Source organism: Aeromonas sp. ANP5 (assembly GCF_963870295.1).
GTDB lineage: Bacteria > Pseudomonadota > Gammaproteobacteria > Enterobacterales > Aeromonadaceae > Aeromonas > Aeromonas veronii.
This window is the reverse complement of the sequence record NZ_CAWMRY010000015.1, coordinates 1-53,245: the sequence shown is the minus strand read 5'-3', so window position 1 is coordinate 53,245 and position 53,245 is coordinate 1. Positions and strand designations below refer to the sequence as shown.

Annotated in this window: 63 protein-coding genes; 48 read left to right on the top strand and 15 right to left on the bottom strand. The window is 59.3% G+C overall.

Going from position 1 to position 53,245, the window contains the following annotated elements; all coding sequences use genetic code 11:
• Positions 1–60: 60 nt before the first annotated feature.
• Positions 61–276 (bottom strand): 50S ribosomal protein L31, encoded by a 216-nt coding sequence (rpmE, locus tag AACT07_RS10575; protein ID WP_005340673.1) that lies wholly within the window; start codon positions 274–276, stop codon positions 61–63.
• 147 nt (positions 277–423) lie between these two features.
• Between rpmE and priA the strand changes: the two genes are divergently transcribed.
• The gene (priA, locus tag AACT07_RS10570; RefSeq protein WP_069527632.1) at positions 424–2,631 is read left to right on the top strand and encodes a primosomal protein N'; all 2,208 of its coding nucleotides are present in this window, start codon (positions 424–426) and stop codon (positions 2,629–2,631) included.
• Between the two features lie 64 nt (positions 2,632–2,695).
• Here priA and AACT07_RS10565 read toward each other — a convergent pair whose 3' ends face one another.
• Positions 2,696–3,787, bottom strand: a complete 1,092-nt coding sequence (locus tag AACT07_RS10565) for a hypothetical protein (protein WP_069527630.1) — start codon at positions 3,785–3,787, stop codon at positions 2,696–2,698.
• Between the two features lie 286 nt (positions 3,788–4,073).
• Here AACT07_RS10565 and AACT07_RS10560 point away from each other — a divergent pair, with 286 nt between their 5' ends.
• The 5 genes from AACT07_RS10560 (at position 4,074) to dtd (ending at position 9,972) form a co-directional block, all read left to right on the top strand.
• Positions 4,074–5,507 (top strand): DUF2867 domain-containing protein, encoded by a 1,434-nt coding sequence (locus AACT07_RS10560; protein ID WP_069527629.1) that lies wholly within the window; start codon positions 4,074–4,076, stop codon positions 5,505–5,507.
• Positions 5,508–5,675: 168 nt separating this feature from the next.
• Positions 5,676–6,902, top strand: coding sequence for an aromatic amino acid transporter (locus tag AACT07_RS10555; RefSeq protein WP_069527627.1), 1,227 nt, complete (start codon positions 5,676–5,678; stop codon positions 6,900–6,902).
• Positions 6,903–7,156: 254 nt separating this feature from the next.
• On the top strand, positions 7,157–8,398 hold the full coding sequence (locus tag AACT07_RS10550; protein ID WP_069527625.1) for a malic enzyme-like NAD(P)-binding protein: 1,242 nt from the start codon (positions 7,157–7,159) through the stop codon (positions 8,396–8,398).
• A 177-nt stretch (positions 8,399–8,575) separates the two neighbouring features.
• Complete coding sequence (locus AACT07_RS10545; RefSeq protein WP_005340664.1) at positions 8,576–9,448, top strand: virulence factor BrkB family protein; 873 nt, start codon at positions 8,576–8,578, stop codon at positions 9,446–9,448.
• A gap of 86 nt (positions 9,449–9,534) precedes the next feature.
• The gene (dtd, locus tag AACT07_RS10540; protein WP_005342646.1) at positions 9,535–9,972 is read left to right on the top strand and encodes a D-aminoacyl-tRNA deacylase; all 438 of its coding nucleotides are present in this window, start codon (positions 9,535–9,537) and stop codon (positions 9,970–9,972) included.
• Here the strand turns inward: dtd and AACT07_RS10535 are convergent.
• A complete protein-coding gene (locus AACT07_RS10535; RefSeq protein WP_005342648.1) occupies positions 9,961–10,641 on the bottom strand; it encodes a spermidine synthase in 681 nt (226 codons plus the stop codon). The two genes, dtd and AACT07_RS10535, sit on opposite strands and share 12 nt — an antisense overlap.
• A 51-nt stretch (positions 10,642–10,692) precedes the next feature.
• Here AACT07_RS10535 and AACT07_RS10530 point away from each other — a divergent pair, with 51 nt between their 5' ends.
• The gene (locus AACT07_RS10530) at positions 10,693–11,601 is read left to right on the top strand and encodes a bifunctional GNAT family N-acetyltransferase/hotdog fold thioesterase (RefSeq protein ID WP_069527624.1); all 909 of its coding nucleotides are present in this window, start codon (positions 10,693–10,695) and stop codon (positions 11,599–11,601) included.
• 54 nt (positions 11,602–11,655) lie between these two features.
• On the opposite strand, the gene AACT07_RS10525 is transcribed toward AACT07_RS10530, so the two are convergent.
• The 4 genes from AACT07_RS10525 to gntU all read right to left on the bottom strand — a co-directional run bounded on the left by AACT07_RS10525 (position 11,656) and on the right by gntU (position 18,905).
• Positions 11,656–13,773, bottom strand: coding sequence for an AsmA family protein (locus AACT07_RS10525; protein ID WP_069527622.1), 2,118 nt, complete (start codon positions 13,771–13,773; stop codon positions 11,656–11,658).
• 31 nt (positions 13,774–13,804) lie between these two features.
• Positions 13,805–15,874, bottom strand: a complete 2,070-nt coding sequence (gene recG / locus AACT07_RS10520; protein WP_069527620.1) for an ATP-dependent DNA helicase RecG — start codon at positions 15,872–15,874, stop codon at positions 13,805–13,807.
• A gap of 190 nt (positions 15,875–16,064) precedes the next feature.
• A complete protein-coding gene (gene pssA, locus AACT07_RS10515) occupies positions 16,065–17,414 on the bottom strand; it encodes a CDP-diacylglycerol--serine O-phosphatidyltransferase (protein WP_069527619.1) in 1,350 nt (449 codons plus the stop codon).
• Between the two features lie 150 nt (positions 17,415–17,564).
• Positions 17,565–18,905, bottom strand: a complete 1,341-nt coding sequence (gntU, locus tag AACT07_RS10510) for a gluconate transporter (RefSeq protein WP_069527617.1) — start codon at positions 18,903–18,905, stop codon at positions 17,565–17,567.
• Between the two features lie 245 nt (positions 18,906–19,150).
• Here gntU and AACT07_RS10505 point away from each other — a divergent pair, with 245 nt between their 5' ends.
• Genes AACT07_RS10505 through AACT07_RS10495 form a run of 3 tightly spaced genes read left to right on the top strand, consistent with a single transcriptional unit; the run spans position 19,151 to position 22,104 of the window.
• Complete coding sequence (locus tag AACT07_RS10505; protein WP_005340649.1) at positions 19,151–19,660, top strand: gluconokinase; 510 nt, start codon at positions 19,151–19,153, stop codon at positions 19,658–19,660.
• Positions 19,657–21,453, top strand: coding sequence for a phosphogluconate dehydratase (gene edd / locus AACT07_RS10500; RefSeq protein ID WP_021230776.1), 1,797 nt, complete (start codon positions 19,657–19,659; stop codon positions 21,451–21,453). Before AACT07_RS10505 ends, edd begins: the two co-directional genes overlap by 4 nt.
• 9 nt (positions 21,454–21,462) lie before the next feature.
• A complete protein-coding gene (locus AACT07_RS10495; RefSeq protein ID WP_033115605.1) occupies positions 21,463–22,104 on the top strand; it encodes a bifunctional 4-hydroxy-2-oxoglutarate aldolase/2-dehydro-3-deoxy-phosphogluconate aldolase in 642 nt (213 codons plus the stop codon).
• Between the two features lie 84 nt (positions 22,105–22,188).
• Here the strand turns inward: AACT07_RS10495 and AACT07_RS10490 are convergent, their stop codons facing one another.
• Positions 22,189–23,196 (bottom strand): substrate-binding domain-containing protein, encoded by a 1,008-nt coding sequence (locus AACT07_RS10490; protein WP_069527615.1) that lies wholly within the window; start codon positions 23,194–23,196, stop codon positions 22,189–22,191.
• 89 nt (positions 23,197–23,285) lie between these two features.
• Between AACT07_RS10490 and AACT07_RS10485 the strand changes: the two genes are divergently transcribed.
• The gene (locus AACT07_RS10485) at positions 23,286–23,936 is read left to right on the top strand and encodes a Qnr family pentapeptide repeat protein (protein WP_042054227.1); all 651 of its coding nucleotides are present in this window, start codon (positions 23,286–23,288) and stop codon (positions 23,934–23,936) included.
• Between the two features lie 132 nt (positions 23,937–24,068).
• On the opposite strand, the gene envC is transcribed toward AACT07_RS10485, so the two are convergent.
• Positions 24,069–25,421: a murein hydrolase activator EnvC gene (gene envC / locus AACT07_RS10480; RefSeq protein ID WP_069527614.1), complete on the bottom strand. Its 1,353-nt coding sequence runs from the start codon at positions 25,419–25,421 to the stop codon at positions 24,069–24,071.
• A gap of 9 nt (positions 25,422–25,430) precedes the next feature.
• The gene (gene gpmM, locus AACT07_RS10475) at positions 25,431–26,960 is read right to left on the bottom strand and encodes a 2,3-bisphosphoglycerate-independent phosphoglycerate mutase (protein WP_069527613.1); all 1,530 of its coding nucleotides are present in this window, start codon (positions 26,958–26,960) and stop codon (positions 25,431–25,433) included.
• A gap of 246 nt (positions 26,961–27,206) precedes the next feature.
• Here gpmM and AACT07_RS10470 point away from each other — a divergent pair, with 246 nt between their 5' ends.
• From AACT07_RS10470 to gpsA, 3 genes are read left to right on the top strand one after another with little or no spacing between them, the layout of a single operon-like run.
• The gene (locus AACT07_RS10470; RefSeq protein WP_005340640.1) at positions 27,207–27,638 is read left to right on the top strand and encodes a rhodanese-like domain-containing protein; all 432 of its coding nucleotides are present in this window, start codon (positions 27,207–27,209) and stop codon (positions 27,636–27,638) included.
• Positions 27,639–27,688: 50 nt separating this feature from the next.
• The gene (secB, locus tag AACT07_RS10465; RefSeq protein ID WP_005340639.1) at positions 27,689–28,159 is read left to right on the top strand and encodes a protein-export chaperone SecB; all 471 of its coding nucleotides are present in this window, start codon (positions 27,689–27,691) and stop codon (positions 28,157–28,159) included.
• Positions 28,160–28,161: 2 nt separating this feature from the next.
• A complete protein-coding gene (gene gpsA, locus AACT07_RS10460) occupies positions 28,162–29,166 on the top strand; it encodes an NAD(P)H-dependent glycerol-3-phosphate dehydrogenase (RefSeq protein ID WP_019445045.1) in 1,005 nt (334 codons plus the stop codon).
• A gap of 69 nt (positions 29,167–29,235) precedes the next feature.
• On the opposite strand, the gene nfuA is transcribed toward gpsA, so the two are convergent.
• Positions 29,236–29,814: a Fe-S biogenesis protein NfuA gene (nfuA, locus tag AACT07_RS10455; protein ID WP_005340636.1), complete on the bottom strand. Its 579-nt coding sequence runs from the start codon at positions 29,812–29,814 to the stop codon at positions 29,236–29,238.
• An 80-nt stretch (positions 29,815–29,894) separates the two neighbouring features.
• Positions 29,895–30,623, bottom strand: coding sequence for a ComF family protein (locus AACT07_RS10450; protein WP_069527611.1), 729 nt, complete (start codon positions 30,621–30,623; stop codon positions 29,895–29,897).
• Between the two features lie 38 nt (positions 30,624–30,661).
• Here AACT07_RS10450 and bioH point away from each other — a divergent pair, with 38 nt between their 5' ends.
• The 4 genes from bioH (at position 30,662) to AACT07_RS10430 (ending at position 32,864) form a co-directional block, all read left to right on the top strand.
• Positions 30,662–31,426, top strand: a complete 765-nt coding sequence (gene bioH / locus AACT07_RS10445) for a pimeloyl-ACP methyl ester esterase BioH (RefSeq protein ID WP_069527609.1) — start codon at positions 30,662–30,664, stop codon at positions 31,424–31,426.
• Positions 31,427–31,497: 71 nt separating this feature from the next.
• Positions 31,498–31,731 carry a flagellar basal body rod C-terminal domain-containing protein gene (locus AACT07_RS10440; protein WP_069527608.1) on the top strand — a complete coding sequence of 78 codons (234 nt, stop codon included), beginning with the start codon at positions 31,498–31,500 and terminating at the stop codon, positions 31,729–31,731.
• A 1-nt stretch (position 31,732) separates the two neighbouring features.
• Positions 31,733–32,500 carry a putative metalloprotease CJM1_0395 family protein gene (locus AACT07_RS10435; protein ID WP_069527606.1) on the top strand — a complete coding sequence of 256 codons (768 nt, stop codon included), beginning with the start codon at positions 31,733–31,735 and terminating at the stop codon, positions 32,498–32,500.
• A gap of 85 nt (positions 32,501–32,585) precedes the next feature.
• Positions 32,586–32,864 (top strand): hypothetical protein, encoded by a 279-nt coding sequence (locus tag AACT07_RS10430; protein ID WP_005355353.1) that lies wholly within the window; start codon positions 32,586–32,588, stop codon positions 32,862–32,864.
• 70 nt (positions 32,865–32,934) lie between these two features.
• On the opposite strand, the gene AACT07_RS10425 is transcribed toward AACT07_RS10430, so the two are convergent.
• On the bottom strand, positions 32,935–35,244 hold the full coding sequence (locus AACT07_RS10425; protein WP_069527672.1) for a Tex family protein: 2,310 nt from the start codon (positions 35,242–35,244) through the stop codon (positions 32,935–32,937).
• A 191-nt stretch (positions 35,245–35,435) separates the two neighbouring features.
• Positions 35,436–35,909: a transcription elongation factor GreB gene (gene greB, locus AACT07_RS10420; protein WP_040069641.1), complete on the bottom strand. Its 474-nt coding sequence runs from the start codon at positions 35,907–35,909 to the stop codon at positions 35,436–35,438.
• 249 nt (positions 35,910–36,158) lie between these two features.
• On the opposite strand from greB, the gene ompR reads away from it, so the two are divergent.
• On the top strand, positions 36,159–36,881 hold the full coding sequence (gene ompR, locus AACT07_RS10415; RefSeq protein ID WP_005340625.1) for an osmolarity response regulator transcription factor OmpR: 723 nt from the start codon (positions 36,159–36,161) through the stop codon (positions 36,879–36,881).
• A complete protein-coding gene (gene envZ, locus AACT07_RS10410; RefSeq protein ID WP_021230784.1) occupies positions 36,878–38,188 on the top strand; it encodes a two-component system sensor histidine kinase EnvZ in 1,311 nt (436 codons plus the stop codon). The genes ompR and envZ overlap by 4 nt, the downstream gene beginning before the upstream one ends.
• Positions 38,189–38,225: 37 nt before the next feature.
• Here envZ and AACT07_RS10405 read toward each other — a convergent pair whose 3' ends face one another.
• Positions 38,226–39,140, bottom strand: coding sequence for a DMT family transporter (locus tag AACT07_RS10405; protein ID WP_069527604.1), 915 nt, complete (start codon positions 39,138–39,140; stop codon positions 38,226–38,228).
• Between the two features lie 356 nt (positions 39,141–39,496).
• Here AACT07_RS10405 and rpsJ point away from each other — a divergent pair, with 356 nt between their 5' ends.
• The 28 genes from rpsJ (at position 39,497) to rplQ (ending at position 53,120) form a co-directional block, all read left to right on the top strand.
• Positions 39,497–39,808, top strand: coding sequence for a 30S ribosomal protein S10 (gene rpsJ / locus AACT07_RS10400; RefSeq protein WP_005307944.1), 312 nt, complete (start codon positions 39,497–39,499; stop codon positions 39,806–39,808).
• Between the two features lie 22 nt (positions 39,809–39,830).
• A complete protein-coding gene (gene rplC, locus AACT07_RS10395) occupies positions 39,831–40,463 on the top strand; it encodes a 50S ribosomal protein L3 (protein ID WP_005340620.1) in 633 nt (210 codons plus the stop codon).
• Positions 40,464–40,480: 17 nt separating this feature from the next.
• Entirely contained in the window at positions 40,481–41,086 is a 606-nt protein-coding gene (rplD, locus tag AACT07_RS10390) for a 50S ribosomal protein L4 (protein WP_005340616.1), read from the top strand.
• Entirely contained in the window at positions 41,083–41,385 is a 303-nt protein-coding gene (gene rplW, locus AACT07_RS10385) for a 50S ribosomal protein L23 (protein ID WP_005307955.1), read from the top strand. The genes rplD and rplW overlap by 4 nt, the downstream gene beginning before the upstream one ends.
• Before the next feature lie 15 nt (positions 41,386–41,400).
• Positions 41,401–42,222 carry a 50S ribosomal protein L2 gene (rplB, locus tag AACT07_RS10380; protein ID WP_005340614.1) on the top strand — a complete coding sequence of 274 codons (822 nt, stop codon included), beginning with the start codon at positions 41,401–41,403 and terminating at the stop codon, positions 42,220–42,222.
• Positions 42,223–42,244: 22 nt separating this feature from the next.
• Positions 42,245–42,523, top strand: a complete 279-nt coding sequence (rpsS, locus tag AACT07_RS10375; protein WP_005307960.1) for a 30S ribosomal protein S19 — start codon at positions 42,245–42,247, stop codon at positions 42,521–42,523.
• Positions 42,524–42,533: 10 nt separating this feature from the next.
• Positions 42,534–42,878: a 50S ribosomal protein L22 gene (gene rplV / locus AACT07_RS10370; RefSeq protein ID WP_005319741.1), complete on the top strand. Its 345-nt coding sequence runs from the start codon at positions 42,534–42,536 to the stop codon at positions 42,876–42,878.
• 3 nt (positions 42,879–42,881) lie between these two features.
• Positions 42,882–43,595: a 30S ribosomal protein S3 gene (gene rpsC / locus AACT07_RS10365; protein WP_005307962.1), complete on the top strand. Its 714-nt coding sequence runs from the start codon at positions 42,882–42,884 to the stop codon at positions 43,593–43,595.
• Positions 43,596–43,608: 13 nt separating this feature from the next.
• Positions 43,609–44,022, top strand: a complete 414-nt coding sequence (rplP, locus tag AACT07_RS10360; RefSeq protein ID WP_005340612.1) for a 50S ribosomal protein L16 — start codon at positions 43,609–43,611, stop codon at positions 44,020–44,022.
• Entirely contained in the window at positions 44,022–44,213 is a 192-nt protein-coding gene (gene rpmC, locus AACT07_RS10355; RefSeq protein WP_005307965.1) for a 50S ribosomal protein L29, read from the top strand. Before rplP ends, rpmC begins: the two co-directional genes overlap by 1 nt.
• Positions 44,213–44,461, top strand: a complete 249-nt coding sequence (gene rpsQ, locus AACT07_RS10350) for a 30S ribosomal protein S17 (RefSeq protein ID WP_005307966.1) — start codon at positions 44,213–44,215, stop codon at positions 44,459–44,461. The genes rpmC and rpsQ overlap by 1 nt, the downstream gene beginning before the upstream one ends.
• A gap of 147 nt (positions 44,462–44,608) precedes the next feature.
• On the top strand, positions 44,609–44,977 hold the full coding sequence (gene rplN, locus AACT07_RS10345) for a 50S ribosomal protein L14 (protein WP_005307975.1): 369 nt from the start codon (positions 44,609–44,611) through the stop codon (positions 44,975–44,977).
• 11 nt (positions 44,978–44,988) lie between these two features.
• Entirely contained in the window at positions 44,989–45,306 is a 318-nt protein-coding gene (rplX, locus tag AACT07_RS10340) for a 50S ribosomal protein L24 (RefSeq protein WP_005307977.1), read from the top strand.
• 13 nt (positions 45,307–45,319) lie between these two features.
• The gene (gene rplE, locus AACT07_RS10335; RefSeq protein WP_005331162.1) at positions 45,320–45,859 is read left to right on the top strand and encodes a 50S ribosomal protein L5; all 540 of its coding nucleotides are present in this window, start codon (positions 45,320–45,322) and stop codon (positions 45,857–45,859) included.
• A 10-nt stretch (positions 45,860–45,869) separates the two neighbouring features.
• Positions 45,870–46,175, top strand: a complete 306-nt coding sequence (gene rpsN, locus AACT07_RS10330; RefSeq protein ID WP_005340609.1) for a 30S ribosomal protein S14 — start codon at positions 45,870–45,872, stop codon at positions 46,173–46,175.
• Positions 46,176–46,196: 21 nt separating this feature from the next.
• Complete coding sequence (gene rpsH / locus AACT07_RS10325; protein WP_005307980.1) at positions 46,197–46,589, top strand: 30S ribosomal protein S8; 393 nt, start codon at positions 46,197–46,199, stop codon at positions 46,587–46,589.
• Between the two features lie 13 nt (positions 46,590–46,602).
• Positions 46,603–47,136, top strand: a complete 534-nt coding sequence (rplF, locus tag AACT07_RS10320; protein WP_005340607.1) for a 50S ribosomal protein L6 — start codon at positions 46,603–46,605, stop codon at positions 47,134–47,136.
• A gap of 9 nt (positions 47,137–47,145) precedes the next feature.
• Positions 47,146–47,499, top strand: a complete 354-nt coding sequence (gene rplR, locus AACT07_RS10315) for a 50S ribosomal protein L18 (RefSeq protein WP_005340606.1) — start codon at positions 47,146–47,148, stop codon at positions 47,497–47,499.
• Positions 47,500–47,513: 14 nt separating this feature from the next.
• The gene (rpsE, locus tag AACT07_RS10310) at positions 47,514–48,014 is read left to right on the top strand and encodes a 30S ribosomal protein S5 (protein ID WP_005340605.1); all 501 of its coding nucleotides are present in this window, start codon (positions 47,514–47,516) and stop codon (positions 48,012–48,014) included.
• Between the two features lie 6 nt (positions 48,015–48,020).
• The gene (gene rpmD / locus AACT07_RS10305) at positions 48,021–48,200 is read left to right on the top strand and encodes a 50S ribosomal protein L30 (RefSeq protein ID WP_005307985.1); all 180 of its coding nucleotides are present in this window, start codon (positions 48,021–48,023) and stop codon (positions 48,198–48,200) included.
• Between the two features lie 2 nt (positions 48,201–48,202).
• Positions 48,203–48,640, top strand: a complete 438-nt coding sequence (rplO, locus tag AACT07_RS10300; RefSeq protein ID WP_005340604.1) for a 50S ribosomal protein L15 — start codon at positions 48,203–48,205, stop codon at positions 48,638–48,640.
• 8 nt (positions 48,641–48,648) lie between these two features.
• A complete protein-coding gene (gene secY, locus AACT07_RS10295) occupies positions 48,649–49,977 on the top strand; it encodes a preprotein translocase subunit SecY (protein ID WP_005340602.1) in 1,329 nt (442 codons plus the stop codon).
• A gap of 27 nt (positions 49,978–50,004) precedes the next feature.
• Positions 50,005–50,118, top strand: coding sequence for a 50S ribosomal protein L36 (rpmJ, locus tag AACT07_RS10290; RefSeq protein WP_005319705.1), 114 nt, complete (start codon positions 50,005–50,007; stop codon positions 50,116–50,118).
• A 139-nt stretch (positions 50,119–50,257) separates the two neighbouring features.
• Positions 50,258–50,614, top strand: a complete 357-nt coding sequence (gene rpsM, locus AACT07_RS10285) for a 30S ribosomal protein S13 (RefSeq protein WP_005307991.1) — start codon at positions 50,258–50,260, stop codon at positions 50,612–50,614.
• Positions 50,615–50,628: 14 nt separating this feature from the next.
• Entirely contained in the window at positions 50,629–51,018 is a 390-nt protein-coding gene (rpsK, locus tag AACT07_RS10280; protein ID WP_005307993.1) for a 30S ribosomal protein S11, read from the top strand.
• 39 nt (positions 51,019–51,057) lie between these two features.
• Positions 51,058–51,678, top strand: a complete 621-nt coding sequence (gene rpsD / locus AACT07_RS10275) for a 30S ribosomal protein S4 (RefSeq protein WP_005340600.1) — start codon at positions 51,058–51,060, stop codon at positions 51,676–51,678.
• 25 nt (positions 51,679–51,703) lie between these two features.
• Positions 51,704–52,693 (top strand): DNA-directed RNA polymerase subunit alpha, encoded by a 990-nt coding sequence (locus AACT07_RS10270; RefSeq protein ID WP_005307997.1) that lies wholly within the window; start codon positions 51,704–51,706, stop codon positions 52,691–52,693.
• 43 nt (positions 52,694–52,736) lie between these two features.
• The gene (rplQ, locus tag AACT07_RS10265) at positions 52,737–53,120 is read left to right on the top strand and encodes a 50S ribosomal protein L17 (protein ID WP_005307999.1); all 384 of its coding nucleotides are present in this window, start codon (positions 52,737–52,739) and stop codon (positions 53,118–53,120) included.
• Positions 53,121–53,245 lie beyond the last annotated feature (125 nt).

The following is a 53,245-nucleotide window of genomic DNA, read 5'->3' as shown; positions in this document are numbered from 1 at the left end:
ACAGGGATCGTAAAAAAGGCGCCCATTGGGCGCCTTTTTCAGAATTCTTCAGAAGTAAAATTACTTCTTGGTGGTCATCGCACCGAAACGCTTGTTGAACTTGTCTACGCGGCCGCCGCTAGAAACTTCTTTCTGCTTGCCGGTGTAGAACGGGTGGCACTCGGAGCACACGTCCAGGTTCAGATCTTTACCGATGGTAGAGAAAGTGTTGATGACGTTACCGCAAGAGCACTTGGCGGTGATGGCTACGTAGTCAGGATGGATACCAGCTTTCATGGACAACCTCAATTAATAGGCCGTGTCGCCATCCGATCTCTTGTCGGACACCACACGATTGTTGAACACAGTTTCAAAGGCTGCGAATAATATAGGAAATGCCTGAGATCAGGCAAGTGGCTTCGCAGAAAAAATAGGCAACCCCTGGTGAATTCTTCCCAAACGCTGGATCTGGTTCGTGTCGCTGTCCCGGTACCGTTACGCCGTCACTTCGACTATCTCTCTCCCCTGCCGTTACCTGCCCCCGGTTGCCGGGTCGAGATCCCTTTCGGTCCCCAGACCCTGGTCGGGCTGGTGGTGGATCATCCGGCCGACAGCCAGGTGCCCCGCAACAAGCTCAAGCCCATCAAGCGCGTACTCGATGCGACGCCGGTGCTGGGGCCGGATATTCTGGCGCTGATGAACTGGAGCGCCAGCTACTACCAGCATCCGCTGGGGGAGGTGCTGCCCCACGCCCTGCCGGTGCTGGTGCGCAAGGGGGAGCCAGCCGCCTATCGTGAACTGGAGTTCTGGTTTGCCACCGAGGCTGGCAGGGCCATCGACCTTAACGAGCTCAAGCGGGCGGCCAAGCAGCAGCAAGCGCTCGCCTTGCTGCGCAAGGGGCCGCAGACCCCCTCCGCTCTCAAGCAGGAGGAGATCCAGAGCGCAGCTCTCACCGCGCTGGAGAAGAAGGGGCTGCTGGAGAAGCGTTCGCTGGAGCCGAGCCATGATGGCGATTGGGCTGCCCGCTTCGAGCCGGGGGAGGGGCTGCGCCTCAATGGCGAACAGGCGTTGGCCGTCTCTGCCGTTACCAGCCAGAGCGACAAGTTCGGCGCCTTTCTGCTGGATGGCATCACAGGTTCCGGCAAAACCGAGGTGTATTTAAGCATCCTCGAGCCGTTGCTCAAGGCGGGCAAGCAGGCGCTGGTGATGGTGCCGGAGATCGGTCTCACCCCGCAGACCATCAACCGCTTCCGCCGCCGCTTCAACGTGCCGGTGGTAGCGATGAACTCCGCCATGAACGATCGGGAACGGCTCGACGCCTGGCTCGCCTGCCGCGACGGCGGCGCCGCCATCCTGATCGGCACCCGCTCCGCGGTGTTCACCCCGTTTCACAACCTCGGCATCATCATCATCGACGAAGAGCACGACGGCTCTTTCAAGCAGCAGGACGGTTTTCGCTACCACGCGCGGGATCTGGCGGTGATGCGGGCTCATCGTGCCGGTATCCCCATCCTGCTTGGCTCGGCCACCCCATCGCTGGAGACGCTGCACAACGCCCGCACCGGCAAGTATCACCACCTCGCCCTGACCCGCCGTGCCGGCAATGCCCAGACCGCCCGGCAGGTGATTCTGGATATCAAGAACGTGCGGCTGCAGGCTGGGCTCTCTCCCCAGCTGGAGCAGCTGATGGCAGAGCATCTGGCGGCGGGCAATCAGGTGATGCTGTTTCTCAACCGCCGTGGCTATGCCCCGGCTCTGATCTGTCACCAGTGTGGCTGGAGCGCCGCCTGCGAGCGCTGTGACGCCTGGTACACCTGGCATCATGCCGGGCGGCGGCTGCATTGCCACCACTGCGACAGCGTGCGTCCCTTGCCCCACCACTGCCCCGAGTGTGGCAGCAACGAGCTTATTGGATCGGGAGTGGGCACCGAGCAGTTGGAACAGCTGCTTACCACTGTGTTCCCGCAATATCCGGTAGTGCGCATCGATCGGGACAACACCCGCCGCAAGGGGGAGCTGGAGACCCATCTCGGCGACATCAAGGCGGGCAAGTACAAGATCCTCATCGGCACCCAGATGCTCGCCAAGGGCCACCACTTTCCGGATGTGACTCTGGTGGGTCTGCTGGATGTGGATGGTGCCCTGTTCAGCGCCGATTTTCGCGCCGCCGAGAAGCTGGCCCAGCTTTACACCCAGGTGGCGGGCCGCGCCGGTCGCGCCAGCAAACCCGGGTTGGTAGTGCTGCAGAGCCACCATCCGGAACATGCCCTGCTGCAGGATTTGACCCAGAACGGTTACGGCCACTTCGCCGATACGGCGCTGAAAGAGCGCCGCCTGCTGGGGCTGCCGCCCTTCAGCTATCAGGGGCTGTTTCGGGCCGAGGCCAACGGTCGTGACGAGGTGCAGCTGTTCCTCGCCCGTCTCGCCGATACCTTGCGTAGTGCCCGCTATCCCCATGTTCAGGTGCTGGGGCCCATCAGCGGTTTTATGGAGCGCAAGGCGGGCAAGTTTCGCATGCAGTTGCTGGTGCAGGGGCCGAACCGGGCACCGCTTGCCCAACTGCTGGACTGGGCGGTAAAGGAGCTGGAAGGCTGGCCTGAGACCAAAAGGGTGCGCTGGAGTCTGGATATCGACCCCACCGAGCTGAGTTGATGGTGCCGGAGCCGGTCGCTGGCAGCTCTCGTCAGCGACCGGGTTTGCCATGCGGGTGCGGGGTTCAGACCCGCAGATCGATCTGCTGCACCCAGCCTCCCTTACCTTGTTCGGTGAGATAGAGGCCGGATTGGCGCAGCACCCCCTGATTGCCGCTCTCCCCCAGATGGTTGAAGGGGGTGTCGAGGGGGCGTAGCAGGATGGCGCCGATCCCCAGCTCCACTAGAGCGATAGGGGCGTGCTCGGGATGCCAGAACTGCAGGGCTGAAAACTGGCTATCCCCCTCATCCAGCACCCCGTTGCCATCCTCATCCAGGGTTGCCAGCTCGCCGAAGCCATTGCCGGAGCGGGCACCAAACAGCTCGCCGCCATCGTCTATGGTGCCGTTGCCATTGCGATCCAGCGCCACAAAGCCGCTGCCTTCACTCAAGCCCGGTAGGCTATCCTCTTTGCCATCCTGATCGATATCGAAGTTGACCCGTGCCTCGGTCAGATCGGCAATCTTGCCATCCAGACTGAGCACCAGCGGGTCTTTCAGGGCATTGAGGGTGGTGCGCCGCTGGCTCACCTCCAGCTGACGCCAGTCGAGCACAAAGCCGAGATCGAGCTGAATAGTCTGACCATCCCGAGTCGCTACGCTGGCTGACGCCACCACGTTGAGCTGCTCCTGTTGCAGCAGGGTGTCAGTCACCTCCACCAGTTGATCCGGCTCGGCGGCTTGAGCAGCGGCATCTCCTTGGGTCACCCCTTCGCCTCCCTCTTCGGAGGGGTTGATCGGCTTGGGCAGCTCGATTTCGTGGCCCAGCATCGCCTCAATCATCAGCTTGATCAGCCGCTGGCGGTTATCCAGTCCATCGTCGGGAATACCATCCTGCTCTTTGCCGACTTCCCCTGCGGGCGGGGAGGGCGGTGTTGCTGCTTGCTGACTGGCGGCGGATTGCCTTGCGGTTTGCAGCGTCAGGGCGCTGGTGAGGGTCAGGGTGCTGCTGCGTTCGCCGGCCGCAGCCGTGTTGTTGCCCTCCGGTGGATTGACGGCGGGTGGCACGGGCCCGAGGTTGCGCACCTTGCGGCTCTGGGCCTGTTGTTGCCGGTATTGCACCTCCCCCTGGAGGTCGTAGTGATCGATGCGCATACGTTCGCCCTCGGCGCTATACATCTGGTCAGTTATCGACCAGCGAATGAGCAGGGCTTAACACCAAATCGGACTAATCAGAGAGGTGGTTAGTACTAGGTTGCAAGGTGGTGGCGTGGCAGGATGGCAAGAGACTGGATGGTGGCGCTGTAGTTGAACATTTTCAGGTAACGCGGCGCACTCTGGCTGACAAGCGGCATCGGTGAGGATAGGGAGAATTACATGGGAAATTGTCTGGTGATGGGCGAGGCGGGCTATGGTGGATTCCTGTCTGGCGCCCCTTGCATCAATGATGTTGAGGGCTGCACTCATGCGTAACTGTCTGGTGATGGGAGCGGCAGGATATATCGGTTCCTATCTGGTGCCTCACCTGCAAACCCTCGGCTATAGGGTGATTGCCGGGGCGCGCCGTCCCTGCCGCTTGCCTGAGGGGGTGGAGTTTCGCCTCGCCGACAGCCTCAAGCCGATCACCTTGCTGCCTGCGCTGGCGGGCATAGATACCGTCTTCTATCTGGTGCATGCCATGGGGGCGGGGGCTGATTTTCACCGGCTGGAGCAGCAGGGGGTAAAGAACTTCGCTGCCGCCGCTCGTGCTGCCGGGGTGCGCCGCATCATCTATCTCGGGGCGATCCAGCCGGAGCAGTGCAACAGCCGCCATCTCAACTCCCGCCGCCATTGTGGCGAGTTGTTTCGTGACTCCGGCGTGCCGACGGTGGAACTGCGCGCCGGCATCATCATCGGGCCCGGTTCGGCGGCGTTCGAGGTGATGCGGGATCTGGTGTTCAACCTGCCGATGATGGTGACGCCCAAATGGGTGCGCTCGCGCACGCCGCCGATTGCGCTGTCCAACCTGCTGCACTATCTGGGTGGGCTGGTGGAAGCCGACGAGGTGGATGGCCGCATCTTCAATGCGGTCGGCCCCGAGCTGCTCAGCTATCAACAGCAGTTGCAGAAGTTCGCCGCTCATATCGGCAAGCGCTGTCCCATCATTCCCATTCCGTTTCTGAGTCCGCGCCTCTCCGCCTGGTGGCTGCAGTTTGTCACCTCTGTACCGCAGCCGGTGGCCAAGGCGCTGGTGGGCGGTCTCAAGCACGATATCCCGGCCGATGACGGCCCGCTGCGCGCCTTGCTGCCGCAGACCCTGCTCAGCTTCGACGAGGCGCTGGCGGAGAGTCTGGCGCTGGAGCAGAAGCTGGGTGCCGAACAGCAGGGGCAGGAGACGCCGCTCGGCCTGCGCTGGCGCCATCCCGAATATGGCTTCTACGACCGTACTGCCAGCGGCGAGGCCATCTGCCTCGCCTCTCCCGAGGTGGTGTGGCAGGTGTTGCAGCAACTGGGGGGTGAGCAGCGCTACTTCTACATGAACGAGCTGTGGGTGGTGCGCGAATGGATGGATCACCTGATCGGCGGCCCGGCCCGCACCCGTGGCCGCACCAATCCGGATCGCTTCGTGAAGGGTGACATGCTCGACTCCTGGCAGATCCTCGGGGTGGATGAGGGGCGCAGGCTCGATCTCTTGTTCAACATGAAGGCTCCGGGCGTCGGGCGGCTGGAGTTCAACATCCTGCCGGAGGAGTCCGGGTTGACCCGCATCCGGGTCACCGCTCATTGGCACCCGCAGGGCGCCTGGGGGCTGGCCTACTGGCTCGCCATGCTGCCGTTCCACCTCTTTATCTTTCAGGGCATGACCGAGGCCATCGCCCGTCAGGCCGAAGCGAGGGCAGGTATCCCGGTGATGGATTAACCCTCTTCACATCATTCCCGCTGATAGAGTGCCCCGTTCGGGGCACTTTTTATGCGGCGGCCATGCCCGGTTATGGCAGATAGTGGTAGGCGTCTCATGGCAAAGGCTGGCATCATGCCGCGGTCTTGTTTACCGCGGATAGATAATCAGTCAGAAAAAGAAGGGATTATGAAGAAAAAACCGTCAATTTTGGGGGGCGCCTGCATCATTGCCAGCGTCTGCGTGGGAGCTGGCATGCTCGGTCTGCCGAGTTCGGGGGCGGGGGCCTGGACCCTCTGGTCGGTGCTGGCGCTGACCGTCACCATGGTGATGATGACCCTCTCCGGCTGGATGCTGCTGGAATCCTTCCAGCACCACGACATGCGCGTCTCCTTCAATACCGTAACTCGCGAGCTGCTGGGGGAGAAGCTCAATCTCCTCAACAACCTCTCGGTCTACTTTGTTGGCGGCATTCTGCTCTACGCCTATATCACCTCCTCCGGTGCCATCCTGCAGGGGATACTGGGGATCGACAGCAAGCTTGCATCCGTGCTGTTTGTGGCACTCTTCTCTGCGGTGGTGTGGCACTCGACCCGCGCCGTTGACCGCATCTCTGTGGTGCTGATCGCCTTCATGATCCTCAGTTTCGCCCTCGGTGTGGCCGGGCTGCTCGGCAGTATCAAGCTGCCGACCCTGCTCGATCTGGCGGGCAGCGAGAGTCGCTACGCCCCCTATGCCATGGCGATGCTGCCAGTGGCGCTCACCTCGTTCGGCTATCACCACTCGGTTGCCTCCCTGCGTGCCTACTACCAGAACGAGCAGCAGGCCAGATGGGCCATTCTGGGGGGAACCCTGATCGCGCTGGCGCTCTACGTGCTCTGGCTGCTGGGGATTTTCGGCAACCTGCCCCGTCAGGATTTTGCCCCCGTGATTGCCAAGGGGGGTGACGTGAGTGTGCTGCTCTCCGCGCTTTCAGGGGTGATCGAATCGGAGAAGGTGGCCAGCGCAATCAACGGCTTCTCTATGGCGGCGATCCTCTCCTCCTTTATCGGGGTGGGGCTCGGGGTGTTCGACTATCTGGCTGATCTGTTCAAGTTCGACAACAGCCGCGCTGGTCGCAGCAAGACCTGGGCGGTCACCTTCCTGCCGCCGCTGGTGCTCTCCCTGCTCTTCCCGTTCGGCTTCCTGCTGGCCATCGGCTATGCCGGTGCCGCCGCCACCATCTGGACCTGCATCATCCCGGCACTGTTGGTGCTGCGCACCCGGGCGCGGGCCGAGCGGGGCGAAGTCACCCCCCATTTCGTTACCCCCGGCGGCAAGCTGATGGCCTGGTTGCTGATCCTGTTCGGTTTGGCGACCGCGCTGTTCCACTTCCTGTCGATGGCAAATCTGTTGCCGGTCTATCTGGGCAACTGAGTCAGGTCTACAGCACTGACAGAAAGGGCGGCAAGGCCAACTTGCCGCCCTTTTTGCGCCATTTTTACCCCATGCAGCAGGATCTATAACTAAAGTGGTAGGTGTGGGTGGGGTAAGGTGCTGAAATAACTGGTCTGATCTGGCTGACGGTAGCATGATCTGCTGGGAATGCCCCCTGCTTTCTTTTATGATCCCCGCCCTTCTGCGTGCCCCCTGTCGGCACCTCATTTGCACCAACCACATCGGGGTCCCCCATGTCCGATCTGCGTCAAGAAGCACTCGATTACCACGCCCTGCCCGTACCGGGCAAAATTGCCATCGCCCTGACCAAGCCTGCCGAAACCGCCCGTGATCTGGCGCTGGCTTACAGCCCGGGTGTTGCCGAGCCGGTGCGCGAGATCGCCGCCAACCCGGCCGATGCCTACCGCTATACCGGCAAGGGCAATCTGGTGGCCGTCATCTCCAACGGCACCGCCATTCTGGGGCTGGGCAATCTGGGGCCGCTGGCCTCCAAGCCGGTGATGGAGGGCAAGGCCCTGCTGTTCAAGCGCTTTGCCGGCATCGACGCCATCGACATCGAGGTGAAGCACGAGACCAGCCAGCAGTTTATCGACACGGTGGCGGCCATCGCCGATACCTTCGGTGGCATCAATCTGGAAGATATCAAGGCGCCGGAGTGTTTCGAGATTGAAGAGGCGCTGATCGCGCGCTGCGACATTCCGGTGTTCCACGATGACCAGCACGGTACCGCTATCGTCACCGCCGCCGGTCTGCTCAACGCGCTGGAAGTGCAAGGCAAGCAGATCAGTGACAGCCGCATCGTCTGCATGGGGGCGGGGGCTGCCGCCACCGCCTGTATGGATCTGCTGATCAAGTGTGGCGCCAGGGCGCACAACATCTTCATGCTGGATCGTCAGGGAGTGATTCACACCGGCCGCAGCGATCTCAACAAGTACAAGCAGCGTTTTGCCAACGAGACCTCGCTGCGCACCCTAATGGATGTCATCGAAGGGGCTGATGTGTTTGTCGGTGTTTCCGGCCCAGATGTGTTGCCCGCCGAAGCGGTCGCCCTGATGGCGCCCAACCCGGTGATCTTCGCCTGCTCCAACCCGGATCCGGAGATCAAGCCTGCGCTGGCCCACGGGGTGCGTAGCGACCTCATCATGGGTACCGGCCGCTCCGACTACCCGAACCAGATCAACAACGTGCTCTGCTTCCCCTTCATCTTCCGCGGTGCGCTCGACGCCCGTGCCAGCCGCATCAACGATGCCATGAAGATTGCTGCGGTCGAGGCGATCCGCGCGCTGGCCAAGGAGCCGGTGCCAGCCGAGGTGCTGACCGCCGCCGGGGTGAGCGAGCTCGCCTTCGGCAAGGATTACGTTATTCCCAAGCCGATGGATGCCCGTCTGCTGCCGCGCGTAGCCCGCGCCGTGGCGCTGGCGGCGGTTGCCTCCGGCGTCGCCCGCATCGAGCTGCCCGCGGACTACATGCTGTAATCCGGCATTGCAAACGGCCCCTTTATCTGGGCCGTTTTTATTTCTGCTTCTGGCGACAGCCAGAGACGCCAGCCGGGTAACAGGTTGGGGCAGATGGAGGCAAATCGGGTGCAAAGGTGGTCAAACAGCGCTCTCCTCTGACACAATATTGCCACTATGACGCTAACGAGAATCAAGATGCAGCAGCCTGTCAGCGGCCGTTTGGCCCACGCCCTCTCCTTCTTGCGCCATGATGGTCGCCACTTTGCCCAGTTTGTCTGGGGTCGTTTCCAGCAGGACAGATTGACGGTTACCGCCGGTTATCTGGCCTATGTCACCCTGCTTTCACTGGTGCCGATGATCGCCGTGGTCTTTGGCATGATGTCCGCCTTCCCGGTGTTCCAGAGCCTCAAGCAGGCGATGGAGCAGTTCGTCTACCACAACTTTGTGCCGACTGCGGGAGACATGCTCAAGGAGTACATCGACGGCTTCGTCGCCAATGCAACCAACACCACGGCCGTGGGGATAGGGGCGCTGGTGGTGGTGGCGCTGATGCTGATCTCCGCCATCGACAAGAACCTCAACTACATCTGGCGTTCGACCCAGGGCCGCCCGCTGGCGCAGGCCTTTGCCATGTACTGGATGATCCTGACCCTGGGGCCCGTGCTTATCGGGGCCAGTATCGCCATCTCCTCCTATATCTTCTCGCTGCGGCTGTTTGGCGCCGAGAGCCTGTTCGGTATCGGTTATCTGCTGTTGCGCGGTTTGCCGTTCCTCTTCTCGGTGCTCACCTTCCTGCTGGTCTATACCGTGGTGCCGAACTGCAAGGTGCGGCTGATCCACGCCTTTATCGGCGCGCTGGTAGCGGCGACCCTGTTCGAGTTGGCCAAGCGCGGCTTTGCCATCTACATCACCAACTTCCCCTCCTATCAGGCCATCTACGGTGCGCTGGCCACCATCCCGATCCTGTTTGTCTGGGTCTATCTCAGCTGGCTGGTGGTGCTGCTGGGGGCTGAAACCACGGCCTGCCTCGGTGAATATGAGAAACCGGCGAGTGAGGAGCTTGGCTAAGCCATCGCCTTGGCCATCGGTTTATTGGTAGCATCGACGACCGCCCCTGCGAGGGGGCGGTCGTTCTGTTTTCAAAGGAGAGGGATGTGATTGCATTGATTCAGCGGGTCAGCGAGGCCAGCGTGACCGTCGAGGGGGAGGTGACCGGCGCCATTGGTCAGGGGCTGCTGGTACTGCTCGGGGTAGAGCAGGGGGATGACGAGGCCAAGGCCGACAAGTTGCTGCACAAGGTGAGCGGCTATCGGGTATTCAGTGACGAGAATGGCAAGATGAACCTCAATGTCGGTCAGATCGGCGGCAGCCTGCTGGTGGTCTCCCAGTTTACCCTGGCGGCCGATACCAAGAGCGGGATGCGCCCCAGCTTCTCCTGCGGTGCTCACCCGAGCGAGGCCGAGCGGCTCTATGACTACTTCGTGGCCAAGGCCGCCGCCAGCGGCATCCCGACCGCAACCGGGCGTTTTGCTGCCGACATGAAGGTGGCGCTGGTCAATGACGGCCCGGTTACCTTCTGGCTACAGGTCTGAGGATGCCTGATCCCGAGGTGTGACGTGGACGATCACGTTGATGAGCCCTGTGACCGGATAGGGGGTAGCAGGGCCAATCCACTGCTCGATCAGTGTCAGGGCGTGGGTTAGCTCCAGTGCGGTACGCGGCAGCAGGTTGATCACCAAGGTGCCGCAGAGGCGGGGAGCCAGCGCCCGGTAGAGCCGTTCCTGAAACAGCAGCAGCGGGTTGCCATCCTGACTGAAGAGATCGAGCAGGATGAGGTCGTACTGCTGCTCGCTCTGCTCCAAAAAGGCGAGGGCATCGGCCTGATGGAGTGCCGGAGCAGCGTGTTCATCGCTCTCCTGATGCTGGAAAAACTGCTGATAAACGGTCAGTACCTCTTCGTCGAGGTCAACGCACTCGTGGCGGGCATCGGGCCAGCGCTGACTCAGATGGCGGGTGAGATCGCCGCCACCCAGCCCGAGTTCGAGGATCTGCCCGGCCTGTTCTGGCAGCAGGCAGGCGATGACCCGTTGATGGGGCAGACAGAGGGTTGCGGGGTCGGCGAGCGACATGGCGGATTGCACCACGCCGTCTATCTCCAGCCAGCGGTGCTGGTCATTTTCCTGTACCGTGAGGCGGCGCTGGGGTTTGACGCTGAGGTGCAACAAGTGATCGGCTTGGTACGCTTGCAGATTGAAGTCCATGAATTTGCACGGCAAGATGGTTTCCGACCAGTGTAACTCAAGGATGAAACTATGTACCGGGTAGTCACCCCTCAGACAGTCGCCGAGCTGGATGCCTACTACCAGTTGCGCTGGGAACTTCTGCGTAAACCCTTCAATCTGCCCGTCGGTTCCGAGCGGGACGAATACGACACGGTTGCCATTCACCGGCTGATGCTGGCCCCCGATGGCACCCCCATCGCGGTGGGGCGCCTCTTTATCGGCGGTGACGAGGCGCAGATCCGCTTTATGGCGCTGCGCCCCGAATATCGCGGCCAGGGGCTGGGCGCCAAAATGGTGGAGGATCTCGAGCAGCTGGCCCGCAGCGAGAAGGTGAAACGGCTGGTGATGAACGCCCGTCAGGAGGCGGTGGAGTTCTATCGCAAGTGCGGTTTTCTCGAAGTGGGGGGCGGCCCCGTCTCCTTTGGCCGCATTCCCCATCGCCAGATGATCAAATCCCTGAGCCCGTTGCAGACCATCCAGTATCGCCCGGAGTGGTGTCAGGATCTCACCACCCGCTGGTCGCGCGGGGTGCCCATCAGCGAGAAGATGGGGATGCACATCAGCCACTACGATGGCCAGACCTTCCATCTCAAGGCCAATCTGGCGGCCAATTTCAACGTGCATGGCAGCATGTTCGCTGGCAGTGTCTACAGCCAGTGCGTGCTGGCGGGCTGGGGGCTGATCTGGCTGCAGCTTAAAGAGGAGGGGCTGGTGGGCGAGCCGGTGCTGGCCGAGAGCACCATCAAATATCATGGCCCTGTTGATGAGGAGCCGGAGGCGCGAGTGGCCCGCGAGGGTATGCCCGCCGTGCTGCAGCCGCTCAAACGGGGTGAGCCTGCCACCTTCAGCCTCAAGATCCAGCTGTTCAGCGGCAGCAAGCTGGCGGCGGAGTTCTGCGGCCACTACGTGGTGCAGCCGCCCCGCCGCCCGGGCCAGTAACCGCGTCGTTTCCCCATCAAACAACAAGGCCTCATCATGAGGCCTTGTCTGTTTTTACCCTTGCTGGCTATCGCTTGTCTGCCCGGCTTGGGTCTGCACTTGGGCCTGGTTTTGGGCTTTCGGTGCGGGAGTCGGTCGCCAGAGCGGGGCGCTGTTGCCTTGCGGCGGATAGCGTACTCCCACTTCCCAGCCGCAGGCGTCCTGCTTCTGCGGGAAGCTCCAGGCCAGTGTGGGTTCCGTCAGCGGCCCGCGCCACTGGCCGAGCAGCTCGGCGCAGCGGTTGCCGTTGAGGATCCCCAGATCGAGCTGCCACTGTTCGTTGACCAGATCGATCCCCCCTTGCAGCGCCAGCAGATGAGTGATGGTGGAGGCACCAGCCTGCTCGACTTGTAGTTGCCCCTTGTCGATCTTGCCCTGCAGCTTGATGCGGTAGAAGGGGGTGTCGCCCTCCTGCATCGCCTGCCACAGCTGATCCGGCGTCAGGGTGGGCGGGGTCGCGCCCTTGAACCACTCATCCAGCAGTGGATCTATCTTCACCTTGTCCCAGAACGGCTCGTCGGCATCGAGGGCAAAGCTGCCTTGCAGGGTCTGGCGCCACTCGCCCGCCGTTTTGCCGTGTTCGGCTTGCAGGTCGGCGCTCACGTCCGCCTTGCCGGCGAACGAGACAGGGGAGTGAAATATCTTGCCCCACTGCTGCAGATCCAGCTTGGTCGCCTGCAGTTGCAGGCGACTGCTCTGGCCCGGTTCGCGGCCCCACTGGCCACTCAGGCTGAAGGTGCCCTCATCCGGCAGCGAGCTGGTGAGTTTGCCCAGTTGCCAGGAGCTGGGGGTCAGCTCCCCATCCAGCTCGCCGTTACGGGCGCTGAGGCCATCCCACACCAGCTCGAACCACTTGCTCTCGATACGAGCACGGCCGAGCAGCGGGCCGGGTTGGTTATCGCGCAGGGCGAGATCGCTCAGATAGAGCTGCCAGCCGGTCAGCGACAGGGGCAGAGTATCGTCGAAGGAGAGCACTTTGAGCTTGTCGAACGCCAGCTTGCGGATATCGACCTGCTGCGGGCGCCAGCTCTGCCAATCCTGCCACCAACCCTGCGGCAGGCTGATATCCATGCCGCTCAGCGCCACGTCTTTCAGGGTCAGCTTCTGCTGCTGGGTATCGAGGGAGAGCTCGACATTGAACGCCCCTTCATAGGCCTTGCCCTGCAGTTCGGCGTCGATCTGCTGGGGCGAGAAGGCGAGCTTGCCCTTGATCTCCTCCAGCTGGAACAGACCGCGCCCCATGTCCCCCAGGGTGCCGCTCAGATAGCCGGTGGGCTGGTTGCCCGCCTGCCAGTTGAAGGCGGTGAGCTGGCCGCTGAAGTTGTTGAAGGAGAGCTCCTGATTGATGTCGTTGAGGCTGACGCCGTCCAGCTGGCCGCGATCCAGCGACACGCTTTGCAACGGGAAGCGCTGCGGGAAGCCTTGCTGTGTCAGATCGCCCAGCTCCACCCGCATGCCGCGCGCCTTGAGGTCGTGCAGTTGCAGGGTGCGAGCAGGCCAGTCCAGCACCATGCCGGTCTCCAGCAGACCGTCAAACAGGTTGGTTACCAGCTTGTCGGTGCGCAGCACTTCTCCTTCCAGCCGTCCTTGCAGGTTGAGACGGGCGAAGGTGAACTGCGGAGTCTCCAGCTGGCCGATATTGAGGCTCAGGTTGGCCTGTGGCTGCCGTTTAGGATCGATCAGCTCCCAGTCGCTCAGGGTGGCATTGAGTCCACGCAGGGTCAGCTCGGGGCTTTCCAGACTGAGGCGATCGATAGTGCTGTCGTTGATGGTGAGGGAGTGCACCGGCAGGTTCGGCAACTGGTTGGGCAGTGGCAGCTTGATGGCGGGACGAATGAGATCGAGGTGGGCGATCCGCACGTCGCGGCTCAGCCAGTCGATGCTATCGATCTCCAGATAGATCTTGTCGAGGGAGACTGCATCGCCGTAGCGTACCTGCTCTGCCAGCAGGGTGTAAGGGTGGAGCGGGTTGAATACCAGCCGCCCTATGGTGACCGGCACGCCGGTCTGCTGGCTGATCCAGCTGGCGATGGGGCCTTTGGCGCGCTCGGCGTCGAACAGGCCGAGGGCAACCCAGACAAACAGCAGCAGGAAGGCGAAGGTGTAGAGCAGGCCGCGTAGCCAGGAATTCATGGGTGCTTTCCTCCTGTTTTGGGATTGGTTGTCAGGCGTTTGAGTAGTGGTCTCGCAGACCGAGCCAACGGCGAATCAAGGGTTCGACATGGCTTGGGTGCCTATCCATGAGGAAGCGCGCCATTTTTTGCACCTGCGGAATAAGCGGCTGATCCCGCACCAGATCGGCGATCTTGAGGTCGGCCAGACCGGTCTGGCGAGTGCCGAGCAGTTCCCCCGGGCCGCGCAGTTCCAGATCGCGCTGGGCGATGAGGAAGCCGTCGTTGGTCTCCCGCAGCACCCCGAGCCGGCTCTGGGCCGTCTTGGACAAGGGGGCATGATAGAGCAGCACGCAGTGAGAGGCCACCGCACCCCGGCCAACCCGGCCGCGCAGCTGGTGCAACTGCGCCAGCCCGAGCCGTTCCGGGTTCTCGATGATCATCAGGCTGGCGTTGGGCACATCCACCCCCACCTCGATGACGGTGGTGGCGACCAGCAGTTGCAGTATGCCTGCCTTGAACTCCTCCATCACCCGCTGTTTCTCGACCGGGCGCATCCGGCCGTGTACCAGCCCGATATGCAGGCCGGGCAGCAGGTTTTGCAGCTCGGCGGCGGTATCCTCGGCAGCCTGACACTCCAGCACCTCCGACTCCTCGATCAGGGTGCAGACCCAGTAGGCCTGCTTGCCCTCGGTGCAGGCGAGCTTGACCCGCTCGATCACGTCGCCGCGACGGCTGTCGGGCAGCGCGACTGTGGTGATGGGGGTGCGGCCCGGCGGCAGTTCGTCGATGACCGAGGTATCGAGGTCAGCATAGGCGGTCATCGCCAGGGTGCGGGGGATCGGGGTGGCGGTCATGATGAGTTGATGAGGATGTACCCCTTCACGCTCCCCTTTCTCACGAAGGGCGAGGCGCTGATGCACCCCGAATCTGTGCTGTTCATCGATGATGACCAAGGCGAGGCGCTGGAACACCACCTGCTCCTGAAAGATGGCGTGGGTGCCCACCACCATCTTGACGCTGCCATCGGCGATGGCGGCCAGCGCCTCTTCCCGCGCCTTGCCTTTCTGTTTGCCCGCCAGCCAGCCGACTCCGATGCCGAGCGGCTCCAGCCACTTGGCGAAGTTGATGGCGTGCTGTTCCGCCAGCAGCTCGGTCGGCGCCATCAAGCCCACCTGACAGCCATTGCCGATGGCCTGCAGGGCGGCCAGCGCCGCGACCAGGGTCTTGCCGGAGCCCACATCCCCCTGCACCAGCCGCATCATGGGGTGGCTCTGTTGCAGATCCTTACTTATCTCCGCTACTACCCGGCTCTGGGCGCCGGTGGGCTTGAACGGCAGGGCGCCGAGCAGCTGTTTAACCAGCGCGGGCGCCGGTTTGAGGGCGCGAGCCAGCTGGGTTTGCGCCTGAGCGCGCACCTTGAGTACCGAGAGGTTGTGAGCCAGCAGCTCCTCCAGTACCAGTCGCTGTTGGGCCGGATGCTGGCCGCTTTCCAGCAGCGGCAGCGCCACCGAGGGGGGCGGACGGTGCAGTAGCTTCAGGGCGGCGGCCAGTTCAATCTGGTGGGGATAGAGTCCGGCGGGCAGCAGCTCCTCCACGCCATAGAGGTCGAGCTGGGCCAGCGCCTGATCGGTGAGGTTGCGCAGGGTGAGTTGGCGCAGTCCTTCGGTAGTCGGGTAGACGGGGGTGAGCGCCTCTTCGGTCTGACCGGCCTGCTCCTCGCCGAGCAGCTTGTACTCGGGGTGGGCCATCTCCAGCCCGTATTTGCCGGGGCGCACCTCGCCAAAGCAGCGGATCAGACGGCCCGCCGCAAGACTGTTTTTCTGGGCGGCGGTGAAGTTGAAGAAGCGCAGGGTGAGGGTGCCGGTGCCATCGCTGATGCGACAGACCATCATGCGGCGGCGCCCCATCACCAGCTGAGTGTCCTGGATTTCGCCCTCGACGGCGCCGTGCAGGCCGGGCGGCAGATCGCCGATGGGCCACACCTGGGTGCGGTCCTCGTAGCGCAGGGGAAGGTGGAACAGCAGATCCTGTACCGTGGCCAGCCCCAGCCGCTCGAGCTTCTCCAGCATCTTGCTGCCGACACCCTTGAGGCTATCGAGAGGAATTTTATCCAATTTCATCAATTAGATGCCCGAAAACACTGTAAATATGTCCAGATGATAGGGGTTGTTGAGGGGCCGATGCAAGCCGAGTTGCTGCTGGCAGGGCCGTCAAGGCGGGGGAAACGGCGGATATAACAAAGGCCTGCCGAAAACGGGAGGCCTTTGTGTGGTTGCCAACAGGCAAGGTACGGGCGCATGGCGCCCAGGGTCAGATGATGCGTTTAAGCAGCAAATGGGCCTTGACCCGATGAATCCGTCCCAGCAGCTTGCGCACCTGTTCCGGGTAGTCCTGGATCTGTTCCACCTGATCGAAGTGACTGATCCGCTTGGTGTTGGTCAGGATGTTCTCCCGCTCCGCATTGAACTGGGGACGCAGCAGGTGGCGACGATCGTGTACCAGCAGGCCGTTCTCCAGATCCAGCGCCCAGGCGCGGGGGTTGAGGTTGTTGCCGGTGAGCAGGGCCCACTCGTCATCCACGAAGATCCCCTTGAGATGGTAGGAGTTGCGCTCGCAACACCAGAGCATCAGGTTGAGGCGACCGTCGTCGATGTGACGCTGGTTGCGCTCGGCAAACTTGCGCAGGTTGGTCTCGTAGAGATAGGGCAGGCCACCGATGGTGGAGAACTTCTCTTCCGGCGGAATGAAGAAGTCGTTGGCGGTCTTGTCGCCCACTACGATGGTGACTTTGCAACCGCGCTGCAGCAGATCCTCGATATCCTTGCTCAACTCCTTGGGCGGGTTGAAGTAAGGGGTGCAGATGAAGATCTCCCGCTCGGTAGCGCGCACCAGATTGCGGATCATCAGGTTGAGCTGATTGTTGCGCTTGCCCAGACCCACCATGGGGGTGACGGCCACTTCCTGAGTGTTGACCGGCATGGTGCTGAAGCGGTACTGGCTCTGGCGCAGGCTCTGCTTGAAGCGGCGGATTGGCCCCTTCAGCTGCTTGGCGCTGGGGATATCGTTGTGATCCAGTCGCTGCACCGCATCGCTCTTCACGAACAGATCATCCACGTAGTTGACCATGCTGCGGGCCAGCTCCGGGCTGGTGATCTGGTGATAGCGATCGAAGCGGTAGCGATCCTGCTGATGCAGGTAGATATCGTTGAGGCTGGCGCCGGAGTAGAGCACCACATCATCGAAGATGAAGCCCTTGAGGTGGAGCACGCCGAGCAGCTCGCGCCCCTTGACCGGCACGCCGTAGATTTCGAGCTGGTGCTCGTGTTCGGCAGCCATGGCCTGATACATCAGGTGGTTGCCGCCCTGTTTGCCCTTGCCGATCAGGCCTCGCTGGGCACGGTGAAAGTCGACGAATAGCTTGATGTCGAGGGCCGGATTGCGCTGCTTGGCGGCGTAGAGGGCGGAGAGGATCTCCCGGCCTGCTTCGTCATCCTGCAGATAGAGCGCGACCAGATAGATGCGCCGGGTGGCACTGGCGATAAGCGCAAGAATGCGGCGTTTGAAATCCTGGGCGCTGTAGAGCACTTCAAACTGATCCGCTGCGACGGCGATCTGGGGCAGGCGCGCCAGCAGTTGTCGATAATGGGCCGATGAATGCATAGATAAACCTGAAATCACGGGGTTAAGCGTTCCACTCGGAGCGATGAATAGGCGATTCTAGCAATCTCGCCCTCTCAGCCAAAGAAAGAATCATCAGAAAGATGAAAAAGGCCTCACGAGTGAGGCCTTTTTGTCAGCATTTTGCCCTTGTCAGAGGAAGCTGTAGATGATCATCGCCATCACGCCGCCGGTGGTGCCGATGATGGTCTCCATCACGGTCCAGGTCTGCAGGGTCTGCTTCTCGGTCAGGCCGAGGTAGCGGTTTGCCAGCCAGAAACCGGAGTCGTTGACGTGGGAGAGCACGATGGCACCGCCGCCGATTGCGATGGTGACGGCAGCCAGCTGGGCACCGTTCAGGCCGAGCGGCTCCAGCATCGGCAGCACCAGACCGCAGGCGGTCAGCATGGCGACGGTGGCAGAGCCCTGAATCACCCGTACTGCAGCGGCCAGAATGAAGGCCAGTGCGACGATGGGCAGACCGGAGTCGGCCAGCATATTGCCCAGCGCGGCGCCCACACCGGAATCAACCAGCACCTGCTTGAACACACCACCGGCACCGGTCACCAGGATGATGACACCGGCGGGCTGGATGGCGCTGTTGCAGACGCTCATCACCTCGTCACGGGACATGCCGCGGCGAATGCCCAGCAGGTAGAAGGCGGCCAGACAGGCGACCATGATGGCGGTGAAGGGGTGACCGATGAACTCCAGCCAGTTGTGCAGGGTGGAGCCCGCCTCGACGAAGCGACCGACAATGGTCTTGAGGCCGATCAGCAGCAGCGGCAGACCGATGAGGCCCATGGCCAGCCCGAAGGAAGGCAGGGATTTGCTGTCATCGTGGACACTGTTCTGGGCATCGGCAGGCAGCGGTACATCGACGATCTTGCTGATGAAGTCACCGAACAGCGGGCCCGCCAGGATCAGCGCCGGTACGGCGGCGATCAGGCCGAACAGGATCATGTAGCCGAAGTCGGCACCCAGCTGGGATGCCACCAGGATCGGGCCCGGCGCCGGAATAAGGAACGCCTGACAGGTGGCGATACCCGCCAGCAGGGCGATACCGATCTTCACTACGCTGCCGCCGCCACGACGGACGATGGCGAAGGCGACGCCGATCAGCAGCACCACGGCCACGTCAAAGAAGAGCGGCAGGGCGCAGACAAAGCCGGTCAGGGCCATGGCCCAGTTGGCGCGCTTGACGCCGAACTTGCCGAGCAGGGTGTGGGCTACCCGGTCGAGGGCACCGGTCACTTCCATCACCTTGCCGAACATGGCGCCCAGCGCCACCACCACGGCGACGAAACCGAGGGTGCCGCCCATCCCTTTCTGGATGGTGGCGGCGATATCGGCCGGGTTCATGCCGGCGGCGAGACCCGCCACCATGGAGACCAGGATCAGGGCTACCACGGCGTGGAGCCGGGCCTTCATCACCAGGAAGAGCAGCAGCACAATCGAGCCGGCGGCTGTCATGATCAGGGAGAGGTCAGACATTGTTATGCGTTCCTTTTTCCAAGTTCAGTCGTGACACCTTGCCGATCCGTCGGCAAACCATATCTTTATGATTTATTTAGATTTATGGCAAGGGCTCAACATCATATGCCCAGGTGACTATGGGTTTGCTCAGTCTGTGGCAGACTTCACATTTTCAATCGTTACCGGTAACATGTTACCGGTAACGTGTTAGATTAGAACCCATCAACAGCTGGTTTTTTGAAAAGTGGGACAGAGGTCAAATTATGGCGGGTAAGTGCATTATCGTGATGGGTGTGTGTGGTAGCGGCAAATCCAGCGTGGGTCTGAAAGTGGCCGAAGCGCTGGGCGCCAAGTTCATCGATGGTGATGACCTGCACCCCAAGGCCAACATCCAGAAGATGGCTGGCGGCAACCCCCTCAACGATGAGGATCGAGCCCCCTGGCTGGAGCGGATCCGCGACGCCGCCTACAGTCTCGAGCAGAAGAACGAGACCGGCATCATTGTCTGTTCCGCCCTCAAAAAGAAGTACCGCGACCAGATCCGCGAAGGCAACGAGTCGGTCAGCTTCATCTTCCTCGATGGCAGCCAGCCGCTGATCCTCGAGCGGATGCGTGCCCGCAAGGGCCACTTCATGCGTGAAAGCATGGTACAAAGTCAGTTCGATACCCTGGAGCGCCCGGATGGCGAAGCCGGTGTATTCCACATTGATATAGACGGCACCTTCGAACAGGTGGTTGACCGCGCCGTCACAGCATTGGAGCAAGCCCAATGATTCATCAGGTAATTTCCGACGTCACCGCCCGCATCCGCGAGCGCAGTGTCGCCCGTCGTCAGGCATTTCTGGCCCGCATCCAGCGTCAGGCCGAGCAGGGCAAGACCCGCGCCGCGCTGGCCTGTGGCAACCTGGCTCACGCCGTGGCTGCCTGCAGCAGTGACGAGAAGGGTCGCATTCTCGATATGACCCGCGCCAACGTCGGCATCGTCACCGCCTACAACGATATGTTGAGCGCCCATCAGCCCTATCAGGGCTATCCGGATCAGATCAAGGCGGTACTGGCCGAGCTGGGCCACAGTGCTCAGGTTGCTGGCGGCGTGCCCGCCATGTGCGACGGCGTGACCCAGGGTCAGCCGGGGATGGACATGTCCCTCTTCTCCCGCGATCTGATTGCTCAGGCAACCGCGCTGTCGCTCTCTCACAACACTTTCGATGCCACCCTGCTGCTCGGTATCTGCGACAAGATCGCCCCGGGCCAGATCATGGGGGCGCTCTCTCACGCCCACCTGCCGACGGCATTTGTTCCTGCCGGCCCGATGGCGAGCGGCATCAGCAATGACGAGAAGGTGAAGGTGCGTCAGAAGTACGCTGCCGGTGAAGTGGGTCGCGATGCCCTGCTGGAGATGGAGTGCGGCGCCTACCACGCGGCGGGCACCTGCACCTTCTACGGTACCGCCAACACCAACCAGCTGGTATTCGAGGCCATGGGCCTGATGCTGCCGGGCTCCGCCTTTGTGCATCCGCACAGCGAGCTGCGCCGCGCCCTGACCGCCGAAGCGGCCCGTCGTATCAGCGCCATGATCCCGGGTTCCCCGGCCTATCGCCCGCTGAGCGAGGTGCTGGATGAGCGCTCGCTGGTCAACGGTCTGGTGGCCCTGCTCGCCTCTGGCGGCAGCACCAACCACAGCATCCACATGGTGGCGCTAGCCCGCGCGGCCGGTCTGGTACTGACCTGGGATGACATCAGCGATCTCTCCGACGTGGTGCCGCTGCTGGTTCGCATGTACCCGAACGGCCCGGCCGACGTCAACGCCTTCGAACAGGCAGGCGGCGTGCCCGGCCTGATGCGCCGTCTGGCGCAAGAGGGGCTGATCCACATGGACGCCACTCCGGTCTTTGGCGAGATGCAGGATTACCTCAGCCGTCCGGCACTGGTCGATGGCCAGCTGGTATGGCAGCCGGTGGGCGAGAGCGGCGATGCGAGCGTGTTGTCGCCTTCCGGCAGCGTATTCCAGGCCACTGGCGGCACCAAGCTGCTGGCGGGCAATCTGGGCCGCGCCGTGGTCAAGGTCTCCGCTGTGGCTCCCGAGTATCGGGTGATTGAAGCACCAGCGCGGGTCTTCTCCTCCCAGCATGCGGTGGAAGCGGCCTACAAGGCGGGCGATCTCAATCAGGACGCCGTGATCGTGGTGCGCCACAATGGCCCGGCTGCCAACGGCATGCCGGAGCTGCACAAGCTGATGCCGGTGCTCGGCAACCTGCAGAAGGCGGGTTACAAGGTGGCACTGGTCACCGATGGCCGCCTCTCCGGTGCCTCCGGCAAGATCCCGGCCGCCATCCACGTCACTCCGGAAGCGCTGCACGGCGGGGCCATCGGCCTGCTGGCCGATGGCGACCTGCTACGGGTTGACGCGGTAAACGGCAGTCTCGACTGCCTGACCGATTTGAGTGGCCGTACCCAGGCCGAGATTGACCTCACTCTGGAACAAGAGGGGTGGGGCCGTGAACTGTTCAGCGTGATGCGTCGCGCGGTATCGAGCGCCGAGTGTGGCGCTACCATCTTTGACTAAGGAAGAGCTATGCAGAACTGGAAAGTGACCCCGGCCGAGGTGTTTGCTGCCTCCCCGCTGGTACCCGTGATGGTTATCAACGAGCTGGATCAGGCCCTGCCGATGGCCAAGGCGCTGCTCGACGGCGGCATCTCTGTCTTCGAAATCACCCTGCGCACCCCGGTGGCGCTCGATGCCATCGCCCTCATTGCTAAGGCGATGCCGGATGCCATGGTCGGTGCCGGTACCGTGCTCAACTGCGCGCAGTTTGACGCAGCCGTTGCTGCCGGTGCCCGCTTCGTCATCTCCCCGGGGATGACCCCGGCACTGCTGGCCCACGCGGCCAAGAGCACTGCACCGCTGATCCCGGGTGTGGCAACTCCGTCTGAAGTGATGCAGGCGCTGGAAGCGGGCTACGACCACCTGAAGTTCTTCCCGGCCGAAGCGAACGGCGGCACCAAGGCGCTCTCCGCCATTGCCGCGCCGCTGCCCCAGGTGAAGTTCTGCCCGACCGGCGGTATCGGCCCGAAAAACGTGGCCGACTATCTGGCGCTCAAGTGCGTCGCCACCGTCGGCGGCTCCTGGATGCTGCCGGCCGATGCGGTCAAGAGCGGCAACTGGGAAGAGGTGACCCGCCTCTCCCGCGAAGCGGTTGAGCTGGTTAAACGCTAAGCGTCAGTTGTGCAGAAAACCAAACAGGCCACCCTCGGGTGGCCTGTTTGTTATCGGCGTGACTTAAGTGGGTGAGGGAAGGGATTACCCCAGACTCTCCCCGACATAGAGGGAGAAGCCGATATCCTTGCGGGTGTCGGGTTGGGATTGGCCGCTGAGACGCGCCAGCAGCATGGTGGCCGCCTCCCGACCGATCGCTTCCCGCGGGGTGGCGATACTGGCCAGCTTGGGGGTCATGGCGTGGCCGATGTCGAGGGAGTTGCAACCGGCGATGGCGATCTGCTGGGGCACCGGGATCCACTTGGCCTGACACTGCAGCAGGGCGCCCACCGCCAGGTCATCGTTGGTGCAGAACAGGCCGTCGAGGTCGGGATAGCGCACCAGCGCCTGATCCAGCAGCTCGCCCCCCAGGGTGAAGCTGGAGGATTGTTCGGTCAGCAGATGCTGGCCGGTGAGGCCGAAGTCGGTCATCGCCTGATAGTAACCCTCCATCCGCAGCTGGGTACGCACGTCGAGTCGCGCCCCCAGATAGACCACCTTGCGTCGGCCTCGGCGCAGCATCTCTGTTACCATGGCCCTGGCGGCGGCTCTATGGTCCATACCGACCACCATGTCGATGGGGGTTTGCGGCAGATCCATGGTCTCCACCACCGGAATGCCGGCGGTGGCGATCATCTTGCGGGTGCGCTCGGTGTGCTGGCTGTCGGAGAGGATCAGCCCATCCACGTGATAGGAGAGCAGGGACGCGACCTGCTCCTCTTCTCGCTCCGGGCTGTAGCCGTAGTGGGCCAGCAGGGTCTGGTAACCGGCCGGTCGGGTTACCGACTCGATGCCATGGATCACCGCCGAGAAGACCTGGTTGGAGAGGGAGGGGATCAGGATGCCGATCGCCTTGCTGGTCGCGTTGGAGAGAATATCCGGCGCCCGATTGGGGATATAACCCAGCTCTTCCACCACAGCCGCGATCCGCTCGCGGGTCCCCTCCGCCACGGTCTGCGGGTCGCGCAGATAGCGGCTGACAGTCATCTTGGTCACGCCGGTCTGGTCGGCGATATCTTGCAGGGTGGGGCGGCGCTTGCGGATGGGGCTCATAGGGGTGTCCAGCGTGGATGTTACATGTAACATTACCGTTTTTGGCAGATAAAGTCAGCATATGAAGCCGTTTTTGCAGGAGTTTTCCGATGATCAGAGGCAAGCAGTTCGTGGATGTCCGGTTCGAGCAACAGGATGTGGAGGGGGAGCAGTTCTCGGAGTGCCGCTTTATCGGCTGTAATTTCTCTTGGCTGGATTTGAGCGATAGCCGCTTCATTGACTGCAGCTTCTACGATCGGGAGAGTGAACGGGGCTGCCTGTTGCAGGGTTGCGATCTGCGCGAGGCCAGCTTTCTACGCTGCGATCTCACCATGGCCGATTGCAGCCGCAGCCAGTGTCTGGGGTTGGAGATGCGCGACTGTCAGGCGGTCGGTATCAACTTCAGCCATGCCAGCTTCGCCAACCAGATCACCGCCAAAAGCTACTTCTGCGAGGCCCATCTGACCGGCAACAACTTCAGCTATGCCAGCTTCGAGGGCTGCCTGCTGGAGAAGTGCGAGCTGACCGGCAACCGTTGGCAGGGGGCCAACCTGTTTGGTGCCTCGCTGGTGGGTTCCGATCTCAGCGGCTCCGAGTTTGGCCAGATTGACTGGACCAGCTTCAAGCTGCAGGGCTGCGATCTGCGCCAGTGTGACCTGCCGGGGCTGGATTTACGGCGGGTCGATCTGCAAGGGGTGCAGATCAACGAGGATCAGCAGCAGACCTTGCTGGAGCAGATCGGTCTGGTTGTCTTCCCCTGAGCCGAGCGGAAAATTAGGTAATTTTTCATCAAATGGGACCGACAATGGGGAGGGCGCTCCTGAAACGACAAAAGCCTGCGTGATGCAGGCTTTTGCTAGTGAGCGTGTGACGCGTTTGTCGGCTGGGTTGACTCAACCCTTGGCCAGCCATTTGGTCGGGTTGATCGCCTCGCCCTGATAGCGAATTTCGAAGTAGAGGCCAGGTCTGTCCTGACCGCCACTGTCACCGACCAGTGCCACCGGTTCACCCTGTTCCACATTCTGGCCAACCTGACGCAGCAGCGACTGATTGTGACCGTAGAGGCTCATATAGCCTTTGCCGTGGTCGATCACCAGCAGCATACCGAAGCCGTCGAGCCAGTCGGCGTAGACCACTTGTCCCGGTGCAACCGCCTTGACCTGGGTCCCTTCGCTGGCGCCGATCAGGGTGCCTTTCCACTTGAGCTGGGCGGTGCGCGGCGAACCGTAGGAGATGAGGATCGGCCCCTGTACCGGCCAGCGCAGGCTGCCATTGGTCTTGAGACCACTGTAGTGACCGGCACTGCTGATGCCCGAGCCACGCTCCGGTTTGCTGCTGGCCACCTCTTCGACCGGTTCTGCCGGTTTGACGGTTTTGTTCTGCTGGGCGGCGAGTCGTTGCTGCTCGGCGCGGCGTTGTTCGGCCAGCTTGCGCTGACGCTCCTGCTCCGCTTTCAGCTTGGCCAGCCGTTCCCGCTCGGCCCGTTCACGGCGCTCCTGCTCTTCCCGCTTGCGGCGCAGCTCTTCAAGCCGGGCTTTCAGCGCCTTCTCCGCCTTGACCAGCTTGGTGAGCTTCTGCTCGTCATCCTGTACCGACTGCTGCAACTGGTTGCGCACCTTGGCCCGGCTCTGCTGGCTGGCCAGCAGGGTCTGGTGATGCTCCTGCTGTTCGGCAAGCAGGGTTTGCAGTCTGGTTTCGGTCTCTTTGGTTGCCTGCTGGTTTTTCGCCAGCTTGTCGCGGGTGGCGCGCAGGGCGTCGATGGCCTCGATACGGGCCTTGTTGAGGTAGTCGTAGTAGTCGAGTGAGCGGCTCAGTTTGGCCGGATCCTGCTGATTGAGCAGCAGTTTGAGGTAGTCGTGGTTGCCCGCTTGAAAGGCGCTCTCCGCCTGCTTGGCCAGCAACTGCTTTTGATGTTTGGCCTGAACTTCCAGCGCCAGCTTGTCTTTTTGCAGGGTCGCCAGCTTCTGCTGGTTCTGCTTCAACTGCTGCCTGGTCTGGTTGAGTTTGGCGGCGGCGGCCGAGATGGCCTGCTCGTCAGCCTTGAGCTGGGTATTGAGCTTGGCAAGCTCCTGCTTGCTGAGCTTGATAGTCTTTTGTTGCTCTTTGATCTGGGACTGCATGGTGCCCAGCTGCTGATTGGCGGCCAAAGCCGGTTTGCTGGCGCCAAACGACAGGCAAAAAAACAGCGCGCCGGCCAACAGGCCGACGCGACTGGTTTTCTGTGAAATAACTTCGCATCCCCGCATGGGGAAGGATTATTTCAGAATCATCAGGGGCTTGCCAGTCATTTCCGGCGGCACCGGCAGACCCATCAGGGTCAGCATGGTGGGGGCCAGATCGGACAGTTTGCCACCTTCAACTACCTCGGCTTTGCGACCGAAATAGATGAGAGGAACCGGCAGATTGGTGTGGGCGGTGTGGGCCTGACCAGTCTCTTCGTCCAGCATCTTCTCGGCGTTACCGTGGTCGGCAGTGATCAGGCACTCGCCACCCACTTCGGCCAGGGCGTCGGTCACGCGGCCGATGCAGTGGTCAACGGCTTCACAGGCTTTGACGGCGGCATCGAACACACCGGTGTGGCCAACCATGTCGCCATTCGGGTAGTTACAGATGATGACGTCGTACTTGCCGCTCTTGATGGCTGCAACCAGCTTGTCGGTCAGCTCTTCGGAGCTCATTTCCGGCTGCAGGTCATAGGTCGCCACTTTCGGGCTGGCCACGATCTCGCGATCTTCGCCGGTGAAGCAGGACTCTTCGCCACCGTTGAAGAAGAAGGTGACGTGAGCGTACTTCTCGGTTTCGGAGATGCGCAGCTGGGTCTTGCCCTGCTTGGCCAGCCACTCACCCAGGGTGTTGACCAGAGCGGTCGGCGGGTAGGCACAGGCAGTTTTGATGTCGGCCGCGTATTCGGTCAGCATCACGAAGTTCAGCTTAGGCTCGACTGCACGGGCGAAGCCGGTGAAGTCGGTGTCAACGAAGGCGCGGGTGATTTCACGGGCACGGTCGGCACGGAAGTTCATGAAAATCAGCGCATCGCCGTCGATCATCGGTGCCGCTTCGCCGATGCGGGTGGCTTTGACGAACTCGTCGTTCTCGTCGCGAGCATAAGCGGCAGCCAGTGCTTCGGTGGCGCTCTCGGCGGTGAACTCGCCCTTGCCCTGGGTCATCAGGTCATAGGCTTGCTGCACGCGATCCCAGCGGTTGTCACGATCCATGGCGAAGTAACGACCGATCATGGAGGCGAAACGACCCTTGCCCAGCTTGGCGAACAGGGCGTCGAACAGCTCGATGGAGGACTGGGCGGAGCGCGGCGGAACGTCGCGGCCATCCAGGAAGGCATGCAGGTAGATCTTCTCGGCGCCACGCTTGGCAGCCATTTCGATCATGCCCATGATGTGCTCTTCGTGGCTGTGTACGCCACCCGGGGACATCAGGCCCATGATGTGAACGGCTTTGCCGTTGGTCACGGCAGCGTCAACAGCCTTGGCCAGCTCGACGTTCTGGAAGAATTCGCCGTCCTGGATGTCTTTGGAGATGCGGGTCAGCTCCTGATAGACGATGCGACCGGCACCGATGTTGACGTGGCCTACTTCAGAGTTGCCCATCTGGCCATCCGGCAGACCGACGTCCAGACCGGAGCCGGAGATCAGGGTGCTGGTGTAGTCACGGGCCAGACGATCGAGGTTGGGAGTCTTGGCGGCAGCGACGGCGTTGTGCTCTTGCTTGGTGCTGTAGCCCCAACCGTCCATGATGACCAGAACCAAAGGTTTCTTAGCTGTTGACATAAGACTATGTCCTCTCGGATTGGAAAAAATGCGGGAAATGAAACTAGCGTAATATTACTACATCTGCCGAAATAGTCACCTGATAGCCAAGGGGCGCTCCCGCGGCCCCGCAAGCCATGCCCTTCCTGCCATGCTCGCTGCCCAATGATGATGGGAGCCTGCTCGCGCTTTGCCGCCAAGATGGCTGATCTTATCAATACCCCCATGTATACTCGGGCCCTTGTCTTGGTCCCTGGATAGTAGAAGATGCAAGAGTATTTGGATTTTGCGGCCCGTAACCCGCTGCTGACCGCAGCCTGGTTGGGTCTGGCTGGCACTCTGGTTTACACCACTGTGCGTGCCCGTTTGTCCCCGGTAAAAACCGTCAACAATCACACAGCGACCCTGCTGATCAACCGCGAGAATGCCACCGTGGTGGATATTCGCAGTCAGGAAGAGTACGCCAAGGGCCATCTGGCCGGTGCCCAGCACCTGCCGCTGACCCAGATCCAGAGCAATAATCTGGGCCCGGTTGAAAAGCATAAAGATGCCCCCATCATAGTGGTGTGCGAGTCGGGAATGACTGCGGGCGGCGCGGGCCGTCAGCTGAGCAAAGCTGGCTTCAAGCAGGTTTATGTGCTCGGCGGTGGCATGGCCCAATGGCGTGCAGAAAATCTGCCGGTAACCAAGAAACGCTGATTTAAGCAGGGCCTGAGCCCACTTATCCATATAACAAGGAATCAAACGAAATGGCTGACGAGATCAACAACCAGGAAGTACAACCGGAATTCCACATCCAGCGTGTTTACACCAAGGATGTCTCTTTCGAAGCGCCGAACACCCCGCACATCTTCCAGAAAGAGTGGCAGCCGGACGTCAAGCTGGATATGGATACCAAGACCAACATCCTGGCTGAGAACGTGTACGAGGTTGTCCTGACCCTGACCGTAACTTGCAAACTGGAAACCGAAACCGCCTTCCTGTGCGAAGTACAGCAAGCCGGTATCTTCACCATCGGTAACCTGCCGGAGCCGCAACTGGCTCACTGCCTGGCTGCCTTCTGCCCGAACATCCTGTTCCCGTATGCCCGCGAAGCCGTGGCCAACATGGTGAGCAAGGGTTCCTTCCCGCAGCTGAACCTGGCACCGGTCAACTTCGATGCCCTGTTTGCCCAGCACATGGCGCAAGCACAGGCCCAGCAGGCGACTGCGGAAGCCTGATAATGGCTGACCAGATCGCTATCTCGGTCTTGGGGGCGGGGTCTTATGGCTCCGCCCTTGCCATTTCTCTGGCGCGCAATGGTCATCCGACCCTGCTGTGGGGTCACGACCCCGCTCATGTCGCCGAGCTGGAACAAGACCGCTGCAACAAGGCATTTTTGCCTGATGTCCCTTTTCCCGCCGATCTGCAGCTGACTGCGGATCTGCAACGTGCGGTACAAGCTGCCCCCGTGCTGCTGCTGGTCGTGCCAAGCCATGTATTTGGCGATGTGCTGACCCGGATCAAACCCTTCCTGCGCCCCGATACCCGTATCGCCTGGGCCACCAAGGGTCTGGAGCCGGACAGTGGCCGTCTGCTGCAGGACGTGGCTCGTGAAGTGCTGGGTGACGAGATGCCGCTGGCGGTCATCTCCGGCCCCACCTTCGCCAAGGAGCTGGCTGCCGGTCTGCCGACCGCCATCTCGGTCGCTTCGACTCACGACGAGTTCGCCGACGATCTCTCCCACCTGCTGCACTGTGGCCGCTCGTTCCGGGTCTATACCAATCCGGATTTCGTCGGTCTGCAGCTGGGTGGGGCGGTGAAGAACGTCATCGCCATCGGTGCCGGTCTCTCCGACGGGCTAGGGTTTGGCGCCAATGCCAGAACCGCGCTCATCACCCGGGGTCTGGTGGAGATGCAGCGTCTGGGTGCGGCGCTGGGGGCCGATGCCAAAACCTTTATGGGGATGGCGGGGCTCGGGGATCTGGTGCTCACATGTACCGACAACCAGTCGCGCAACCGTCGCTTCGGGCTGGCCCTCGGGGCTGGCAAGGATGTGAACACCGCCATGACCGAGATCGGTCAGGTGGTGGAGGGGTATCGCAACACCAAAGAGGTGCATCTGCTGGCGGCCCGCTGCGGCGTCGAGATGCCCATCTGCGAGCAGATCTTCAAGGTGCTCTACGAGGGTAAGAACCCGAAAGAGGCGGCCATCGCCCTGCTGTCGCGAGACAAGAAGGACGAGTAATCTGCCGATTGCCCATGCAAAAGGCCCCGCCAGATGGCGGGGCCTTTTCTTTGCTGCAAGGGCTGCAAATCAGTAGTAAGAGTGGTCGCCGCGCTGGTGCTCGGTGGCATCTTTCACACCGTTGAGCTCACCTGGGAACTTCTCCAGCAGCTGCTTCTCGATCCCCTCTTTAAGGGTGTAATCGACCATGGAGCAACCGTTGCAACCACCGCCAAACTGCAGGATGGCCAGTTTGTCTTCAGTCAGCTCGACCAGGGTGACCTTGCCACCGTGACCGGCCAGCATGGGGTTCACTTCAGACATCAACACGTACTCGATGCGCTCGATCAGCGGCGCGTCATCGGCCACTTTACGCATCTTGGCGTTCGGTGCTTTCAGGGTGAGCTGGGAGCCCATCTGATCGGTGACGAAGTCGATGGTGGCATCCACCAGGAAGGGGGCGCTCAGGGGATCGACCATACAGTCGAAGCCGCTGAAGGGCAGGTGTTGATCTTCCGGGTCCACGGCATCGGGCGGGCAATACGATACGCCACACTCGGCATTCTGGGTTCCCGGATTGACCACAAACACCCGGATATTGGTGCCATCAGGCTGTTTTTCCAGCAGTTTACGGAAATGGGCCTGGGCGGCGTCGGAAATGCTGATCATCACTATCCTCATAAACCTGAGTGTACGACTAGGGTATTCATGATAACGCGGTTATTAATGCTTGGGTAGCATGCCGATGGCTACTTGCTGTGCCGCAGGGTACGACAGATCGCCCACACTTCCACCTTTGTGATACCGCTCTCATGGAGCAAACGGCTGAGCTGACCAGCGGTGGCGCCTGTGGTCACGACGTCATCGAGCAGGGCGACATGGCGATAGTGGTGGGGGCGGATCCGGAATGCCCCGCGCAGATTGCGCCGCCGCTGCCCGGCGCTCAGGGTTGTTTGTTGCGGGGTCGCCTTGATGCGCTGCAACAAAGTGTTGTCGCAGGGAATGTCGGTGAACTCGCCAAGGGCTTGCGCGATCTCCTCCGCCTGATTGAACCCGCGCCGCCACTGCCGCCACCAGTGCAGGGGAACCGGAATGATCGCCTCCGGCGGCTCGCGGCTATCCAGATGATCGGCCAAGAGGCGTGCCAGTAGCGGCGCCAGCAGGATCTGGCCGGAATATTTAAGCCGGGGGATCAGCATGGGGTAGGGGATTTGGTAGTCGCCAATTACCTGCAACCGCTCCCAGGGGGGAGGTCTGCGCTGGCAGCGACCACAGACCGGTATGCTCTCTTCTATATAGTCAGCCAGCGGTGCGGCGCAGAGGCGGCATCTTGGCTCTGATTGGTGCAACGCCTGCCGACACCAGCTGCAGAGCAGGGGCTCGTTGTCGCAAGGCTGATGGCAGAGCAGGCAGCTCCCTTGCCAGTCGCCGTGGCTGCCGAGCAGCGGACTTGCTTTAGCGAGCAGTCGCTTTAACATGCTGACCCCAAGAGCATGAACAGGGATCTTGAGTCTAGATGAGCATATCGGTAGAGCAGTTTGGCCAGGGGCCCGATCTGGTGCTGTTGCACGGTTGGGGGATGAATGGTGCGGTCTGGCATGGTATTGCCCAACAGTTGGCGCCCCACTATCGGGTTCATCTGGTAGATTTGCCTGGTTTTGGCAACAGCCTGCTGGCAGACGAGGTGGATTACAGCCTGCCCTGGCTTGCCGAGCAGGTGGTCGCCATCTTGCCGCAGAAGTGCCATCTGCTTGGCTGGTCGCTCGGCGGTCTGGTGGCAAGCCAGTTGGCGCTGACTCATCCCGATCGGTTGCACTCCCTGATCACGGTAGCCAGCTCTCCCTGCTTTATGGCGCGGGACGAGTGGCCCGGCATTGCCCCCAAGGTACTGACCGGCTTCAACCAGATGCTGGCGGGGGATTTTCGCCAGACCATAGAGCGCTTTCTGGCGATCCAGGCCATGGGCAGTGAACACGCTCGGGACGATATCCGTCAGTTGCGCCACTGGCTGGCCGAGCGCCCGGCTCCCCAGTTTGCCGCTCTCGAGGCCGGGCTGACGCTGTTGGCCGAGATTGACCTGCGCGAACCGCTGCGGGAGCTGGATCTGCCCTGGTTGCGGATCTATGGCCGACTGGATTCATTGGTACCCAAGGCGGCCATTCCCCTGCTGGATGATCTCTACCCTGCCAGCCGCAGCGTGACTCTCAATAAGGCCTCACACGCACCTTTTATCTCCCATCCTGACGAATTCATTGAAATCGTTCGAGATTTTGTTGGCTAAAAAACAGCCTGCAAGCTTCATTAATCCTCTGGTCTGGCGGATAATTAAGCTGTGACCAGAGGAGTAACACCATGCGTATTGATTCTGCTTTCAACAGCGGGGTACAGGGATTTCAGCGAGCCGAGCAGATTGCCGACAAGGCATCCAGTCAGATCGCCCGCCTCAACACCCCCAGCGGGGATCAGGTGCAAGTGACTGATGAGCTTGTCAATCTCAAGGTGGCCGAGCAGCAGGCGGGCGCTTCTGCCAAGGTAGTGCAGACGGCCAGCGAGATGATGGGAACCCTGATCGACATCCGGGTGTGAGATGAACATCAATGTCAGTCTGCCCCCTCTTATCCCGACACAGCTGCAACCCCAGGTGGAAGCGGCGAGGACGGATAATCGCCGGGCAGAACTGATCCCGCAGGCCCGAGCGGGCCAAGCCTCCGTTGCCGAATCCGAAGTCGGCTCCCAAAAAGAGAAATCCAAAGCCGGTCAGGCCTCCAGCAATCAGACCTCCCAGAACAGCCGTGAAACCGGGCAATTAGCCCCGACGACACTGCCAGATAATCGCTTTGTCGAGGCAACCGGTGAGGATGGGCAGCGAAAGCAGCAAGATCCCAAACAGCAGGAGCAGCAACAGCGGCAAGAGCAGCAGGTTCAGGATCTTGTCGAGCGTGACAAGGAGGTGCGTACTCACGAGCAGGCGCACCAGTCTGCGGGTGGAGAGTACGCCAGCTCGCCCACCTATCAGTTTACGCAAGGGCCGGATGGCAAGCGTTATGCGACGGGTGGCGAAGTCCAGATCGATACCAGTGTCGTACCCGGTGACCCTGCCGCTACCATCGCCAAGATGCAGCAGATCCGCGCTGCAGCGCTGGCGCCCGCCGAGCCTTCCGCGCAGGACTTGGCCGTCGCGCGCAGCGCCGCTGCGAGTGAGGCCAAGGCGCGCAAAGAGCTGATGGCCGAGCAGAGCGCGAAATCGGGCGGTGTGCTGAGTGCCTATATGGACAAGCGCAACAGCGTTATCGCGGGCTACTATCGACAGGCTGTCAGCCCGGCTTCTACCCAGTCCCTCAGTCTGCATATCTGAATCACCCTCGCCAAACTTTCAGCTGCTTTGCCTGTTTTGCAACTAACCTGAAGATCAGGCCCATTCCAATTTCACAGGAGCTGTCATGCATTTCGATGAAGTCAAAGCGGAAGATTTCACCACCTTCTCCCGTGTACCGCCCCCCCACCTGCAGATGGAGCAGTTTCTGATGCAGCTCGGAGGAGGGGGAACTGAAGGAACCAGTTTCAAGAAGAAAGTGATGCTGGCGGCTGGCTGGAGTCACACCGGCGTTGTCTCTTATGGCAAGTATCCGCAAGAGGCCTGCAAGGCATTCAACCGACTGCGGGAGGTGTTGGCCCAGCATGGAGAGCCCGAGAGCATACTTGCTGCCCTGACGCAGTGATCCTGAGCTTCGCGTGTAAAAAAGCCCCTTGCGGGGCTTTTTGCATTCAGAGGACTTCTGGAAGGTTTCGTTACTTTTTCGCTTTGGAGAGTGCCGCCGCGAAGGCGTTGCCCATGGCACCACCCATAGGGGGGCTTTGCCGCGGCTCATTTCTTGGCTTGGTGTTGCCGGCACTGCTGTTGCGCGCTTCAGCCGGCTTGCGGGAAGCTTGTCCTGCTTTCTCGTCGAGGCGCATGGTCAGGCTGATCCGCTTGCGCGGGGCGTCCACTTCCAGCACCTTGACCCGCACAATGTCGCCCGCCTTGACCACCTCACGGGGATCCTTGACGAAACGGTCGGTCAGGGAGGAGATGTGCACCAGACCGTCCTGATGAACACCGATATCGACGAAGGCGCCGAAGTTGGTGACGTTGGTGACCACCCCTTCCAGTACCATCTCGGGCACCAGGTCGCTGATCTGCTCCACCCCTTCCTTGAAGGTCGCGGTTTTGAACTCGGGGCGCGGGTCGCGGCCCGGCTTGTCCAGCTCGCCGATGATGTCGGTGATGGTGGGCACGCCGAATTGCTCATCGGTGTAATCGGCCGGTTTCAGGCTGCGCAGCAGGCTGCTGTTGCCGAGCAGGCTCTCCACGGTCTGCTCCAGCTTGGCGAGGATCCTCTCCACGACCGGATAGGACTCCGGGTGCACTGCCGAGCTGTCGAGGGGATTGCTACCGCCGCGAATGCGCAGGAAGCCGGCGCACTGTTCGAAGGCTTTGGGGCCGAGTCGGCTCACTTTCAGCAACTGCTGACGGCTCTTGAATGCGCCGTGCTCATCCCGGTAGGCGACGATGTTCTGGGCCAACGTCTGGGAGAGGCCGGAAACCCGGTTGAGCAGGGCGACCGAGGCGGTGTTCACATCGACCCCGACCGCGTTCACGCAATCCTCGACCACGGCATCCAGTCGGCGGGCCAGCTGGCTCTGGCCGACGTCGTGCTGATACTGGCCCACCCCGATGCTCTTGGGGTCGATTTTGACCAGTTCGGCCAACGGGTCTTGCAGGCGGCGGGCGATGGAGACGGCGCCACGGATCGAGACGTCGAGATCCGGGAACTCCTGAGAGGCGAGCTCGGAGGCGGAGTAGACAGAGGCTCCCGCTTCGCTCACCACTATCTTCTGCGCCTTGGCGGCGGGGTAGCGCTCGAACAGATCGCTGACCAGCCGGTCGGTCTCCCGCGAGGCGGTGCCGTTGCCGATGCTGATGAGCTCGACCTTGTGTTTCTGGCACAGCTCGCTCAGGGTCTTGAGGCTTTGATCAATCTGGCGTTTTGGTTCGAACGGATAGATGGTGGCGTGATCGACCAGCTTGCCGGTGGCATCCACCACGGCAACCTTGACCCCGGTGCGGATGCCCGGATCTAGCCCCATGGTGCAGCGCATGCCGGCCGGGGCCGCCATCAGCAGATCCTTGAGGTTCATGGCGAACACCTTGATCGCCTCCTCCTCTGCCGACTCGCGGATGCGGCCGATCAGCTCTGTCTCCATCTGAAGCGACAACTTGATCTTCCAGGTCCAGCTCACTACCCCTTGCAGCCATTTGTCGGCCGGGCGGTTCTGCAGATTGAGCTTGAGGTGGTGGGCAATGATCCCTTCGCAGGGGCTGGCACTCTCATCGTCACCGGTGACCAGCGCCAGATTGAGGATCCCTTCATTGCGGCCGCGCAGCATGGCCAGCACCCGGTGGGAGGGGGCCTTGTGCAGGGGTTCGTCGTGTTCGAAATAGTCCTTGAACTTGGCCCCTTCCTGCTCCTTGCCTGCCACCACGCGGGCGCGCAGGGTGGCGTTCTGCCACAGGTAGTCGCGCAGCTTCTCCAGCAGGTCGGCCTGCTCGGCGAAGCGCTCCATCAGGATATAGCGGGCGCCATCGAGAGCCGCTTTGCTGTCGGCAATGCCCTGTTCGGGATTGAGGAAGGCGGCAGCCGCTTGCTCGGGATCCTGCATCGGGTCGCTGAGCAGCAGGTTGGCCAGCGGCTCCAACCCGGCTTCGATCGCCATCTGCCCCTTGGTGCGGCGTTTGGGCTTGTAGGGGAGGTAGAGATCTTCCAGCCGGGTCTTGCTGTCGGCGCCGTTCAACTCGCGGGCCAACTCGGGGGTCAGCTTGCCCTGCTCTTCGATGGAGCGAATGATCACCTGACGGCGATCTTCCAGTTCACGCAGATAGCCGAGGCGGCTCTCCAGAGTACGCAGCTGGCTGTCGTCCAGACCGCCAGTCACCTCTTTACGGTAACGGGCGATAAAGGGCACGGTCGAGCCTTCATCCAGCAGGCGCACTGCGGCCTGCACCTGCTCCGGGCGAGCATTGAGCTCACCGGCAATCTGTCTCTCTATGGTTTGCATCATGATGTTGTTGAGGGCCTCTGTGGTCGAGTCCGCGCCATCAGGCGCCAAGTGTGAGCACTATATGGGGTCGTGTTGCGGGATGCCACCCTGCGCCGGGGTCTGCCCCCGTCAGACTGATAAAGTCGCAGGGGAGGGCGTTTATCTTGCCATTGCACCTGTGACTCAGGATGTGCCTGTGGCAAGCAGTCCGGCTATTTGGGGTAGCAGATCTCGTTGATATACCAGCAGACGTCACCAACTGGCGTACGGACGATGGCTTCATCACCGACCTCTTTCTTGAGCAGGGCGCGGGCCATGGGGGAGTCGATGGAGATGTAATCCTTGCGCTCGAAGATCTCGTCATAGCCGACGATGCGAAAGCGCTTGGTCTCGCCCTCTTCGTTTTCCACCTCGACCCAGGCGCCGAAGAAGACCTTGCCCTCCTGCGCGGGGGCATAGTCGACGATCCCCAGCTCTTCGAGGCACTTGCGCAGGTAACGCACCCGCCGATCGATCTCCCGCAGCCGCTTCTTGTTGTACTGGTAGTCGGCATTTTCGCTGCGATCCCCCAGACTGGCGGCCCATGCCACCTTCCTGGTGACCTCGGGGCGCTCCTGACGCCAGAGGAAATCGAGCTCTTCTTTCAGCTTGTTGTAGCCTTCGCGGGTGATCAGCTTTGTCTTCATGGTGATGCGGACCTAGTCAAAGAGGGGTATTCATCGCTAACTGCTCGGGAATATTAGCTTTTGTCCTCTTGCTGTCGAGGGAAATCGTGATGGCTCGGCTGGCGCCATTCAGGGAGTAGCTGGCCAGCGCAGTGACTTGATGGCTGTCACGCTCTCGGGACGGGTAATAACCGGTAACATATTTGTGCTTTGCTCCCGCTATATCCCCCCCTAGTATTGGGGGCAGCTAAAGAATGAAGAGGCAAAGCAATGAGTCAGCAGCAATACAAGGTCCTGGTCGTGGACGATGACCTGAAATTACGTTCCCTGTTGGAACGCTATCTCACCGAGCAGGGATTCGTAGTGCGCGGCGTGGCCAATGGCGAGCAGGCCGATCGCTTGCTGACTCGTGAAAATTTCAGCCTGATGGTGCTCGACCTGATGTTGCCGGGGGAGGATGGGCTCTCCATCTGCCGCCGTCTGCGGGAAGCGGGCAACCAGATCCCGGTGCTGATGCTCACCGCCAAGGGGGATGAAGTGGACCGCATCGTTGGGCTCGAGATGGGGGCCGATGACTATCTGCCCAAGCCGTTTAATCCCCGCGAACTGCTGGCGCGGATCCGTGCCGTGCTGCGCCGCCATACCGTCGAGTTGCCGGGGGCCCCTTCTGCTGCAGAGAAGGTGGTCAACTTCGGCGCCTTCCAGCTCAATCTGGCGACCCGCGAGCTGAGCCGGGATGGCGAACCGATGGCGCTCACCAGCGGCGAATTTGCGGTGCTGAAAGTGCTGGTCAGCCATCCGCGCGAGCCGCTCTCCCGCGACAAGCTGATGAATCTGGCCCGTGGCCGCGAATACACCGCCACCGAGCGCAGTATTGACGTGCAGGTCTCTCGCCTGCGCCGCCTGCTGGAACAGGATCCGGCCCAGCCCCGCTATCTGCAGACCGTCTGGGGTCTGGGGTATGTGTTCGTGCCAGATGGTGACGGTGCATGAAAAAGGTCGGCAGCATGTTCTCGCGCATGCTCTGGTTTCTGGCCGCCGTTCTGGTGGTCTATCAAGCAGTCTCCTACGTCACCTTCTACAACTATCTGCTGGCGCCGACCGTCAAGCAGATCAGTCACTTGCTGGCCAATCAGGTCAAGCTGATCTTTCCGGTCAACACTGAACAACTGGCGCTGAGCGAAGATGCCGAGGCGCTGGTCTATGTGACGACCGGTACCGACATCTATACCCAGAGCGAGGCGGTGCAGCATGGCTTCAACGAGGCCAAGCCGTACCCCTATCTGGAGGAGAACATCAGTCGCGAGCTGGGTGGCCCGGCCAAGGTGCGGGTCGAGATCCAGGATCACTACATCATCTGGATCCAGCCGCCGCAGGCCAGCAAAATCTGGGTGCGGATCCCGCTGACCGAGATTGAAGATGACGATATCGAACCCCTCATCATCTATCTGAGCGTGCTGCTGGTGATCACCCTATTTGCGGCCTGGCGCTTTGCCCGGCAGCTGGTGCGCCCGCTCGAGGATCTCGAGGCTGGTGCCGTTGCTGTTGCCAGGGGCCATTTCCCCGAGGCGCTGGGGGAGCTGGGTTCACGGGAAGTAAGGCGACTGACCCGCACCTTCAACCACATGTCCCACTCCATCAAGAGTCTGATCGAAGAGCGTAACCTGATGATGGCGGGGGTTTCCCACGATCTGCGCACCCCGCTGACCCGCATCCGGCTGGCGACCGAGATGATGTCCTCCGGTGACGAGTACCTCAAGGAGAGCATCAACGCCGACATCGATGAGTCCAATGCCATCATCGATCAGTTCATCGATTACATCCGCCCGGATGAGGGGCAGGATTTGGAGCCTATCGACCTGACCCAGCTGGTGCACGATACCTTGCTGATCTACTCGGAGCAGGGACTGGAAGTTGATCTGGCGCTGCCGCAAGAGGCGGTGCGGGTGGCCTGCAATCCGGTCAGTATCCGGCGGGTGTTGAACAACCTCTCAAGCAACTCGCAGCGTTATGGGGCGAGCCGCTTGCATGCCGAGCTCAAGGACGACGGGCACTGGGTGCGCTTGCGCCTCTCCGATGATGGCCCCGGTATTCCAGAGCAGGACTATTCCCGGGTGCTCAAGCCGTTTACTCAGGGGAATGTGGCGCGGACCGTCGGCGGCAGTGGCTTGGGGTTGGCCATCGTGGCCAAGATAGTCGCCCAGCACCATGGCACTATCCGGTTGGGAAGTTCGGATCTCGGCGGCCTGCTGGTCGAGATGCGGCTGCCGAAACATCAGCCACAGGAGTGGATGGATTGAGAGAAGGGCGTATCCGTGGATACGCCCTTCTGCATGGTCAGCTCTTGGTTTCGACTGATGCTCGATAGCGTTTGCCGTACTTGAGCTGCTGGATCAGCAGGGCGGCAACGATGAGCGCCAACCCGATGGGGGTGGCCGGATGGATGGCTTCGCCGATCAACAGGTTGAGCAGTACCAGTGAGGCAAACGGCGAGATGAAGATGAGATTGCTGATGGGGGCCGTGTTGGTGGCATGGCGCAGCGCCATCAGCCAGAGCACGAAACCGAAGCCCATTTCGAACAGTCCCACATAGATGGCACCAGCCCATCCCTGCCAGGCGGTCATGGCAAAATCGGAGAGCAACCAGGTCGCCACGACGATAAAAGGCAGGCTGATCATAAAGCCGAGCAACAGGCTGACAATGGGATCGCCCTGATTGCGGGTGTTGAGGATCCAGTAGCTGGCCCAGATGAGGGTCGAGACCAGCGCCAGCGTCACGCCGAGGGGGCTGTCGAACTGCAGGCCGAATACATCCCCTCTGGTGGCGATCACTAGCGCGCCAAAATACCCCAGCACGATAGCGATGCCATCGCGCCGACGCAGCTTCTGGCCGAGGAAGGGGACGGCCAGCAGACTGAGGGTAATGGCCCAGGTGTAGTTGAGGGTCTGTGCCTGCTGGGCAGGCAGCAGGTCATAGGCCTTGAATAGCAACAGGTAATAGAGAAAGGGGTTCAGCACGCCCAGAGTCAGGTAGTAGAAAGGGCGGGCCTTGATGTAGCTTCCCAGCAGCGGCAGTTTGCCCTGTTTGGCGACGACGGCTGTCAGCGTGAGAGTCGAGGTGAAGGCGGCCACAAGCAACAGTTGTACAGGTTCGAAATAGGCGAGGGAGATCTTGAAGGCGGTGGCGACCGTCGACCAGAGGGCAACGGCGCAAAGGCCATACTGATAGGCTTTCTTTTGATCTTTGAGCATGGGATGTCGTTCCACTGACAGAGGCAAGCGCACAGTCTACCAGTCTGCTTGTAACATTGTCGTTACCTGGGTGTTGGCAGCAGAGTGCGTTGCCGCAGGCGAGATCCATCTGTCACATAAAACTGCGCATAATCTGTTCGTTCTCCCTTGCGCAAATTTGAAAAATCCGTATAATCCCCTCCGCTTACCCATGAGGTAAGCCAGACGATATGTCTGCTGCTGAGTTTCCTGTTTACAGGAGCCAGCCATACAGTCCTCCCGATATGGGGGGAAACGTGAAAAATCACACCTCTGGCGGGAGAAATCTCGGTCGGGCGGTGTTGATTTATGTTCTTTTATCTATTGGAGCTCTGTCAATGCAGAACCAAAGAATCCGTATCCGCCTGAAGGCTTTTGATCATCGCCTGATTGATCAATCCACTGCGGAAATCGTTGAAACTGCTAAGCGCACTGGCGCGCAGGTTCGCGGTCCTATTCCGCTGCCGACTCGCAAAGAGCGCTTCACCGTCCTGATCTCCCCGCACGTCAACAAAGATGCGCGTGATCAGTACGAGATCCGCACTCACAAGCGTCTGGTAGACATCGTTGAGCCGACTGACAAGACCGTAGACGCCCTGATGCGTCTGGATCTGGCAGCTGGTGTAGACGTCCAGATCAGCCTGGGTTAATTACGGAAAGAGGTTGATAACAATGACAATCGGTCTTGTAGGTCGCAAAGTGGGTATGACTCGCATCTTCACTGAAGATGGCGTTTCTATCCCGGTGACTGTTATCGAAGTTGAAGCTAACCGTGTAACTCAGGTCAAATCTGTAGAAACCGACGGCTACAACGCTATTCAGGTTACCACTGGCGCCAAGAAAGCCAGCCGTGTGACCAAGCCGGAAGCTGGCCACTTCGCCAAAGCTGGTGTAGAAGCCGGTCGCGGTCTGTGGGAATTCCGCCTGAACAACGGTGAAACTTTCACTGTTGGTAGCGAGCTGAAAGTAGATCTTCTCGCTGACGTTAAGCTGGTAGACGTTACCGGCACATCCAAAGGTAAGGGCTTTGCTGGTACTGTTAAGCGCCACAACTTCCGCACCCAGGATATGACCCACGGTAACTCCTTGTCTCACCGCGTTCCGGGTTCTATCGGTCAGAACCAGACTCCGGGTCGTGTATTCAAGGGCAAAAAGATGGCTGGTCACATGGGTGCTGAGCGTGTAACGACTCAGAACCTGGAACTGGTTCGTGTTGACGCTGAACGCAACCTGCTGCTCATCAAAGGTGCAGTACCGGGTGCAACCAACGGCAACGTGATCGTCAAACCTGCCGTCAAAGCGTAACGTCTGAGGAGATAGTAATGGAATTGGTAATGAAAGACGCCAAGAGCGCTCTTGAAGTTTCCGAGACTACCTTCGGGCGCGAATTCAACGAAGCTCTGGTTCACCAGGTCGTCGTTGCATATGCCGCTGGTGCCCGTCAGGGTACTCGTGCGCAGCTGACTCGCTCTGAAGTGTCTGGTGGCGGCAAAAAGCCGTGGCGTCAGAAGGGTACTGGTCGTGCCCGTGCTGGCTCCATCCGTTCGCCCATCTGGCGTTCCGGTGGTGTGACTTTTGCTGCTAAGCCGCAAGATCACAGCCAGAAAGTAAACAAGAAGATGTACCGCGGCGCTATCCGTAGCATTCTGTCCGAGCTGGTACGTCAAGAGCGCCTGATCGTTGTTGAGAAGTTCGGCATCGAAGCTCCGAAGACCAAAGAACTGATCGCCAAGCTGAAAGAAATGGAACTGACTGACGTTCTGATCGTGACTGCTGAAGTCGATGAGAACCTGTTCCTGGCTGCTCGCAACCTGTACAAAGTTGACGTGCGTGACGTTGCCGGTATCGACCCGGTCAGCCTGATCGCTTTCGACAAGGTTCTGATGACTGCTGACGCAGTTAAGCAAATCGAGGAGATGCTGGCATGATCCGTGAAGAGCGTCTGCTGAAAGTTCTGAAGGCTCCGCACATCTCTGAAAAGAGCACCATGGTTGCAGAAAAGCAGAACACTATCGTGTTCAAAGTTGCTGTTGATGCTACCAAGGCGGAAGTCAAAGCTGCAGTTGCGAAACTGTTCGAGGTCGAAGTTGAGACCGTCCGTACCCTGAACATGAAGGGTAAGACCAAGCGCGCAGGTGCACGCGTAGGCCGTCGTTCCGATTGGAAAAAGGCTTATGTGACCCTGAAAGCTGGTCAGGACATCGACTTCATGGGCGCAGCCGAGTAAGAGGAGTTCTCAAAAATGGCAATCGTTAAGTGCAAGCCTACTTCTCCGGGCCGCCGCCACGTCGTCAAGATCGTCAATCAAGAGCTGTACAAGGGCAAGCCCTTCGCCGCTCTGCTGGACAGCAAAAGCAAGTCCGGTGGTCGTAACAACAACGGCCGTATCACTACCCGTCATATCGGTGGTGGTCACAAGCAGCACTACCGTATCGTCGACTTCAAGCGCGACAAAGACGGTATCCCGGCTAAAGTAGAGCGCCTGGAATACGATCCGAACCGTACCGCTAACATCGCTCTGGTGTTGTATGCAGACGGTGAGCGTCGTTACATCCTGGCTCCAAAAGGCCTGAAAGCTGGTGACGCGATCGCTTCTGGTGCTGATGCAGCCATCAAGGTAGGTAACGCCCTGCCGATGCGCAACATCCCGGTTGGTTCTACCGTTCACGCTGTAGAGATGAAGCCTGGTAAAGGTGCCCAGCTGGCTCGTTCCGCTGGTACTTTCATCCAGATCCTGGCTCGTGAAGGTAACTATGTAACTCTGCGTCTGCGTTCCGGCGAAGTACGTAAAGTTCTGGCCGAGTGCCGCGCTACCATCGGTGAAGTCGGTAACTCCGAGCACATGTTGCGTCAACTGGGTAAAGCCGGTGCAAACCGCTGGCGTGGTATTCGTCCGACCGTTCGCGGTATGGCGATGAACCCGGTTGACCACCCGCACGGTGGTGGTGAGGGTCGTAACAAGGGCATGCAGCCTGTGTCCCCATGGGGCCAGAAGGCTAAAGGCTTCAAGACCCGTAAGAACAAGCGTACCGACAAGTACATCGTACGTCGTCGTAACAAGTAATTGTTAACATAGAGGAATCACCATGCCACGTTCTCTCAAGAAGGGTCCATTTATTGACCTGCACTTGCTGAAGAAGGTAGAGAAAGCGGTGGAAAGCGGGGATAAAAAGCCGGTTAAAACCTGGTCCCGTCGTTCAATGATCATCCCGAACATGATCGGTTTGACCATCGCTGTCCATAATGGTCGTCAGCACGTTCCGGTTTTCGTTACCGAAGAAATGATCGGTCACAAACTGGGTGAATTCGCACCGACTCGTACTTATCGCGGCCATGCTGCTGATAAGAAGGCTAAGAAGCGCTAAGGGATAAATGATGGAAGCTATCGCTAAACACCGTTATGCCCGTACTTCTGCCCAGAAAGCTCGTCTGGTAGCCGATCAAGTACGTGGTCTGTCCGTAGACAAGGCTCTGAATATCCTGACCTTCAGCCCGAAAAAGGCTGCAGTGCTGGTTAAGAAAGTGCTGGAATCTGCCATTGCAAACGCTGAGCACAACGAAGGCGCCGATATCGACGCGCTGCGTGTTGCTACTATCATGGTCGACGAAGGTCCCTCCATGAAGCGCATCCGTCCGCGTGCCAAAGGTCGTGCGGATCGTATCCTCAAGCGTACCGCTCACATCACTGTAGTGGTATCCGACGCTAAGGCTGGGAGATAAGCAATGGGTCAGAAAGTACATCCTAATGGCATTCGCCTGGGTATTACCAAGCCTTGGAATTCTACCTGGTTCGCGAACACCAAAGACTTCGCTGACAACCTGTACAGCGATTTTCAAGTACGCCAGTTCCTGACCAAGGAACTGAAAAACGCGTCCTTGTCCAAGATCACCATTGAACGTCCGGCCAAGAGCATCCGTGTGACCATTCACACCGCTCGTCCGGGTGTTGTAATCGGTAAGAAAGGCGAAGACGTTGAGAAGCTGCGCAAAGCTGTAGCCACTATTGCTGGCGTGCCTGCTCAGATCAACATTTCCGAAGTCCGCAAGCCGGAGCTGGATGGCAAACTCGTTGCCGACAGCATCACTTCCCAGCTGGAGCGTCGTGTAATGTTCCGTCGTGCTATGAAGCGCGCCGTACAGAACGCAATGCGCCTGGGTGCCAAGGGCATCAAAGTGGAAGTTTCCGGTCGTCTGGGCGGCGCTGAAATCGCGCGTACCGAATGGTACCGTGAAGGTCGTGTGCCGTTGCACACCCTGCGTGCCGACATCGACTACGCAACTTCTGAAGCCCACACCACTTACGGTGTGATCGGCGTTAAAGTTTGGATCTTCAAGGGCGAAGTTCTGGGCGGTCTGGCTGCTGTTAACGCTGCCGCTGCTCAAGAGCAAGCTCCTGCAAAGCCCAAGCGTGACAACAAGCGCCGCGCTGCTAAGTAAGGAGATTCGGTAAATGTTGCAACCTAAGCGTACTAAATTCCGCAAGACCCACAAGGGTCGTAACCGCGGTCTGGCCACCTCTGGTAACGAAGTATCCTTCGGTACCTTTGGCCTGAAGGCGACATCCCGTGGTCAACTGACTGCTCGTCAAATCGAAGCAGCCCGTCGTGCCATGACCCGTCACGTTAAGCGTCAAGGTAAGATCTGGATCCGTGTGTTCCCGGACAAGCCCATCACCGAAAAGCCCCTCGAAGTTCGTATGGGTAAAGGTAAGGGTAACGTGGAATACTGGGTTTGCCCGATCCAGCCTGGCAAGGTTCTGTACGAGATGGACGGTGTACCTGAGGCTCTGGCGCGTGAAGCGTTTGCCCTGGCCGCAGCTAAGCTGTCTGTTCAGACCACTTTCGTAATTAAGACGGTGATGTGATGAAAGCCCAAGATCTGCGTCAAAAGAGCGTCGAAGAACTGAACCAGGAGCTGCTGGGCCTGCTGCGTGAGCAATTCAACATGCGCATGCAAGCGTCCACCGGCCAGCTGGCTCAGACTCACACTCTGAAACAAGTGCGTCGTGACGTCGCACGTATCAAGACTGTACTGACTGAGAAGGCAGGTGCGTAATGACTGACAAGATCCGTACTCTGCAAGGTCGTGTAATCAGCGACAAGATGGACAAGTCCATCACTGTTGCTATCGAGCGCAAGGTAAAGCACCCGATCTACGGTAAGATCATCAAGCGCACTACCAAGCTGCACGTACATGACGAAAACAACGAGTGCAAAGCTGGCGACCTCGTGGAAATCCGCGAATGCCGCCCGCTGTCCAAGACCAAGTCCTGGACCCTGGTTGCCGTTGTAGAAAAGGCCTAATCGGTACTTTGTAGTCCAAGCGGCCCCTTTCAGGGGCCGTTTGTTTTTTAGGCTACCTTTTCTGAAAATCCTGTGTTATAGTTTCGCGCCTTTTGAAGGCAGCCAGATCCCATTAGGGATAAGAAGTAAACAAAGCGGAGCACTAAGATGATCCAGATGCAAAGTATGCTGGGTGTTGCCGACAACTCCGGCGCTCGCAGTGTAATGTGTATTAAGGTTCTGGGTGGCTCGCACCGCCGTTACGCCGGCATCGGCGACATCATCAAGGTTTCCATCAAGGAAGCCATTCCTCGCGGTAAAGTGAAGAAAGGTGATGTGTATAACGCGGTGGTCGTACGCACCCGTAAAGGCGTTCGTCGTCCGGACGGCTCTGTCATCCGTTTCGACAACAATGCGGCTGTGTTGCTTAACAACAACCAACAGCCAATCGGTACTCGTATTTTTGGCCCGGTGACCCGTGAACTGCGTAATGAGAAGTTCATGAAGATTGTGTCCCTGGCACCCGAAGTACTGTAAGGAGTCGAACGATGGCAGCTAAAATCCGTCGCGAAGACGAAGTGATTGTTCTTACCGGCAAAGACAAGGGCAAGCGTGGCAAAGTCACTCAAGTCCTGATTGCAAAAGGTAAGGTAATCGTGGAAGGCATCAACCAGGTGAAGAAACACCAGAAGCCGGTACCCGCACTGGGTCAGGCTGGCGGTATCGTCACCAAAGAAGCCCCCATCGATGTATCAAACGTAGCGCTGTTCAACTCTGCCACTGGCAAAGCTGACCGCGTTGGTTTCCGGATTGAAGACGGCAAAAAAGTCCGTTTCTTCAAATCCACCGGCGAACTTGTGAAGTAATTGGAGTTTAACGATGGCGAAACTGCATGATTACTACAAATCCGATGTAGTAAATGAACTGTCCAAGCAGTTCGGTTACAAGACTATCATGCAAGTCCCTCGGATCGAGAAAATCACCCTGAACATGGGTGTTGGTGAAGCGATCTCTGACAAGAAATTGCTGGAAAATGCTGCTGCCGATATGGCTGCCATTTCCGGTCAGAAGCCGCTGATCACCAAAGCTCGCAAATCTGTTGCGGGCTTCAAGATTCGTGAAGGCTACCCGATAGGTTGTAAAGTAACCCTGCGTGGCGAGCGTATGTGGGAGTTCCTGGAACGGCTGATCTGCATCTCCGTACCGCGTATCCGTGACTTCCGTGGCCTGAACGCTAAAGCGTTCGACGGTCGTGGTAACTACTCCATGGGCGTGCGTGAGCAGATCATCTTCCCGGAAATCGACTATGACAAAGTCGATCGCGTCCGTGGTCTGGATATCACCATCACCACTTCCGCGAATACCGATGAAGAAGGCCGTGCTCTGCTGGCTGCCTTTAACTTCCCATTCCGCAAGTAAGGTTAGGGTTATGGCTAAAACATCCATGAAAGCGCGCGAAGCAAAGCGTGCCAAGCTGGTAGCCAAGTACGCGACCAAGCGTGCCGAGCTGAAAGCTATCATCGTTGACATGAACGCTTCTGAAGAAGCGCGTTGGGATGCTGTACTGCAACTGCAACAGCTGCCCCGTGATTCCAGTCCGTCCCGCCAGCGTAACCGTTGCAATATTACTGGTCGTCCGCACGGTTTCCTGCGCAAGTTTGGCCTGTCTCGCATCAAGGTGCGTGAGCATGCCATGAAGGGCGAAATTCCGGGCCTGAAGAAGGCTTCTTGGTAACGAATCTCGGGAGTTAGACTTATGAGCATGCAAGATCCGATCGCGGATATGCTGACCCGCATCCGTAACGGTCAGGCGGCGAGCAAAGTTGCGGTTTCCATGCCTTCTTCCAAGCTGAAAGTGGCTATTGCCAAAGTGCTGAAAGAAGAAGGTTACATCGCTGGCTACTCCGTAGCTGGTGACGTGAAGCCGGAACTGGAAATTGAACTGAAATATTTCCAGGGTAAGCCAGTTGTAGAACTGATCCAACGCGTAAGCCGTCCAGGCCTGCGTATTTACAAGCGCACTACTGATCTGCCGAAAGTTATGGGCGGTCTCGGTGTTGCTATCGTGTCCACGTCTAAAGGTGTGATGACTGACCGTGCTGCTCGCAAAGCAAGCATGGGCGGTGAGATCATCTGCTACGTCGCTTAATAGGAGGTAGGAAATGTCTCGTGTTGCTAAGGCACCCGTCACTATTCCTGCTGGCGTAGAGGTGACTCTGAACGGCCAGGAACTGACCATCAAAGGTGGTAAAGGTTCTCTGGTTCGCTCTATTCACGCCGGTGTAGAAGTGACCAAAGAAGACAATGTACTGAAGTTCGCCCCGCGCGGCAGCATCGCTGGTGCTGACGCTCAGGCCGGTACTGCCCGTGCATTGGTCAACAACATGGTAATCGGTGTTACCCAAGGCTTCGAGCGCAAGCTGCAGCTGGTTGGTGTAGGTTATAAAGCCTCCATCAAGGGCAATGCTGTTGCGCTGGCTCTGGGCTTCTCTCACCCGGTAGAGCATGCGCTGCCGGCTGGTGTGACCGCTGAGTGCCCGACTGCCACAGAAATCGTTCTGCGTGGCGTCGACAAGCAGCTGGTTGGCCAAGTCGCCGCCGATATCCGTGCTTACCGCGCTCCGGAGCCCTACAAGGGCAAGGGTGTACGCTATGCCAACGAGCAAGTGCGTACTAAAGAAGCTAAGAAGAAGTAAGGTAACACTATGGACAAGAAAGCAGCTCGTCTCCGTCGTGCTACTCGTGCTCGGAAAAAGATGCAGGAACTGGGAGCTACCCGTCTGGTTGTTCACCGTACCCCGCGTCATATCTATGCGCAGGTTATTGCAGCCAACGGTTCCGAAGTTCTGGCCTCTGCTTCCACAGTAGAGAAAGCCATCAGTGAAGCTCTGAAATACACCGGTAACGCAGATGCTGCTACCGCTGTAGGTAAAGCTATCGCTGAGCGTGCTATTGCCAAAGGCGTTCAGAACGTATCTTTCGATCGTTCCGGTTTCAAGTATCACGGTCGCATCGCTGCCCTGGCAGCTGCTGCACGTGACGCTGGTCTTCAGTTCTAAGCTAGGAGTCGAAGATGGCTAAAGTCGAATCTCAAGCCGGCGAACTGCAAGAAAAGCTCATTGCAGTAAACCGTGTTTCGAAAACTGTTAAAGGTGGTCGTATCATGTCCTTCACCGCGTTGACCGTGGTGGGTGATGGTAACGGCCGTGTAGGTTACGGTTACGGTAAAGCCCGTGAAGTTCCGGCTGCTATTCAAAAAGCAATGGAACAGGCTAAGCGTAACCTGAACAAGGTTGAGCTGAACAACGGCACTCTGCACCACCCGGTGCGTGGTGTTCACTCTGGCTCCACCGTGTTCATGAAGCCGGCCTCCCAAGGTACTGGTATCATTGCAGGCGGCGCTATGCGTGCTGTTCTGGAAGTTGCCGGTATCCACAACGTGCTGGCCAAGACCTACGGTTCCACCAACCCAATCAACGTTGTTCGCGCTACTGTAGACGCTCTGGTTCACGGTCAATCACCGGAACAGATCGCTGCCAAGCGTGGTCTGCGCGTTGAAGAAATTCTGGGGTAATGCGACATGGCTAACACTGTAAAAGTAACTCAAACTCGCAGCTCTATCGGCCGTCTGCCAAAGCACAAGGCGACTCTGCGTGGTCTGGGTCTGCGTCGCATTGGTCACACCGTTGAGCTGGAAGATACTCCTTGCGTACGCGGCATGATCAACCAGGTTTATTACATGGTTAAGGTGGAGGGCTAAGCATGCGTCTGAACACTCTGTCTCCGGCCGCTGGTTCCAAGCCTGAAAAACAACGTCGTGGTCGTGGTATCGGCTCCGGCCTGGGCAAGACTGGTGGTCGTGGTGTTAAAGGCCAAACCTCTCGTTCCGGTGGCGGCAAAGTTCGCAACGGTTTCGAAGGCGGCCAGATGCCTTTGAAAATCCGTCTGCCGAAGTTCGGTTTCTTCTCTCGCAAATCTTTGGTTTCTGCCGAAGTGCGTCTGAACGAAATCGCCCTGGTAGAAGGTGATGTGGTCGACCTGAGCACTCTGAAGCAAGCCGGTGTTGTTACTAAGAACATCGTGTTCGCTAAAGTTGTTCTGTCAGGCAACATTGACCGTGCTGTGACCGTTCGTGGTCTGTCCGTCACCAAAGGTGCACGCGCAGCCATCGAGGCCGCTGGCGGTAAAATCGAGGAATAATCAGTACAATGGCTAAGAAACCAGGATTGGATGTTAAAGCACAGGGTGGTCTGAGTGAACTGAAGAGCCGTCTGCTCTTCGTTCTCGGGGCGATTATCGTTTTCCGTGCAGGCTCTTATGTGCCGATTCCTGGTATTGACGCCGCCGTACTGGCCGAGTTGTTCCAGCAACAGAAGGGCACCATCATTGAGATGTTCAACATGTTCAGTGGTGGTGCACTCTCGCGTGCTTCTATTCTTGCGTTGGGGATCATGCCGTACATTTCGGCGTCGATCATTATCCAGCTGCTGACAGTGGTTCACCCCGCTCTTGCTGAACTCAAGAAAGAAGGTGAATCCGGCCGTCGCAAGATTAGCCAATATACCCGTTGGGGCACGCTGGTTTTGGGAACTTTCCAGGCCATTGGTATTGCAACCGGTCTGCCGAATATGATGCATGGACTCGTGACTAATCCGGGTTTGGGCTTCTATTTCACAGCGGTTGTGAGTCTGGTCACCGGTACCATGTTTTTGATGTGGTTGGGTGAGCAGATTACCGAGCGTGGGATTGGTAATGGTATCTCGTTGATTATTTTCACAGGTATCGTTGCTGGTCTGCCGCATGCCATTGGCGCTACGGCCGAACAGGCACGTCAAGGGGAATTGCACATCCTGCTGTTGTTGTTGCTGGGCTTGATTGTTTTCGCAGTGACTTACTTTGTGGTGTTCGTGGAGCGTGGTCAGCGTCGTATCGTCGTTAACTATGCCAAGCGTCAACAAGGCCGCCAGGTATTTGCCGCGCAAAGCACACACCTGCCGTTGAAAGTGAATATGGCTGGTGTGATTCCTGCGATTTTCGCATCCAGTATCATCCTCTTCCCGGGGACCATTACCTCTTGGTTTGGTCAGGGTGAGGGTAAAGTAGCTGATATCCTGCAACAGGTCTCTATGGTCCTGCAGCCGGGTCAACCGCTTTACGAGATGCTGTATGCAGCAGCCATTATCTTCTTCTGCTTCTTCTATACCGCGCTGGTGTTCAACCCCCGCGAGACAGCAGATAATCTGAAGAAGAGTGGAGCCTTTATCCCGGGGATCCGCCCGGGCGAGCAGACAGCACGTTACATCGATAAGGTTATGACTCGCCTGACATTGGCAGGTGCGCTCTATATAACCTTTATCTGTCTGGTACCCCAGTTCTTGATGACTGCCTGGAACGTACAGTTCTACTTCGGTGGCACTTCGCTGCTGATTATCGTGGTAGTTATCATGGACTTCATGGCTCAGGTACAAACCCATATGATGTCTCATCAATATGGCGACGTCCTGAGGAAGGCCAACCTGAAGGGCTACGGCCGCTAAAGGTCGGCGTAGTTACGGAGTTAAGCAATGAAAGTTCGTGCTTCCGTTAAGGCAATCTGCCGTAACTGCAAAATCATCAAGCGTCACGGTGTGGTGCGTGTGATTTGCAGCGAGCCAAAGCATAAACAGCGCCAAGGCTAATTTTTTACGGTTAGTACTTGCAACAAATAGTTGTGCTGGCTAATATAGCCAGCCAACTTTTGTTGTGTATTGGTTGACCGCCACGTATCCGCTCACGGGCTTTGTGGTGGTCGTAATCTACTATATGTAGGAGTGAATAGTGGCCCGTATCGCTGGCATTAACATTCCTGACCATAAGCATGCAGTCATCGCTTTGACTGCTATTTATGGCGTCGGTCGTACCCGCTCCAAGGCCATCTGTGCCGCAGCCGGTATCGCTGAGAATGTGAAAATTAAAGACCTGGACGAAGCTCAGATCGAGAGTCTGCGTGAACAAGTAGGTAAATTCACCGTTGAAGGTGACCTGCGTCGTCAGATTTCCATGAACATCAAGCGATTGATGGATCTGGGTTGCTACCGTGGTTTGCGTCACCGTCGTAGCCTGCCTGTTCGTGGTCAACGTACCAAGACCAACGCTCGTACCCGTAAGGGTCCGCGCAAGGCTATCAAGAAGTAACGGGAAGGTAGAAAATGGCTAAAACTCCGACTCGTGCTCGCAAGCGCGTTAAAAAGCAAGTGAGCGACGGTATTGCGCACGTTCATGCATCTTTCAACAACACAATCGTGACCATTACTGACCGTCAGGGCAATGCTCTGTCTTGGGCTACTTCTGGTGGTTCCGGTTTCCGTGGTTCTCGTAAGTCCACCCCGTTCGCTGCTCAGGTAGCTGCCGAGCGAGCTGGTGAGATGGCCAAAGAATATGGCGTCAAGAACCTGGAAGTCATGGTCAAAGGTCCGGGTCCCGGTCGTGAGTCTTCCATCCGCGCCCTGAACGCGGCTGGTTTCCGCATCACTAACATTACTGATGTGACTCCGATCCCGCACAACGGTTGTCGTCCTCCCAAGAAGCGCCGCGTATAACGCTGTAGCTACTTGGTCTAGGATTGTTGGAGAAAGAAGATGGCAAGATATATCGGTCCTAAGCTTAAGCTTAGCCGTCGTGAGGGCACCGACCTCTTCCTGAAGTCAGGTGTTCGTGCGATTGATTCTAAGTGCAAGATTGACACCGCCCCTGGTCAGCACGGTGCGCGTAAAGCGCGTCTGTCCGACTACGGTGTTCAGCTGCGCGAGAAACAAAAAGTTCGTCGTATCTACGGCGTATTGGAAAAACAGTTCCGCAACTACTACCGCGACGCTGCCCGTCAAAAGGGTAACACCGGTGAAAACCTGTTGCAGCTGCTGGAAGGTCGTTTGGACAACGTTGTTTACCGTATGGGCTTCGGCGCTACCCGTGCTGAATCTCGTCAGCTGGTGAGCCACAAGGCCATCATGGTAAACGGTCGCGTTGTGAACATTCCTTCTTTCCAGGTTTCCCCTGAGGACGTGATCTGCGTTCGTGAGAAGGCTAAGAAGCAAGCGCGTATCAAAGCTTCCCTGGAAGTTGCTGGTCAGCGTGAGAAGCCGACTTGGGTAGAGGTTGACGCCGCTAAAATGGAAGGTGCTTTCAAGCGTCTGCCAGAGCGTTCCGACCTGTCTGCCGACATTAACGAACAGCTGATCGTCGAGCTTTACTCCAAGTAAAGCTAGCTTCTAAAGAGAGGACACAATGCTGGGTTCTGTAACAGATTTTCTTAAACCGCGGCTAGTTGACATCGAGCAAGTTAGCCCGACTCATGCGAAAGTGACTCTTGAGCCACTCGAGCGTGGCTTTGGTCACACGCTGGGCAACGCCCTGCGTCGTATTTTGCTGTCATCTATGCCCGGTTGTGCAGTTACTGAAGTCGAAATTGACGGGGTACTGCATGAGTACAGCAGCAAAGAAGGTGTACAGGAAGACATTCTTGAAATCCTGCTCAACCTGAAAGGTATCGCTGTGAAGCTGGAAGGCAAGGACGAGGTAACTCTGTCCCTGACCAAGTCTGGAACAGGCCCCGTTACCGCTGGTGATATCACTCACGGTGATGAAGTCGAGATCGTAAACCCGGAGCACGTAATCTGCCACCTGACTGGTGCCAATGCTGAAATCAGCATGCGCCTGAAAGTTCAGCGTGGTCGTGGTTATGTGCCTGCTTCTGCTCGTGTTCACAACGATGACGAAGAGCGCCCGATTGGTCGCCTGCTGCTGGACTCTGCGTTCAGCCCCATCGTTCGTATTGCCTACAATGTTGAGGCAGCACGTGTGGAACAGCGTACCGACTTGGACAAGCTGGTCATCGACATGGAGACCAATGGTACCCTGGATCCTGAAGAAGCCATCCGTCGTTCTGCCACTATTCTGGCCGAGCAACTGGAAGCCTTCGTGGATCTGCGCGATGTCAGCGTGCCCGAGAAGAAAGAAGAGAAACCCGAGTTTGATCCGATTCTGCTACGTCCTGTCGATGATTTGGAGCTGACAGTTCGTTCTGCGAACTGTCTGAAGGCAGAAGCTATCCACTATATTGGTGATCTGGTACAGCGTACCGAAGTTGAGTTGCTTAAGACTCCTAACCTCGGTAAGAAGTCCCTGACTGAGATCAAGGACGTGTTGGCCTCCCGTGGTCTGTCTCTTGGCATGCGCCTTGAGAACTGGCCGCCCGCCAGCATCGCTGACGAGTAATCCAGATTACGGGTTTCACAGATTTAGTTAGAAGGATAAGGTCATGCGCCATCGTTTGAGTGGTCGTCAACTGAACCGGAACAGCAGCCATCGTCAGGCAATGTTCCGCAACATGGCCAGCTCCCTGGTTCGTCATGAGATCATCAAGACGACTCTGCCTAAGGCAAAAGAGCTGCGTCGTGTAGTTGAACCGCTGATCACCCTTGCCAAGACTGATAGCGTTGCTAATCGTCGCCTGGCATTTGCCCGTACTCGCGATAACGCGATCGTGGCTAAGCTGTTCAATGAACTGGGCCCGCGCTACCTGGAGCGCGCCGGCGGTTATACTCGCATTCTGAAATGCGGTTTCCGTGCAGGCGACAACGCCCCTATGGCTTATATTGAGCTGGTAGACCGCCCGGCCGCTGCTGAAGCAGCTGCTGAGTGATAAAGAAAAAGCCGGGCTTGTCCCGGCTTTTCTTTTAATGAATTCTGATACTGCCTCAACTGCCTCAACTGCCTCAACTGCCTCAACTGCCTCAACTGCCTCAACTGCCTCAACTGCCTCAACTG

Bases quoted from the DNA above. Each gene is read 5' to 3' on its own strand.
- rpmE (WP_005340673.1), bottom strand. From the start codon at position 276: ATGAAAGCTGGTATCCATCCTGACTACGTAGCCATCACCGCCAAGTGC.
- AACT07_RS10565 (WP_069527630.1), bottom strand. From the start codon at position 3,787: ATGTATAGCGCCGAGGGCGAACGTATGCGCATCGATCACTACGACCTC.
- AACT07_RS10560 (WP_069527629.1), top strand. From the start codon at position 4,074: ATGCGTAACTGTCTGGTGATGGGAGCGGCAGGATATATCGGTTCCTAT.
- AACT07_RS10555 (WP_069527627.1), top strand. From the start codon at position 5,676: ATGAAGAAAAAACCGTCAATTTTGGGGGGCGCCTGCATCATTGCCAGC.
- AACT07_RS10550 (WP_069527625.1), top strand. From the start codon at position 7,157: ATGTCCGATCTGCGTCAAGAAGCACTCGATTACCACGCCCTGCCCGTA.
- AACT07_RS10545 (WP_005340664.1), top strand. From the start codon at position 8,576: ATGCAGCAGCCTGTCAGCGGCCGTTTGGCCCACGCCCTCTCCTTCTTG.
- AACT07_RS10535 (WP_005342648.1), bottom strand. From the start codon at position 10,641: ATGGACTTCAATCTGCAAGCGTACCAAGCCGATCACTTGTTGCACCTC.
- AACT07_RS10530 (WP_069527624.1), top strand. From the start codon at position 10,693: ATGTACCGGGTAGTCACCCCTCAGACAGTCGCCGAGCTGGATGCCTAC.
- AACT07_RS10525 (WP_069527622.1), bottom strand. From the start codon at position 13,773: ATGAATTCCTGGCTACGCGGCCTGCTCTACACCTTCGCCTTCCTGCTG.
- recG (WP_069527620.1), bottom strand. From the start codon at position 15,874: ATGAAATTGGATAAAATTCCTCTCGATAGCCTCAAGGGTGTCGGCAGC.
- pssA (WP_069527619.1), bottom strand. From the start codon at position 17,414: ATGCATTCATCGGCCCATTATCGACAACTGCTGGCGCGCCTGCCCCAG.
- gntU (WP_069527617.1), bottom strand. From the start codon at position 18,905: ATGTCTGACCTCTCCCTGATCATGACAGCCGCCGGCTCGATTGTGCTG.
- AACT07_RS10505 (WP_005340649.1), top strand. From the start codon at position 19,151: ATGGCGGGTAAGTGCATTATCGTGATGGGTGTGTGTGGTAGCGGCAAA.
- edd (WP_021230776.1), top strand. From the start codon at position 19,657: ATGATTCATCAGGTAATTTCCGACGTCACCGCCCGCATCCGCGAGCGC.
- AACT07_RS10495 (WP_033115605.1), top strand. From the start codon at position 21,463: ATGCAGAACTGGAAAGTGACCCCGGCCGAGGTGTTTGCTGCCTCCCCG.
- AACT07_RS10490 (WP_069527615.1), bottom strand. From the start codon at position 23,196: ATGAGCCCCATCCGCAAGCGCCGCCCCACCCTGCAAGATATCGCCGAC.
- AACT07_RS10485 (WP_042054227.1), top strand. From the start codon at position 23,286: ATGATCAGAGGCAAGCAGTTCGTGGATGTCCGGTTCGAGCAACAGGAT.
- envC (WP_069527614.1), bottom strand. From the start codon at position 25,421: ATGCGGGGATGCGAAGTTATTTCACAGAAAACCAGTCGCGTCGGCCTG.
- gpmM (WP_069527613.1), bottom strand. From the start codon at position 26,960: ATGTCAACAGCTAAGAAACCTTTGGTTCTGGTCATCATGGACGGTTGG.
- AACT07_RS10470 (WP_005340640.1), top strand. From the start codon at position 27,207: ATGCAAGAGTATTTGGATTTTGCGGCCCGTAACCCGCTGCTGACCGCA.
- secB (WP_005340639.1), top strand. From the start codon at position 27,689: ATGGCTGACGAGATCAACAACCAGGAAGTACAACCGGAATTCCACATC.
- gpsA (WP_019445045.1), top strand. From the start codon at position 28,162: ATGGCTGACCAGATCGCTATCTCGGTCTTGGGGGCGGGGTCTTATGGC.
- nfuA (WP_005340636.1), bottom strand. From the start codon at position 29,814: ATGATCAGCATTTCCGACGCCGCCCAGGCCCATTTCCGTAAACTGCTG.
- AACT07_RS10450 (WP_069527611.1), bottom strand. From the start codon at position 30,623: ATGTTAAAGCGACTGCTCGCTAAAGCAAGTCCGCTGCTCGGCAGCCAC.
- bioH (WP_069527609.1), top strand. From the start codon at position 30,662: ATGAGCATATCGGTAGAGCAGTTTGGCCAGGGGCCCGATCTGGTGCTG.
- AACT07_RS10440 (WP_069527608.1), top strand. From the start codon at position 31,498: ATGCGTATTGATTCTGCTTTCAACAGCGGGGTACAGGGATTTCAGCGA.
- AACT07_RS10435 (WP_069527606.1), top strand. From the start codon at position 31,733: ATGAACATCAATGTCAGTCTGCCCCCTCTTATCCCGACACAGCTGCAA.
- AACT07_RS10430 (WP_005355353.1), top strand. From the start codon at position 32,586: ATGCATTTCGATGAAGTCAAAGCGGAAGATTTCACCACCTTCTCCCGT.
- AACT07_RS10425 (WP_069527672.1), bottom strand. From the start codon at position 35,244: ATGATGCAAACCATAGAGAGACAGATTGCCGGTGAGCTCAATGCTCGC.
- greB (WP_040069641.1), bottom strand. From the start codon at position 35,909: ATGAAGACAAAGCTGATCACCCGCGAAGGCTACAACAAGCTGAAAGAA.
- ompR (WP_005340625.1), top strand. From the start codon at position 36,159: ATGAGTCAGCAGCAATACAAGGTCCTGGTCGTGGACGATGACCTGAAA.
- envZ (WP_021230784.1), top strand. From the start codon at position 36,878: ATGAAAAAGGTCGGCAGCATGTTCTCGCGCATGCTCTGGTTTCTGGCC.
- AACT07_RS10405 (WP_069527604.1), bottom strand. From the start codon at position 39,140: ATGCTCAAAGATCAAAAGAAAGCCTATCAGTATGGCCTTTGCGCCGTT.
- rpsJ (WP_005307944.1), top strand. From the start codon at position 39,497: ATGCAGAACCAAAGAATCCGTATCCGCCTGAAGGCTTTTGATCATCGC.
- rplC (WP_005340620.1), top strand. From the start codon at position 39,831: ATGACAATCGGTCTTGTAGGTCGCAAAGTGGGTATGACTCGCATCTTC.
- rplD (WP_005340616.1), top strand. From the start codon at position 40,481: ATGGAATTGGTAATGAAAGACGCCAAGAGCGCTCTTGAAGTTTCCGAG.
- rplW (WP_005307955.1), top strand. From the start codon at position 41,083: ATGATCCGTGAAGAGCGTCTGCTGAAAGTTCTGAAGGCTCCGCACATC.
- rplB (WP_005340614.1), top strand. From the start codon at position 41,401: ATGGCAATCGTTAAGTGCAAGCCTACTTCTCCGGGCCGCCGCCACGTC.
- rpsS (WP_005307960.1), top strand. From the start codon at position 42,245: ATGCCACGTTCTCTCAAGAAGGGTCCATTTATTGACCTGCACTTGCTG.
- rplV (WP_005319741.1), top strand. From the start codon at position 42,534: ATGGAAGCTATCGCTAAACACCGTTATGCCCGTACTTCTGCCCAGAAA.
- rpsC (WP_005307962.1), top strand. From the start codon at position 42,882: ATGGGTCAGAAAGTACATCCTAATGGCATTCGCCTGGGTATTACCAAG.
- rplP (WP_005340612.1), top strand. From the start codon at position 43,609: ATGTTGCAACCTAAGCGTACTAAATTCCGCAAGACCCACAAGGGTCGT.
- rpmC (WP_005307965.1), top strand. From the start codon at position 44,022: ATGAAAGCCCAAGATCTGCGTCAAAAGAGCGTCGAAGAACTGAACCAG.
- rpsQ (WP_005307966.1), top strand. From the start codon at position 44,213: ATGACTGACAAGATCCGTACTCTGCAAGGTCGTGTAATCAGCGACAAG.
- rplN (WP_005307975.1), top strand. From the start codon at position 44,609: ATGATCCAGATGCAAAGTATGCTGGGTGTTGCCGACAACTCCGGCGCT.
- rplX (WP_005307977.1), top strand. From the start codon at position 44,989: ATGGCAGCTAAAATCCGTCGCGAAGACGAAGTGATTGTTCTTACCGGC.
- rplE (WP_005331162.1), top strand. From the start codon at position 45,320: ATGGCGAAACTGCATGATTACTACAAATCCGATGTAGTAAATGAACTG.
- rpsN (WP_005340609.1), top strand. From the start codon at position 45,870: ATGGCTAAAACATCCATGAAAGCGCGCGAAGCAAAGCGTGCCAAGCTG.
- rpsH (WP_005307980.1), top strand. From the start codon at position 46,197: ATGAGCATGCAAGATCCGATCGCGGATATGCTGACCCGCATCCGTAAC.
- rplF (WP_005340607.1), top strand. From the start codon at position 46,603: ATGTCTCGTGTTGCTAAGGCACCCGTCACTATTCCTGCTGGCGTAGAG.
- rplR (WP_005340606.1), top strand. From the start codon at position 47,146: ATGGACAAGAAAGCAGCTCGTCTCCGTCGTGCTACTCGTGCTCGGAAA.
- rpsE (WP_005340605.1), top strand. From the start codon at position 47,514: ATGGCTAAAGTCGAATCTCAAGCCGGCGAACTGCAAGAAAAGCTCATT.
- rpmD (WP_005307985.1), top strand. From the start codon at position 48,021: ATGGCTAACACTGTAAAAGTAACTCAAACTCGCAGCTCTATCGGCCGT.
- rplO (WP_005340604.1), top strand. From the start codon at position 48,203: ATGCGTCTGAACACTCTGTCTCCGGCCGCTGGTTCCAAGCCTGAAAAA.
- secY (WP_005340602.1), top strand. From the start codon at position 48,649: ATGGCTAAGAAACCAGGATTGGATGTTAAAGCACAGGGTGGTCTGAGT.
- rpmJ (WP_005319705.1), top strand. From the start codon at position 50,005: ATGAAAGTTCGTGCTTCCGTTAAGGCAATCTGCCGTAACTGCAAAATC.
- rpsK (WP_005307993.1), top strand. From the start codon at position 50,629: ATGGCTAAAACTCCGACTCGTGCTCGCAAGCGCGTTAAAAAGCAAGTG.
- rpsD (WP_005340600.1), top strand. From the start codon at position 51,058: ATGGCAAGATATATCGGTCCTAAGCTTAAGCTTAGCCGTCGTGAGGGC.
- AACT07_RS10270 (WP_005307997.1), top strand. From the start codon at position 51,704: ATGCTGGGTTCTGTAACAGATTTTCTTAAACCGCGGCTAGTTGACATC.
- rplQ (WP_005307999.1), top strand. From the start codon at position 52,737: ATGCGCCATCGTTTGAGTGGTCGTCAACTGAACCGGAACAGCAGCCAT.